53 protein-coding genes and 1 pseudogene (2 of these 54 cut by a window edge) are annotated in these 56,081 nt (G+C 67.6%); 19 read left to right on the plus strand and 35 right to left on the minus strand.

Features of this window, described 5'->3' with window-relative positions; translation table 11 throughout:
• The 12 genes from ACTXPP_RS07090 to ACTXPP_RS07145 all read right to left on the minus strand — a co-directional run.
• Positions 1 to 1,260 carry the 5' portion of a FadD32-like long-chain-fatty-acid--AMP ligase gene (locus tag ACTXPP_RS07090; RefSeq protein ID WP_301494008.1) on the minus strand. The gene continues 672 nt to the left of window position 1, outside the view, so the window shows 1,260 of its 1,932 coding nt (coding positions 1-1,260); its start codon is at positions 1,258 to 1,260; its stop codon lies off the left edge, out of view.
• Positions 1,261 to 1,358: 98 nt separating this feature from the next.
• Complete coding sequence (locus ACTXPP_RS07095; RefSeq protein ID WP_301494010.1) at positions 1,359 to 2,291, minus strand: cutinase family protein; 933 nt, start codon at positions 2,289 to 2,291, stop codon at positions 1,359 to 1,361.
• Positions 2,292 to 2,404: 113 nt separating this feature from the next.
• Positions 2,405 to 4,852: an alpha/beta hydrolase-fold protein gene (locus tag ACTXPP_RS07100; protein ID WP_443341512.1), complete on the minus strand. Its 2,448-nt coding sequence runs from the start codon at positions 4,850 to 4,852 to the stop codon at positions 2,405 to 2,407.
• 120 nt (positions 4,853 to 4,972) lie between these two features.
• Entirely contained in the window at positions 4,973 to 6,064 is a 1,092-nt protein-coding gene (locus ACTXPP_RS07105) for an alpha/beta hydrolase (protein WP_443341513.1), read from the minus strand.
• 297 nt (positions 6,065 to 6,361) lie between these two features.
• Entirely contained in the window at positions 6,362 to 6,889 is a 528-nt protein-coding gene (locus ACTXPP_RS07110) for a DUF732 domain-containing protein (RefSeq protein ID WP_443341514.1), read from the minus strand.
• Complete coding sequence (locus ACTXPP_RS07115) at positions 6,889 to 8,850, minus strand: alpha/beta hydrolase-fold protein (protein ID WP_443341515.1); 1,962 nt, start codon at positions 8,848 to 8,850, stop codon at positions 6,889 to 6,891. The genes ACTXPP_RS07110 and ACTXPP_RS07115 overlap by 1 nt, the downstream gene beginning before the upstream one ends.
• A gap of 285 nt (positions 8,851 to 9,135) precedes the next feature.
• A complete protein-coding gene (gene trhA, locus ACTXPP_RS07120; RefSeq protein ID WP_443341517.1) occupies positions 9,136 to 9,897 on the minus strand; it encodes a PAQR family membrane homeostasis protein TrhA in 762 nt (253 codons plus the stop codon).
• A gap of 395 nt (positions 9,898 to 10,292) precedes the next feature.
• Positions 10,293 to 11,315 carry an alpha/beta hydrolase gene (locus tag ACTXPP_RS07125; RefSeq protein WP_443341520.1) on the minus strand — a complete coding sequence of 341 codons (1,023 nt, stop codon included), beginning with the start codon at positions 11,313 to 11,315 and terminating at the stop codon, positions 10,293 to 10,295.
• Between the two features lie 246 nt (positions 11,316 to 11,561).
• Positions 11,562 to 12,656 carry a decaprenyl-phosphate phosphoribosyltransferase gene (locus tag ACTXPP_RS07130; RefSeq protein WP_301496581.1) on the minus strand — a complete coding sequence of 365 codons (1,095 nt, stop codon included), beginning with the start codon at positions 12,654 to 12,656 and terminating at the stop codon, positions 11,562 to 11,564.
• Positions 12,653 to 13,228: a phosphatase PAP2 family protein gene (locus ACTXPP_RS07135; protein ID WP_443341522.1), complete on the minus strand. Its 576-nt coding sequence runs from the start codon at positions 13,226 to 13,228 to the stop codon at positions 12,653 to 12,655. Before ACTXPP_RS07135 ends, ACTXPP_RS07130 begins: the two co-directional genes overlap by 4 nt.
• The gene (locus ACTXPP_RS07140) at positions 13,221 to 15,335 is read right to left on the minus strand and encodes a glycosyltransferase (protein ID WP_443341524.1); all 2,115 of its coding nucleotides are present in this window, start codon (positions 15,333 to 15,335) and stop codon (positions 13,221 to 13,223) included. The genes ACTXPP_RS07135 and ACTXPP_RS07140 overlap by 8 nt, the downstream gene beginning before the upstream one ends.
• 207 nt (positions 15,336 to 15,542) lie before the next feature.
• The gene (locus tag ACTXPP_RS07145) at positions 15,543 to 16,232 is read right to left on the minus strand and encodes a Crp/Fnr family transcriptional regulator (protein ID WP_443341525.1); all 690 of its coding nucleotides are present in this window, start codon (positions 16,230 to 16,232) and stop codon (positions 15,543 to 15,545) included.
• Positions 16,233 to 16,452: 220 nt separating this feature from the next.
• Between ACTXPP_RS07145 and ACTXPP_RS07150 the strand changes: the two genes are divergently transcribed.
• Positions 16,453 to 16,698, plus strand: coding sequence for a heavy-metal-associated domain-containing protein (locus ACTXPP_RS07150; RefSeq protein ID WP_301498518.1), 246 nt, complete (start codon positions 16,453 to 16,455; stop codon positions 16,696 to 16,698).
• A gap of 36 nt (positions 16,699 to 16,734) precedes the next feature.
• Positions 16,735 to 18,717 (plus strand): heavy metal translocating P-type ATPase, encoded by a 1,983-nt coding sequence (locus ACTXPP_RS07155; RefSeq protein ID WP_443341526.1) that lies wholly within the window; start codon positions 16,735 to 16,737, stop codon positions 18,715 to 18,717.
• Positions 18,718 to 18,762: 45 nt separating this feature from the next.
• Here the strand turns inward: ACTXPP_RS07155 and ACTXPP_RS07160 are convergent, their stop codons facing one another.
• Complete coding sequence (locus ACTXPP_RS07160; protein WP_443341527.1) at positions 18,763 to 20,574, minus strand: long-chain-fatty-acid--CoA ligase; 1,812 nt, start codon at positions 20,572 to 20,574, stop codon at positions 18,763 to 18,765.
• 105 nt (positions 20,575 to 20,679) lie between these two features.
• On the opposite strand from ACTXPP_RS07160, the gene ACTXPP_RS07165 reads away from it, so the two are divergent.
• Positions 20,680 to 21,105: a VOC family protein gene (locus ACTXPP_RS07165; protein WP_443341529.1), complete on the plus strand. Its 426-nt coding sequence runs from the start codon at positions 20,680 to 20,682 to the stop codon at positions 21,103 to 21,105.
• 100 nt (positions 21,106 to 21,205) lie between these two features.
• On the opposite strand, the gene glf is transcribed toward ACTXPP_RS07165, so the two are convergent.
• Positions 21,206 to 22,375, minus strand: a complete 1,170-nt coding sequence (gene glf / locus ACTXPP_RS07170) for a UDP-galactopyranose mutase (protein WP_443341530.1) — start codon at positions 22,373 to 22,375, stop codon at positions 21,206 to 21,208.
• A gap of 263 nt (positions 22,376 to 22,638) precedes the next feature.
• Between glf and ACTXPP_RS07175 the strand changes: the two genes are divergently transcribed.
• Both ACTXPP_RS07175 and ACTXPP_RS07180 read left to right on the plus strand, forming a co-directional pair.
• Positions 22,639 to 23,676: a zinc-binding alcohol dehydrogenase family protein gene (locus ACTXPP_RS07175; RefSeq protein WP_301498195.1), complete on the plus strand. Its 1,038-nt coding sequence runs from the start codon at positions 22,639 to 22,641 to the stop codon at positions 23,674 to 23,676.
• A 175-nt stretch (positions 23,677 to 23,851) separates the two neighbouring features.
• Positions 23,852 to 24,004: a hypothetical protein gene (locus tag ACTXPP_RS07180; protein WP_301498196.1), complete on the plus strand. Its 153-nt coding sequence runs from the start codon at positions 23,852 to 23,854 to the stop codon at positions 24,002 to 24,004.
• Between the two features lie 544 nt (positions 24,005 to 24,548).
• Here ACTXPP_RS07180 and ACTXPP_RS07185 read toward each other — a convergent pair.
• Genes ACTXPP_RS07185 through serS form a run of 3 tightly spaced genes read right to left on the minus strand, consistent with a single transcriptional unit; the run spans position 24,549 to position 27,695 of the window.
• On the minus strand, positions 24,549 to 25,472 hold the full coding sequence (locus ACTXPP_RS07185; RefSeq protein WP_301498198.1) for an HAD family hydrolase: 924 nt from the start codon (positions 25,470 to 25,472) through the stop codon (positions 24,549 to 24,551).
• Positions 25,448 to 26,398: a lysophospholipid acyltransferase family protein gene (locus tag ACTXPP_RS07190; RefSeq protein ID WP_301520463.1), complete on the minus strand. Its 951-nt coding sequence runs from the start codon at positions 26,396 to 26,398 to the stop codon at positions 25,448 to 25,450. Before ACTXPP_RS07190 ends, ACTXPP_RS07185 begins: the two co-directional genes overlap by 25 nt.
• Positions 26,399 to 26,420: 22 nt before the next feature.
• Positions 26,421 to 27,695, minus strand: a complete 1,275-nt coding sequence (gene serS, locus ACTXPP_RS07195; RefSeq protein ID WP_301497197.1) for a serine--tRNA ligase — start codon at positions 27,693 to 27,695, stop codon at positions 26,421 to 26,423.
• 83 nt (positions 27,696 to 27,778) lie between these two features.
• Here serS and ACTXPP_RS07200 point away from each other — a divergent pair, with 83 nt between their 5' ends.
• Together ACTXPP_RS07200 and ACTXPP_RS07205 are read left to right on the plus strand one after the other, a co-directional pair.
• A complete protein-coding gene (locus ACTXPP_RS07200) occupies positions 27,779 to 28,903 on the plus strand; it encodes a septum formation family protein (RefSeq protein WP_301497195.1) in 1,125 nt (374 codons plus the stop codon).
• Positions 28,904 to 28,941: 38 nt separating this feature from the next.
• Positions 28,942 to 29,289, plus strand: coding sequence for a metallopeptidase family protein (locus tag ACTXPP_RS07205; RefSeq protein ID WP_301497194.1), 348 nt, complete (start codon positions 28,942 to 28,944; stop codon positions 29,287 to 29,289).
• Between the two features lie 78 nt (positions 29,290 to 29,367).
• Here ACTXPP_RS07205 and ACTXPP_RS07210 read toward each other — a convergent pair whose 3' ends face one another.
• Positions 29,368 to 30,303, minus strand: a complete 936-nt coding sequence (locus tag ACTXPP_RS07210; protein WP_443341533.1) for a histidine phosphatase family protein — start codon at positions 30,301 to 30,303, stop codon at positions 29,368 to 29,370.
• The gene (gene pheA, locus ACTXPP_RS07215; protein ID WP_443341534.1) at positions 30,300 to 31,304 is read right to left on the minus strand and encodes a prephenate dehydratase; all 1,005 of its coding nucleotides are present in this window, start codon (positions 31,302 to 31,304) and stop codon (positions 30,300 to 30,302) included. Before pheA ends, ACTXPP_RS07210 begins: the two co-directional genes overlap by 4 nt.
• Positions 31,305 to 31,341: 37 nt before the next feature.
• Between pheA and ACTXPP_RS07220 the strand changes: the two genes are divergently transcribed.
• The 3 genes from ACTXPP_RS07220 (at position 31,342) to ACTXPP_RS07230 (ending at position 34,416) form a co-directional block, all read left to right on the plus strand.
• The gene (locus tag ACTXPP_RS07220; protein WP_443341535.1) at positions 31,342 to 32,724 is read left to right on the plus strand and encodes an amidase family protein; all 1,383 of its coding nucleotides are present in this window, start codon (positions 31,342 to 31,344) and stop codon (positions 32,722 to 32,724) included.
• Between the two features lie 265 nt (positions 32,725 to 32,989).
• The gene (locus ACTXPP_RS07225; RefSeq protein WP_443341536.1) at positions 32,990 to 33,841 is read left to right on the plus strand and encodes a CPBP family intramembrane glutamic endopeptidase; all 852 of its coding nucleotides are present in this window, start codon (positions 32,990 to 32,992) and stop codon (positions 33,839 to 33,841) included.
• Positions 33,842 to 33,975: 134 nt separating this feature from the next.
• Positions 33,976 to 34,416, plus strand: coding sequence for a hypothetical protein (locus tag ACTXPP_RS07230; protein ID WP_443341537.1), 441 nt, complete (start codon positions 33,976 to 33,978; stop codon positions 34,414 to 34,416).
• 43 nt (positions 34,417 to 34,459) lie between these two features.
• Here ACTXPP_RS07230 and ACTXPP_RS07235 read toward each other — a convergent pair whose 3' ends face one another.
• On the minus strand, positions 34,460 to 36,106 hold the full coding sequence (locus ACTXPP_RS07235) for an AMP-binding protein (protein WP_443341538.1): 1,647 nt from the start codon (positions 36,104 to 36,106) through the stop codon (positions 34,460 to 34,462).
• A 520-nt stretch (positions 36,107 to 36,626) separates the two neighbouring features.
• Here ACTXPP_RS07235 and ACTXPP_RS07240 point away from each other — a divergent pair.
• On the plus strand, positions 36,627 to 37,517 hold the full coding sequence (locus ACTXPP_RS07240) for a GDSL-type esterase/lipase family protein (RefSeq protein ID WP_443341540.1): 891 nt from the start codon (positions 36,627 to 36,629) through the stop codon (positions 37,515 to 37,517).
• Positions 37,518 to 37,628: 111 nt separating this feature from the next.
• Here ACTXPP_RS07240 and ACTXPP_RS07245 read toward each other — a convergent pair whose 3' ends face one another.
• The 4 genes from ACTXPP_RS07245 to ACTXPP_RS07260 form a co-directional block, all read right to left on the minus strand.
• Positions 37,629 to 37,961: a hypothetical protein gene (locus ACTXPP_RS07245; RefSeq protein WP_443341541.1), complete on the minus strand. Its 333-nt coding sequence runs from the start codon at positions 37,959 to 37,961 to the stop codon at positions 37,629 to 37,631.
• 48 nt (positions 37,962 to 38,009) lie between these two features.
• On the minus strand, positions 38,010 to 38,333 hold the full coding sequence (locus tag ACTXPP_RS07250; RefSeq protein ID WP_443341542.1) for a hypothetical protein: 324 nt from the start codon (positions 38,331 to 38,333) through the stop codon (positions 38,010 to 38,012).
• Positions 38,334 to 38,485: 152 nt separating this feature from the next.
• Complete coding sequence (locus tag ACTXPP_RS07255) at positions 38,486 to 38,764, minus strand: hypothetical protein (protein WP_301497671.1); 279 nt, start codon at positions 38,762 to 38,764, stop codon at positions 38,486 to 38,488.
• An 84-nt stretch (positions 38,765 to 38,848) separates the two neighbouring features.
• A complete protein-coding gene (locus ACTXPP_RS07260) occupies positions 38,849 to 39,262 on the minus strand; it encodes an SdpI family protein (protein ID WP_443341544.1) in 414 nt (137 codons plus the stop codon).
• Between the two features lie 111 nt (positions 39,263 to 39,373).
• Here ACTXPP_RS07260 and ACTXPP_RS07265 point away from each other — a divergent pair, with 111 nt between their 5' ends.
• A complete protein-coding gene (locus ACTXPP_RS07265) occupies positions 39,374 to 40,696 on the plus strand; it encodes an LCP family protein (RefSeq protein ID WP_443341545.1) in 1,323 nt (440 codons plus the stop codon).
• 17 nt (positions 40,697 to 40,713) lie between these two features.
• On the opposite strand, the gene ACTXPP_RS07270 is transcribed toward ACTXPP_RS07265, so the two are convergent.
• Together ACTXPP_RS07270 and ACTXPP_RS07275 are read right to left on the minus strand one after the other, a co-directional pair.
• On the minus strand, positions 40,714 to 41,361 hold the full coding sequence (locus ACTXPP_RS07270) for a response regulator transcription factor (protein WP_301497665.1): 648 nt from the start codon (positions 41,359 to 41,361) through the stop codon (positions 40,714 to 40,716).
• Positions 41,358 to 42,632, minus strand: a complete 1,275-nt coding sequence (locus tag ACTXPP_RS07275) for a sensor histidine kinase (RefSeq protein ID WP_443341547.1) — start codon at positions 42,630 to 42,632, stop codon at positions 41,358 to 41,360. The genes ACTXPP_RS07270 and ACTXPP_RS07275 overlap by 4 nt, the downstream gene beginning before the upstream one ends.
• A 102-nt stretch (positions 42,633 to 42,734) precedes the next feature.
• Here ACTXPP_RS07275 and ACTXPP_RS07280 point away from each other — a divergent pair, with 102 nt between their 5' ends.
• A complete protein-coding gene (locus ACTXPP_RS07280) occupies positions 42,735 to 43,847 on the plus strand; it encodes an ABC transporter permease (RefSeq protein ID WP_443341548.1) in 1,113 nt (370 codons plus the stop codon).
• Positions 43,847 to 44,584, plus strand: coding sequence for an ABC transporter ATP-binding protein (locus ACTXPP_RS07285; RefSeq protein WP_301524632.1), 738 nt, complete (start codon positions 43,847 to 43,849; stop codon positions 44,582 to 44,584). Before ACTXPP_RS07280 ends, ACTXPP_RS07285 begins: the two co-directional genes overlap by 1 nt.
• Here ACTXPP_RS07285 and tpx read toward each other — a convergent pair.
• The 3 genes from tpx to ACTXPP_RS07300 are packed head-to-tail and all read right to left on the minus strand — an operon-like array spanning position 44,581 to position 46,896.
• The gene (gene tpx, locus ACTXPP_RS07290) at positions 44,581 to 45,078 is read right to left on the minus strand and encodes a thiol peroxidase (RefSeq protein ID WP_301495423.1); all 498 of its coding nucleotides are present in this window, start codon (positions 45,076 to 45,078) and stop codon (positions 44,581 to 44,583) included. The genes ACTXPP_RS07285 and tpx overlap by 4 nt on opposite strands.
• Positions 45,079 to 45,115: 37 nt before the next feature.
• Positions 45,116 to 46,072 carry a DUF5926 family protein gene (locus tag ACTXPP_RS07295; RefSeq protein ID WP_301495421.1) on the minus strand — a complete coding sequence of 319 codons (957 nt, stop codon included), beginning with the start codon at positions 46,070 to 46,072 and terminating at the stop codon, positions 45,116 to 45,118.
• A gap of 59 nt (positions 46,073 to 46,131) precedes the next feature.
• Entirely contained in the window at positions 46,132 to 46,896 is a 765-nt protein-coding gene (locus tag ACTXPP_RS07300; protein WP_301520623.1) for a glycerophosphodiester phosphodiesterase, read from the minus strand.
• 97 nt (positions 46,897 to 46,993) lie between these two features.
• Between ACTXPP_RS07300 and ACTXPP_RS07305 the strand changes: the two genes are divergently transcribed.
• On the plus strand, positions 46,994 to 47,929 hold the full coding sequence (locus tag ACTXPP_RS07305; protein ID WP_301495417.1) for a patatin-like phospholipase family protein: 936 nt from the start codon (positions 46,994 to 46,996) through the stop codon (positions 47,927 to 47,929).
• 15 nt (positions 47,930 to 47,944) lie between these two features.
• On the opposite strand, the gene ACTXPP_RS07310 is transcribed toward ACTXPP_RS07305, so the two are convergent.
• The gene (locus ACTXPP_RS07310) at positions 47,945 to 48,910 is read right to left on the minus strand and encodes an L-lactate dehydrogenase (RefSeq protein ID WP_301495415.1); all 966 of its coding nucleotides are present in this window, start codon (positions 48,908 to 48,910) and stop codon (positions 47,945 to 47,947) included.
• Between the two features lie 264 nt (positions 48,911 to 49,174).
• Between ACTXPP_RS07310 and ACTXPP_RS07315 the strand changes: the two genes are divergently transcribed.
• On the plus strand, positions 49,175 to 49,777 hold the full coding sequence (locus tag ACTXPP_RS07315; RefSeq protein WP_301495414.1) for a superoxide dismutase: 603 nt from the start codon (positions 49,175 to 49,177) through the stop codon (positions 49,775 to 49,777).
• A 272-nt stretch (positions 49,778 to 50,049) separates the two neighbouring features.
• The gene (locus ACTXPP_RS07320; RefSeq protein ID WP_301495412.1) at positions 50,050 to 50,571 is read left to right on the plus strand and encodes a YbaK/EbsC family protein; all 522 of its coding nucleotides are present in this window, start codon (positions 50,050 to 50,052) and stop codon (positions 50,569 to 50,571) included.
• Between the two features lie 57 nt (positions 50,572 to 50,628).
• Here the strand turns inward: ACTXPP_RS07320 and msrA are convergent, their stop codons facing one another.
• Together msrA and ACTXPP_RS07330 are read right to left on the minus strand one after the other, a co-directional pair.
• Positions 50,629 to 51,333 (minus strand): peptide-methionine (S)-S-oxide reductase MsrA, encoded by a 705-nt coding sequence (gene msrA, locus ACTXPP_RS07325; protein WP_301495410.1) that lies wholly within the window; start codon positions 51,331 to 51,333, stop codon positions 50,629 to 50,631.
• The gene (locus ACTXPP_RS07330) at positions 51,330 to 52,988 is read right to left on the minus strand and encodes a ribonuclease H-like domain-containing protein (protein ID WP_443341549.1); all 1,659 of its coding nucleotides are present in this window, start codon (positions 52,986 to 52,988) and stop codon (positions 51,330 to 51,332) included. Before ACTXPP_RS07330 ends, msrA begins: the two co-directional genes overlap by 4 nt.
• A 131-nt stretch (positions 52,989 to 53,119) precedes the next feature.
• On the opposite strand from ACTXPP_RS07330, the gene ACTXPP_RS07335 reads away from it, so the two are divergent.
• A complete protein-coding gene (locus ACTXPP_RS07335; RefSeq protein ID WP_443341550.1) occupies positions 53,120 to 53,719 on the plus strand; it encodes a DUF6474 family protein in 600 nt (199 codons plus the stop codon).
• Positions 53,720 to 53,857: 138 nt separating this feature from the next.
• Positions 53,858 to 54,220: a histone-like nucleoid-structuring protein Lsr2 gene (locus ACTXPP_RS07340; protein ID WP_443341551.1), complete on the plus strand. Its 363-nt coding sequence runs from the start codon at positions 53,858 to 53,860 to the stop codon at positions 54,218 to 54,220.
• An 89-nt stretch (positions 54,221 to 54,309) separates the two neighbouring features.
• On the opposite strand, the pseudogene ACTXPP_RS07345 reads toward ACTXPP_RS07340, so the two are convergent.
• The 3 genes and pseudogenes from ACTXPP_RS07345 to ACTXPP_RS07355 form a co-directional block, all read right to left on the minus strand.
• Positions 54,310 to 54,950, minus strand: a pseudogene (locus tag ACTXPP_RS07345) (LuxR C-terminal-related transcriptional regulator).
• Positions 54,947 to 55,738, minus strand: coding sequence for a sensor histidine kinase (locus ACTXPP_RS07350; protein WP_301495403.1), 792 nt, complete (start codon positions 55,736 to 55,738; stop codon positions 54,947 to 54,949). Before ACTXPP_RS07350 ends, ACTXPP_RS07345 begins: the two are co-directional and overlap by 4 nt.
• Positions 55,735 to 56,081, minus strand: the 3' portion of a protein-coding gene (locus ACTXPP_RS07355) for a hypothetical protein (protein ID WP_301520868.1). The gene runs 181 nt beyond the window's last position; the window shows 347 of its 528 coding nt (coding positions 182-528); its start codon lies beyond the right edge, outside the window; the stop codon is at positions 55,735 to 55,737. The genes ACTXPP_RS07350 and ACTXPP_RS07355 overlap by 4 nt, the downstream gene beginning before the upstream one ends.

Genomic DNA, 56,081 nt, shown 5'->3' on the forward strand with positions numbered 1-56,081 from the left:
CACGCTCATGATCGGCACGGCCTTGCCGGTGGCGGCCAACTCACCGGCGACCTCGACGGCCTTGCCCTCGTTGAGCTGGTCACGGTCGAAGACGCGCAGCTTCGGACGGTCCTCGGTCTGCGGGGTGGTGACGAACACGGTGGCCTCGGCCAGGCCGTAGGACGGGCGCATCGCCGAGCGGCGGAAACCGGCGGGGCCGAAGACCTCGCTGAAGTTGTCCACCGAGGACTGGCTGACGGCCTCGGCACCGTTGATGATGCCCTCGACGTGGCTGAGGTCGACGTCGGCGAGGTCGGCGCGCTCGGCCGGGTTGGCGTAGCGGGCGGAGAGCTCCAGGGCGAAGTTCGGCACACCGGTGTAGACGTTGACCGTCTCGCCGTCGGGACCATTCCCCTCGGTCTCGGAGAGCTGGCGGATCCAGCGGCCCGGATCCTGGATGAAGTCGCGCGGGGCCATGATGTCCTGCGGCAGGCCCAGGATCAGCACGAAGGAGGACAGGATGATGCCCATGTCGTGGTGGAAGGGCAGCCAGTTGACCAGGCGCAGCGGGGTCTTCAGCTGGCCGGCCTGGAAGACCTGCAGCACATTGGTGACGATGGCACGGTGGCTCAGGATCACGCCGGCGGGGGTACGGGTGGAGCCGGAGGTGTACTGCAGGAACGCCGGGTCGCCGGAGTTCGGGGCGAGCTCCGGGTTCTCCATCATCTTCATCATCGGGTTCTCCCACTCCGCGGCGAGGGAGTCAGGGAGGGCGTCGATGGTGAGGATGCGCGGACGCTCCTTCGCCGGGGTGGAGGCGAAGTGGGCACGCACCTGGGTGGCGGAGGTCTTGTTCGTCAGCACCACCGTGGGGGTGGAGGACTCGAGCACCGCGGTGAGGTGGTCGGCGTGGCCCGGCTCGGTCGGGTCGTACAGCGGGACGGGCACGGTGCCGGCGTACAGCGCGCCCATGAAACCGAAGAGGTACTCCGGACTGTTGTTGGCCAGGATGACCACGCGGTCACCGCGCTCGGTGACCTGCTGCAGGCGGACGCACACGGCCTTGATGCGGGTGTTGACCTCCGCACGGGTCCAGGTGACTTCCTCACCGGCGGCGCTTCCGCTGTAGTCGTGGAAGGTGATCAGCGGGGTGTCCACCGAACCTTCCATCTGCGCCATCGTGTAGAGCATCTCGCACATGGCGGACAACGACAGCTGGTCCGGGATCGCGATCTCGCCCTTGTCGTCGTAGAACTGACCCATCGCAGCGCTGAGGTCCATCAGGGGTTCCCTTTCGTCGGAATCTTTTCTATGTAGAACCCTATCGGTTTCCGACTCCGGTCGTGGGAACTCGCGCGGTAACTGGCGCGGTTTACTCGTCAGGCGTTGACGATGTCGCGTACCCAGTTCACGACCCACTCCGGGACGGTCCCGCCGTCGACGACGGTGCCGTTGCTGGAGTACTGGGCATGGACCTTGTTCGCGTCGATGAGGTCACGGGCCCGCTGCAGGGCGTTGCCGACATCGCGGGGGGCACTGCACACCAGGTCGGCGGGGGCGCAGAACTGTTTGGTGCGGTCCTGCAGTTCCCCGAAGTCCTGCGGGCGGGGACCTCGCATCGAGGCGCCCGGGACGATCGGCTGGACCAGTGCCTCCACCGAGCTCAGCGCGATCTCCGCGCCGATGCCGGTGACGTCGGGGCTGCCGACCAACTCCCCCTTGCCGTCTTCACGGCGACCGTCGGCGATCAGTGCGACGCCCCTCACGGCGTCGGCGGGCACGGCGGAGTCGCCGTTGCCGATGGCGGTCGCCAGGTCACCGGTCAGGACGGCGCCCTGGCTGAATCCGACGAGGATCAGGCCGGTGGCCGGGCACATCTCGTTGACGGCGACCATCTCGGCCTCGAGGCGGCGGTAACCCTCCTTGCGGGAGTCGTCGTAGGACATCTCCTGCAGGGCGCCGACGTTGCGGAACTGCGCCGGGTAGGGCAGCGTCCAACTCTTCAGCGGGCCGCCCTCGACACCGTCACCGAACTCCTCCTGCAGCGGCTGCGTGACGTTGAGCAGCATGGAGTGCGGACGCGAGTTCGGGTGGATCGGGTCATCGTCCGCGGTGGACTCCCAGGTGCCCGGCGCGGAGAACAGCACGTTGTCCGGGCAGGAGTCCGGCTGATCGGGGGCTGCGGTATCCGTCTCCGTACCCGGACCGGGGCCGACCGGGCCGGTGGTGTCACGGTTGAGCCAGGTGCCGACACCGAGCACGAGGACGACGGCGAGCACGAGCGCCGCAGCGATGGTGAGGAACTTTCTCATGGCGTGTCAGCGTACCCCCTCCGGCTGGCAGGTCACTGGGAGACACCGGTGAGCTGGCGGCACGGTGCCGGTGAGCCAGCCGGTGGATCCCCCGGGGCCACCCCCGGCGCGGCCTAATCCTCCAGGGAGCCGGTGACGTTGCCGTCGCTATCCATGGTGATCGTGCCTCGCTCGAAGACGGCCTCGCGGCTGCCGTCGGCGTTGACGGTCTCGTCCTCGACGAGGAAGCCGTAGCGGCCGCTCTCGTTGCCGGTGGAGGCATAGAGGTTCAGGACCCCGGTGGAGAAGATCACTGCACCGCCGTGCTTGGCGGACCAGTAGACGACCCCGCCCTTGTAGTCGCGGTATAGACCGCGGGTACCGTCCGGGGACTCCCGAGTCGTACCCTCGTCATTCACCTCGCCGAGCTCTTCCTTCTGCGCGTCCGTCAGCGAGTCGTACTTCCGGTCGACGCCAGTGTCCTCCTCGGTGACATTGCCCTCACGGTCAGAACGCAGCGTCCCGTTCTCGAAGACAGCCACGCGACTGCCGTCGGCGTTGATAACCTCGTCCTCCACAAGGAAGCCCAGACGGCCGCCCTCGAAGCCCAGCTCGCGGTAACGGTCGAAGATCGGGCCGTGGTAGATCACCGCGGCGCCGTTCGCCTGCGACCAATAGATGACGCCGTTGTCGAAGTCGGTGAAGTAGCCCGGGACATGGGTCGCCGAGTGGTCACCGGCCGGGAAGCCGAGGCGGTTGCGGTCGGCGGTGCCCAGACCCATGAAGCGCTCGGCGATCCCGCCGTGCAGCAGTCGGACGTCGTCGTCCGGGGTCCGCACCGCGATACCGTTCTCGAAGTCCTGGACCTGGCCGATCTCACCGCCGATCCTGATGTCCCTTTCGTCAGATACCGGGTAGCCCCAGGGACCGTACTCGTAGTCCTCACGTTCCCAACGCTCGAAGACGTCCCGACGCATGGTCACCGGACCCGCATCACCCTGGACGCGGTGCCAGTAGATGTAGCCGTTCTCGAACTGGGCCCAGGCGCCGCCGTCACGACCCCGGGAGTCCGGCTCCTTCGGCCAACCGAGCCAGGAGTTAGGGCCTCCCACCTCACGGTACTTCCCGCTGGTGCGACCCCAGGTGGCGATAGCCTCGGCCTCGCCGGCCTCCGGGTCGTCGAGCTCGCCGCCCTGCAGGTAGAGCACACCGGCGCGGAAGTCCTGGGCGGTGCCGGTGACGTTGCCGTCCTCATCGGTGATCTCGTAGACCTGGCTGATGCAGTCGCCCAGGTCCCAGTTGTTGTGGTTGGTGCGGTAGCGCTCCACGGCCTCGGCGAACTTGCCCTCGGCCTCGCACTCCACCGAACTGTCGTCCTCGGACAGGCCCAGGGACTCGGCCATGTACGACCAGCTGTGCTCCATCTCGTACTCCCAGTACGGCCAGGTGTGCGTGCCGTTGGGGCGGAACTTGCTGATCACGTCGACCCCGGCGAGCTTCGCGGCGTTGACGAAGGTCTGGCTGGTCACGCGGGACGCAGCCTCCATACCACCGCCCTGGACGTTGTCCGGGCTGCCGGGGATGTTGTTGTCCGTGTCCCAGTTGCCGGCCAAGCCGTTTCCGGCGGCGACGTAGACCCTGGTCCCTTCCCGCTTGAAGTTGCGCACCAGCAGCTTCGGGTCGTGGGCGAACCAGTCCGCCGAGTAGTAGGGGCCCCACATCTTCGTGGCGTCGAAGCCGGCCTGGCCGGCGATCTGGCCGAAAGCGTAGGGCATGCCCGGCGAGGTGGTGTCGAGGTAGCCGGAGAAGGAGGCGACGAAGTCGAACATCTCGGCGTTGCGTCCTGCCAGGATGGTCGCACCGGTGGCACCCATGGACAGGCCATTGACCGCACGGCGCTCATTGGTGCGCCAGCCCTGTTCCAGGATGGGCGGGAGTTCCTTGGTCAGGAAGGTCTCCCACTGGAAGTTCTTGCCGCCGTCCGACTGTTGCCAGTCGGTGTAGAAGGACCCGCCGCCGCCGACCGGCAGCACCAGGTTGACGTTCTTGTCCGCGTAGTAGCGGACGGCATCGGTGGCATACGACCAGGCGGACTCATTCTCGTCGCTGTACAGCGGGCCAAGCTGCCAGACCGAGGGGAAGGTCCTCTCCGGGTGGCTGTACCAGTCGCGGGCCAGGTGGACCTGGACCTGGACGGGCTCCTCCGGCATGGCCGCAGAGTTGATGTGGAGCTTGGCCCAACGGTCGTTGATCCACTCGACCTTCTCCACGGACACACCGTCCGGGAGGTTCGGGAGATCCTGTTCGGTGACGCGCATGGTGTCGCGCTGCGGTGAGGGACCCGGGTCCATGAACGCCAGGGGCGAGTTCTCCGGGGCGGTGACACCACGGGTGTCATCCGGGACGTCCGCGATATCCGGGGCGTCCTGTGCCGCGGCGTCCTGCGCGGCGGCGGCGTCAGACTCGTCGTCCTGCGCGATGGCGCTCGGGACAACGGCGAACGAGGTGAAGGCGAGGGCCGCAGTGACGGCGGTGGCGATGATCCTCTGGCCAGATCGGGGCCGTCGGGAGGATGAGGACATTATGGGCGTCTCCTTCGAAAAACGGTCAGTGGAGACAGTGTATACATCAACTTCCCGAAGAGGTACTTCTAACTGCACACACGTTCCGCCCGTCCCGCTCCAGTGGGACCCTGCGCGATCCTACTGGTCGACGTTCAGCGCCTCGACGGTCACCGGCCAGGCGGCCTCCATGTCCTTCTTCCAGGACATCCAGTTGTGCGACCCCTGCGGTCGCATGTTCGTGTGCATCTTCACCCCGGCGATTGCCGCCTGGGCGGTGAAGGTCCGCGAGCTCAACCGCGACATCCCCTCGACCACCTGGTTGATCTGGTCGGTCGCCGGGTCGCCGTAGCCCTCCCCCGGGTACGGGTTACCGGTGCCCGAGGAGACGAAGACGGTGGAGTTGCGCAGGTTGCCGAGCATCAGCTTCGGGTCGTTGTTGAACCAGCCGCTGGAGTAGTACGGCCCCCACATGTTCTGCGCATCGCGGGAGTACGGGTCGAGCATGTAGTCCAACGCCTCGGGCATGCCTGGTGAGGATGTGTCGAGGAAGCCGGACATCGACCCGGCGAACTGGAACAGGTGCGGGTGACGTTGAGCGAGCAGGACCGAAGCCGTGGCACCCATGGACACACCCATCGCCCCGCGGTGGTTGTTCGTGCGCCGGTCGCGGGCGAGCGGGCGGGGCAGTTCCTCGGTGAGGAAGGTCTCCCACTTCAGGTTGTCGCCCCGGTCCTCGTTCTGCCAGTCACTGTAGAAGGACGCCTGCCCACCGACCGGCAGGACGGCCATGATGTTCTTGTCCTTGAAGAACTCGGCCCCGTCGCCGCGGTTCTCCTGGAGCCAGGCGCTGGAGTACTCACTGCCGTAGAGGCCGTTGAGCCCGTAGAGGGAGGGGAAGGTGGCGTCCGGGTCGGTGTACCAGTCGCGCGGGAGGATGAGTTCGACGAGCATCTCGCCGCGCTGCTCGCCGGCGAGGTCGCCGTCCCACATGAACTCGCCGTCGGGCATGGCCTGGGACTGGATGTGCAGCCGCTTGACGTGGCAATTCTCACCGTCGAGGTCGTCGACCTGGGTTATCTCGACGCCGTCGGGGACGCCCGGGGCCTCGTCCGGGACGCTGGCCTGTTCGGGGTTGATGCTCGAGCCGGTGATCTGGTCGGCAAGGTTGGCGTCACTGGCGTTGCTGCCGGCACCGACGGAACCGGCCGAGCCGGGCGAGGATGCGGGCAAATCGGAGCCGGCGGCTGTGTCGGCGGCATCGTCCGGCGCGGCGACAGCCTAGTACGCCAGGCCCAGGGCGGTCAGTGCGGCGACGGTCGCGGCAGCGCCGCGACGGAGAACGGTGGACACGGAAAGGGATGTCAGATTCACCGCATGATCGTAAGCAACATTTCGTTTCCCTCAGTGCAGGATCCACGAAAATGTGACCCAGTCGTCAACCGACGGGGTCAACTTTCGGGGTGGACCGGCGGAGCCAGTGCACCGGTTAAATCGGCCTGGTCACCCGGCCGGACCCGTCGGCACGCCCTAGCCGCAGTAGTGGGCCTCGGCGGCCTCACGGATGATGCGGCCGGCCTCCTCCGGATCCACGTCGGTGAGCTCCAGGGCCTGCAGCTGGCCGGCGACCATCGGGACGACGAAGCTGGGGCGTCCCTCCTCATTCGCCAAGCACTGCTCGTGGCCCGAGGCGATGACCTGGTCCTCGATGCCCCGGTCCTCGACGTCGATGCCGTTGTCCTTCAACTGGGCGAGGAAGGCGTCGTCCTGGTCGGTCCGCGGGGCCGGCTCACCGCCGGGCTCCTCGACCTCCTCGACCGAGCCGTCCTGCGGGGCGTTCTCGCCACCGGGCGCAGAACCAGAATCCGCGCTGCCGTCGGTCTCCGGCGGCGTGCCCGTCGACGTGGCGTCCGACTCCGGGGCTGCGGTGACGCTCGGCACCTCGGTGGAGTCGTTGTCGACCGTGGAGTCCCCGCCACAGGCCGCGACCGAGGCTGCGAACAGGACGGACACCGCCGCCAGGCTGATCTTCCCGGCCACTGTCTTGTGCGTGTGCATTAGTTCAGACCCTTCTCGATCTTGCCGTTGACGTGGCGGATCTCGCCGTTCTGGAACTTCACGACCTCACCACCGGCGTCGATCGAGGACTGGTCCTCCACCGGCCAACCGAACTTACCCTGCTCGTACTTGTCGTCGCCCCAGGCCTTGAAGATCTCGCCACGCTTGATGATCTTCGCACCGGTGGAGGCCGACCAGTAGATGTTGCCGTGCTCGAACTCGGTGAACGCGCCACCCTTGACCTTTTTCTCTTCACTGGTCGGGAAGCCGAGGTAGCCATTCTCCGGACCGCCGGCCTCGAGGTACTTCTTGCCGATCTGGCCCTCGATCATGTAGACCTTGCCGTCCTTGTCCCGCACGGCCACACCGTTCTGGAACTCCTGGGTGGCTCCGCCGCCGGCAACCTGCTTCGCCGGGCCGACCGGGTAGCCGAAGGCACCGGTCTCCCACTTGTGCTTGCCCCAGGCGTCGACGATGTCGTTCTTCACCGGCTGGGCACCGGTCTGCGGGGTCCAGTAGATGATGCCGTGCTCGAAGCGCTGCAGGAAGCCCCCACCGGTGAGCTTCTGTTCCTCGGCGATCGGGTAGCCCAGCCACTCGGACGGACCGCCCATGCCGGAGTAGGCGGCACCGATGCGACCCCAGGTGGCGTAGGCCTTGTCGGCTCCCTTCTTCCAGTAGATGCGTCCGTTGCGGAAGTCCTGGACCTTGCCGCCACCGGCGGCGTCGTACTCGTTGGTGGTGCAGGTGCCCAGGTTGTGGCTGCGCTGGCGCTTCTCCGCCTCGGCGATGCGTCCGACTGCCTTGCAGTCCGCACCCTGGTCCTCCTTGGACAGACCGAAGGTCTTCGCGATGTAGGGCCAGGCCTGGGTCATCTCGTACTGCCAGTACGGCCAGTCGTGGGTACCGGACGGACGGTACTTGGCGATGACGTCGACACCCTCGCGCTGCGCGGCGGTGGTGAAGGTCTGGGTGGTCATCCGGGACATCGCCTCGAGACCGAAGGCCGCGGGGTTGGCCGGGTAGCCCGGGATCGCACCCTCACGGTCGTAGGGGCCGGCGTTGCCGTTGCCCGCGGAGACGTAGACGGTCATGTCCTTCAGCTTGCCCACGTGCTGCTTCGGGTCGTTCTCCTGCCAGCGCGGACCGCCGTAGGAGCCCCACATCTTCTGGGCGTCGTAGCCGGCGCCCTCGTTGGTGGCGTAGTTGATCGCCTGCGGGATACCCGGCGAGGTGGTGTCCAGGTAGCCGGAGAAGGAGCCGACGAACTGGAAGAGGTCCGGGTGGCGGTGCGCCAGGTTCATCGCGGCGGTGCCGCCCATGGAGATACCGGTGATCGCACGCTGTTCGTTGGTGCGCCAGCCCTGACGCAGGACGGCGGGGAGCTCCTGGGTCAGGAAGGTCTCCCACTTGTAGGTCTTGCCCTGCTCGGGCTGCTCCTCCCAGTCGGTGTAGAAGGAGGAGTTGCCGCCGACGGGCATGATGACGTTGACGTTCTTGTCGGCGTAGAACTGCTGGATGTTGGTCATCAGCGTCCAACCGGACTCGCGGTCCTCGGCGCGCAGGCCGTCCATCGCCCAGACGGCCGGGAAGTCCCGGTCGGGCTGGTTGTACCAGTCGCGGGCCAGCAGGATCTGGACGAGGACCGGCTCCTCCGGCATGGACGGGGTGTTGATGTAGACGTTGGCCCACCGGTCACCGATCCACTCGACACGGTCGACGTCGACACCGTCGGGCAGACCGGGCAGGTCCTGCTCGGTGATGTTCTGGGGGGTACGCTCCGGGACCTCGTCGGGCTCCAGGTAGCTGGTGCCGGAACCGGGACCCTGGGCTGCGGCCGGGGCCGACAGCGGCAGAGCAAGCGCGAGGGAGAGCGGCACCGCGAGCACGGCGGCGCTGAGTCGCCGCGTTGTGCGGCTGACAGGGGACTTCCCGTTCGGGGTGTTAGCGGCGATTCGCATGGTGGTGACGTTCTTCCTTCGTTGGTCGGTGCTCAACAGGCCATGACCGTGCGGCATGCCGTGGCACCGGTCTCGCCGGGGCCAGGCAGCGGGTTCCCCTCCCGCTGTCTCCCCGACCGACGTCCGTTGTCCGGCCAGTTGAGTGGTTCATGACGTTGTAGTTGTGTTGTGCACGGTCATTATGGCAACGAACATCGCGGTTACCGTGGCAACACGCCACAACTATCAAGTTTTACTTGAGACTTAACTTAGCAGGTGACGTCGCGGCGACCGATCCGCGGCGGATCAGCCGAGGATGAGCAACCAGATCGCGATGTGGTGCAGTCCACCGGCGACGATCGTGGCGGCGTGGAAGACCTCGTGGAATCCGAACCAGCGGTCCGAGGGGTTCGGCAGTTTCAGCCCGTAGACCACCGCACCCAGTGTGTACACGATGCCACCGAGCACGATCAACAGCCCCGGGATCGTCGGGATAACCTCAACGAAGCCTCCGATCTTCAGCAGCGCCAACCAGCCGAGAGCCAGGTAGACCACCACGTCCACCCACCGCGGGTGACCGATCCAGAACACGTTCAATGCCACGGCGGCGATCGCCAATGCCCAACATGCCGGCAGGATCCACAGTCCCTCCGACCAGCTGTCGAAGGCGAAGACCGAAACCGGCCCGTATGTGCCGGCAATGAACACGGCGATCATCGAGTGGTCGGCGCGCCGCCAGGCCTGCACCGTGTTCACGCTGCGCCAGGGTGCCCGGTGGTACAGCGCGGAGACGGTGAACAGGCCGATGAGACACAGGGCGTACAGCGCAGTGATCCACGACAGCGCCGCCGAACCGTGCAGGACGAAGGACGTGATGGTCAGCGCGGTCCCGGTTCCCCCGAAATACCAGGCGGAGTTCTCGTGCAATCGTCCCCGCAGGTAGGGGCGCTCACCCCGGTCGACGGGGCGTCGTCGCAGCCGAGGACGCTCCGGTGACGTGGGCTGCCGCTCTCCCGGTCCGGACGATCCTGTCGGTGCAGCCGATGATTCTGCATTCATGTCGGCCAAGTGTAGGCCTCCCTCACCGCCGGTGGGAGAGGTTTCACCCGGGGAGGCACTCCCATCTGCTTCAGCGGGCCATCTTCCGTGTCAGGTTTGAGGTGTTCCAGGGTGGTTTGCGCCGCGAGAACCACCCTCACGCACCTCAAACCTGACGGGGTTTCGCCCGAGTTGCTCTCACTCCCGCTCCCGGGCGGTGAGGAGGGGTCAGAACCACCCGGGAGCGGGACTGAGGTGACGAGGGCGGGAACCCGAATGATGCGGGGGCCGAAAGACAGAAAACCCGAGGGGGTGGGACCCTTCTCGGGTCCCACCCCCTCGGGTGGATCGGGCGTCACGCCCGGTCATCCCACGCGGTCGACCTGCGCTGTCGGCGACTAGCAGGTCACCTTGCCGGCGCGGTATCAGACGTTCAGGGCGTCCAGGATCTTCGGACGTGCCTTCTGCAGCTCTGGGTTCCACAGGGTCCAGTTGTGGACACCGACGGCCGGGTAGCTCACGTCGACGCGGGCACCGGCGGCACGGGCGGCCAGCTCGAAAGTGGCGGTGGAGCCGCGGGAGACCCACTCCAGGGCGACACCGGCGACACCACCGGCCGGGTTGGCCATGAAGTCGTCGCGCGGGCCGGGGATACCGCCGGCGGCGGAGATGTACACCGGCATGCCGGTGAGCTTCGGTGCGTTGAGCAGCGGGTCGTTCTGGAAACGGGTCGGGTGCAGCGGGTGGCCCCACATGTCCCAGACGTTCGCGCCCGGGGAACCCTCGTTCATGGCGTACTGCAGGGCCATGTACATACCCGGGTAGGTGGTGTTCAGGTAACCGGACAGCGTGGTCGCCTGCTTGAACTGGTTGCGGTGACGCGAAGCCAGGTTGATGGCGGCGGTACCACCCATCGACAGGCCAACCAGGGCGTTGCGGTTCGGGCTGATGCCGTAGTCACGCTGCAGCTGGTACGGCAGCTCCTGAGTCAGGAAGGTCTCCCAGCGGGGCTTGAACGGACCCTTGGTGCCACCGTAGGGGCCGATCCAGTCAGCGTAGAACTGGGAGGGGCCACCGACCGGCATGATCAAGTTGACGTCGTCGTTGACGAACATCCGGTGGGCGAAGCCCTGCTTGGTCCAGCCGTTCCAGTCCTGGCGGGCACGCAGGCCGTCCAGCAGGTAGATGGCGGCGTCGCTGTTGGAGCGCTTGATCTGCACCTGGATCTTCTGCCCCATGGACGGGGAGTTGAACCAGCAGTTCTGCACGTAGTACTTGTCGTTACTCCAGGTACAGTTCGGGCCCAGGATGCCCCGATCGTCTGCAGCGGCGCTCGGCGCAGCCACCGTGGCGACACCCAGGGCGGTACCGATCGCGACGATCAGGGCGAGGACCTTTCGGCCCATCGAACCGGTCGCGGACCGGTGCTTTCCGGAAGCAGTCTTCATGTCATCCTTTACATGCGTCTCTTGAAACGTGCGTCACCACAGTCTCACTTGCATCCCCCGCCTCGGTGGCTGGCCCGGTGGTGCGGGCCTGGTTAGGCGGAGGCAAACATCACCCGAGGGACGTTACCAAAAAGTGATCTTGTCTGACAATAAAACGGCGGAACCCACCGGGGCGTTACACCCGAAACGGATTCCGCCGTATCCGGTCCGATCAGACCCGGCCACCGGCATCCCGACCAGGGAAAACTAGGTCAAAGCGGGGATCAGGTACACCGCGACGGCGATCGTGGCGACCCACAGCAGGGCCAGTGCCTGCAGGGTGCGGTCGTTGAGCGCGATTTCGTCCGGCGCACCACCCTCGCCCCGGTCGACGTCCGCGGCGTACCGCAGGATCGCCACGGTGAAGGGCACCATCGAGATCTGGTACCAGACCGCGGCCTGGCCGGGGTGCGCCTGGCTCATGTCGAAGCCCCACAGGGCGTAGAACACGACGACGGCGGTGGCCGCCAGCGTCCACACGAAACGGAGGTAGGTCGGGGTGTAGCTCTCCAGGGACTTGCGGATCTTCGCCCCGGACCGCAGCGACAGCTTCAACTCCGCATAGCGCTTACCCGCGGCCATGAACAGCGAACCGAAGGCGGCGATCAGCAGGAACCACTGCGACAGCACAATCCCGGCGGCCACACCACCGGCCATGGTGCGCAGCATGAATCCGCTGGACACCAGGGCGATGTCGATGACCGGCTGGTGCTTCCAGCCGAAGCAGTAGCCCAGCTGCAGCCCGATGTACACCGCGATGACGATCGCCAGGGGCGCACCGTTGGTGGCCAGGAAACTCAGCCCCACGGCGGCGACGATCAACGTCACCGCCATGGCGTAGGCCAGGCCGACCGGGAGCATACCGGCCGCGATCGGACGGAAGCGCTTGGTCGGGTGCTGGCGGTCGGACTCGACGTCCTTGGCATCGTTGACCAGGTAGATCGAGGACGCACCGAGACAGAAGACGATGAAGGCGATGAGGATGTCGGTGATGACCCGACCGTCGAAGAGCAGCTCGCCACCGGCGGCGGCCGGTGCGGCGACCACCAGGACGTTCTTCACCCACTGCTTCGGCCGCAGCGCCTTGATCATCGCGTCCGGCAGGTTCTTCGGCGCCTTGGGGCCGGCACCGTCGGTGTCGGCGGCACCCTCGGCCTCCGCCTGGGCGTAGGTCCGGTCCTCCCACTGCGCGGGCTCCTCGAGCCCGGACGTGTGCGGCTCGGAGCCGATGAACACCGGACGCTCATTGGTGTCCTGGGTCTCCGCAGGGTCGAACTCCGGGTCTGCCCCTGGTCGGGTCATCGGACGCTCTCCTTCACTGTTTCGGTGGGGGCCACAACGCGACCGGCCGCACGGTGCACGGCCTGCTCGGTGGCGACGCCGAGGGCGACCCCGGCGACCACATCGGTGGGGTAGTGTACCCCGAGAATGAGGCGGGAAAGCATCATCACCGGAATACCCGCCATGGGCAGGGGGTTTCCGACGACCCGGCTGGTGGACACCAGCGCCGCGGCCGTCGAGGTGGAATGCGAGGACGGGAAACTCAGCTTCGAGGGGGTGGCGACCCCGACGCGGATCCGCGGGTCGTGCGGACGCTTCCGTCGGACGACCCGCTTGAGCACCACCGACGCGGCGTGGGCGGTGAACGCCGAGACGCCCACCTCCAGCCACCGGTTGCGCTGCTCCGGACGCGTCGCCGACAGTGCGGCACCAGCGGCGGACAGGGCGAACCAGCCGAGGGCGTGCTCACCGAAGTGGCTGAGCCCGCGGGCGGTCGCTTGCACGGTGTTGTTCCTGGAGCCGTCAGCGCCGCCGCCCTGCGGCAACAGGGCGTCCTGCAGGCTGACGAGAATCCCGGCCTCGCACTCACTCATCGGAGTCACCCTCCAGGCTCACCGTGTCCGGCTCGAAGATTTTCGACCAGGCGTCCACGCTGGTCAGCTCGGGGTGCGCGACGCGGTAGCGCTGGCGCATCTCGTCGAAGCGGGCCATCACGTCCTTCTGCAGGCGGGCGGACTCCTTCGCCAGCTCCAGCGCCTTGTCCCGGTCCCGCTTGCGGTACACCACGCCACGGCCGTCGGCGGTGGTCACGGTGACCCCGTCGAGCCGGCCCAGGGAGAACCAACGGGCCTCGATGGGCGGCAGGTTGACCTGCGGCACATCGTGGAAGTGCGGGTCGGCCGACCGCAGGTTGTTGGCCACCACCTTCGCAAGACGACTGATCTTGGTCCAGGGCTTCACCGGGATGTCGGTCAGCTTCGCGGGGCCACCGGCCGGGGCGGGAAGCTCTGCGGCCGACGGAACGACCACGGCGTCCGGGTAGGTCTTGCGCAGCGCGTTGATCCGCGGCAGGGCGGTCTCCAGGATCTCGAAGAGCTGGTCCGGGCCGGCCAGGAAGTCCTTCATCGCCTCGTTCTGGATGGCGACGGTGGAGTACTCCAGGCACATCAGATGCTTGGCGGTGGCCTTGGTCATCGAGGTGATGATGCCGTTGGGGCTGCCCTCGTGCTGCAGTGCGGCGACGATCAGCCGGTTGCGCAGGTGGAAGTAAGCCTGCCAGTCGATGGCGTCGTCCTTGTCGGACCAGGCCATGTGCCAGATGGCGATGCCCGGCCAGGAGGCGGTCGGGAAGCCGTGGTCGCGGGCGCGGAGACCGAACTCGCCGTCGTCCCACTTGATGAACAGCGGCAGCGGCTGGCCGACGGTGTCGGCGACGACACGCGGGATCATGCACATCCACCAGCCGTTGTAGTCGGCGTCGATGCGGCGGTGCAGGTCCTTGGAGTCGACCTCCTCGCCGGAGGCGTTCTCACCGTACTCACCACGGTCGCGCAGCGGATGGTTGTAGAAGTCGTGGTCGTAGTGGGTGTGCGGCGCGGCGGTCCACATGAAGCTGCCGCGGTCGATGATCTCACCCATGGTGTGCAGGTGGGAGCGCTCCTGCAGGTTCAGCATCTGGCCGCCGACGAGCATCGGGGACGCCGCGTAGCGGGACGCGGCCAGGGAACGCAGGACACTGTCCGGCTCGATGTCGATGTCATCGTCCATGTAAAGGATGAACGGGCTGTCGGTGCCGCGCTCCGGGTGGCGGGCCTCGTACATGATGCGGGAGTAGCCGCCGGAACCACCGAGGTTGCCCTGCACCGGCATGCGCAGCCGGTCGCCGAAGTGCTCCTGCACCGCGGGGAAGCCAGGCTCGTCATTGGGGTGCTTGGAGCCCTGGTCGGGCATGATCAGCGTGTCGATGACCGAGTCGACGACCGGGTCGGACGCCAGGGCCTCCAGTGCGGCGACGGCGTCGGTGGGACGGTTGAACGTGGGGATACCGATGGTCACCCGCGGCTCAGGGGCGTCCAGGACATCCCCCGCCTTCAGGGTGGTGCTCTCTCCGGTGGCATGGTCGACGACGACGGTGTCGGACACGAGCGTCTGACCTGCCGCGTCCTTGGTGGCGTACCAGCCGGCCTGGTGGATGGTGGTGTCGGACTCACAGGTGATGTCGAACCAGACCCAGCCGCCGTCCTCGAAGGGCGCCAGCGAGACGGTGAACTCGGCGATACCGTGACCGTCCTCGTCGACCTCGACGATGCCGCCGGTGACCGCGATGCGCGAGCCGTCGATCTTGGAACGGTAGATGTCGATGCGGGCGTCGCCGGTGATCTCGACACGGAGCTGGACCTCGTCCAGCTGGCTCCAGCGGCGCCAGTAGGACGCCGGGAATCCGTTGAAGTAGGTCTCGAAGCTGACCTCGGTGCCCGCGGGGATGTGGGCAGACGTGCGGTCCAGGGCGGTGACACGCCCCGGGGTGGACTCGTTCTCCACGATGTACAGGGAACGGACGTCCCTGGGTTCACCGCGCTTCGGCAGGATGACCCGGGCGAGTCGCCGCGGGTCGAAGCCCTTGTCGCTCGTGGTCTCACCGACCTCGGCGGGGTTCGCCTGCTCGTCGCGGGTGTCGCTCATCTCAGTGGTTGCGCTCATAGAAGTGTTACGCCGGCCTCCGTTAGACAGTTGTACGCCGACGATTATCCCCCATCGGCGGCCTCACCGCGTAGTCAGGCACGCGGGAGAAGGCTGTGAATCCCCTGACACCTGGGCGGCCGTGGTCGGCAGCGGGCGACGGTGGCGGACCGTGACCGACGGCGGCACCAGTTGAGCAGACGTCCGGCCTGCCACCCGATGCAACCCTCAATCGGCGTCACCGGCCGCCATGCGCTCCAGGGCATCCGGGTCACGCACGACCACGTCCCGCCGCCCCTGCAGTTCGACGATGCCCGCTGACGTCAGCGCCGCCAGCCGCCGGCTCAACGTCTCCGGCGTGATCCCCAGATACGCCGCCACATCGTGCTTCGTCATGGGCAGGTGCACCACGACCATCCCGTCGCGCACCTGACCGGGCTGGTCCAACAGGTAGGCGGCCACCCGGGCACTGACGTCGCTGGAGGTCACCGCCGCCAACAACCGCTCGGTGGAGGCCAACCGGTCCGACACGGTACGCAGCATCCGCATCCCCACATCCGGGTACCGACCGAGCAAACGGGCGAGGTCGTCATGTCCCAACGTGCACATCCGACTGTCCTCCAGCGCGGTGACCAGGTCGTCCGACCGCTCACCGGTCAACATGGCCCGTTCGCCCACCAGCTCCCCGTCGGACACGGTGCGCAGCACACGTTCCTGCCCGTTGGTGCCGATCCTGCTGACCTTCAGTGATCCGCTGTGCATCACCAGCAACCGTGACACCGCCTGCCCGGGGGAGTAGATCACATCGCCTTTGTGTACGTGCAGAGGGCTGATGAACCCTGCGACGTGCAGCTGGTCGTCGCGGCTGAGCCCCTGGAAGATCGGCACCCGCGTCACGCAGAGATCATGGTCCGGCATGCCTTCCGAGGATACCGGTGCCCTCCGGGGTGGGCCGGGCCGGGGAGGCCACCGATGGTCGCCGAGAGTCGCGGAGAGTCGCGTCGAGTCGCGGAGAGCCGACGAGAGCCGACGGTTCCCGGCAGTTCGGCGATCTTGACCCAGGTCAAGGATTCCCGGACGACACAGTCCTACCGTCAGAAGTGTCAGACAAAGAGAACAACCAGGGAAGGAACCCACCATGAGCACCTCATCCTCCACCGACAACACCACCCGCACGGTCCTGCGGGCAGAAGGCTTCTCCTGCCCGTCGTGCGTGTCCAAGATCGAGAAGAAGGTCGGGCGCCTCGACGGTGTCGAGAGCGTGAAGGTCCACTTCGCCTCCGCCCGCATCGAGATCGTGCACAACCCCTCCGTCGTCACGGTGGACGACCTGGTCGCCGCCGTCGCCAAGGCCGGCTACACCGCCGCCCCCTCGGCGTTCTGAGTGGACGGACCCACCGAGAAAGGTCGCTGAACCGCCATGAACACCGCGCACACCACAGACAGCGCGAGCCCCCTCAGCCGGATCTGGGCGCGGACCAGGGGAAACTGGGCTGTCCCGGTCCTGTCGGGGGTGCTGATCGTCATCGCCTTCGCACTACGCTGGATCGCCGACGGCGCGCTCGACATCACCGTGAGTCCACAGTGGTGGCTCGACGCCGGAGCCCACGCCACCCATGACGGTGGCGTCTTCCGCCTCGGCGACCTTGCCATGCTCGCCGCCGCAGTCGTGGCCGGGACGCCTATCGTGGTCAAGGCCGTGCGCGGTCTGGCCGCCCGGGACATCGGCATCGACCTGCTGGTGTCCGTGGCCGCCATCGGCGCGGTGGCCATCGGAAACTTCTGGGAGGCCGCGGCGGTCACCTTCCTCTTCGCCATCGGCCACGCTCTGGAAGCCGCCACCCTCAACCGCACCCGCTCGGCGCTGGCCGAGCTGATCGCCGTCGCCCCGGAGACCGCGGTCGTCCTGCGCGACGGCGGCCAGGAGGTCGTCCCCGCCGGGGACGTCCGGGTGGGCGAGACCGTCCTGGTCAAGAGCGGTGCGAAAGTCCCGGTGGACGGACGCGTCCTGTCCGGTGTCGGGGCCGTCGACGAAGCCTCGATCACCGGCGAATCGATCCCGGTGGACAAGACGACCGATGACCAGGTGTTCGCCGGAACCGTCTCCCGCGGCGGATTCCTGCAGGTCGAGGCCACCGGCACCGGATCCGACACCACCCTGGCACGCATCATCCACCGGGTGGAGGAGGCACAGGACGCCAAAGCCAGGACCCAGGCCTTCATCGACCGTTTCTCCCGCTGGTACACCCCGGGGGTCATCGTGTTGGCCGTCATCGCCGGCCTGGTGTCCCGGGACATCGTCCTGGCGCTGACTCTGCTGGTCATCGGCTGCCCCGGCGCGCTGGTCATCTCCATCCCCGTCGCCATTGTCGCCGGGATCGGACGCGCGGCGCGCAACGGCATCCTCATCAAGGGCGGCGAGTACCTGGAGACCTCCGCGAAGATCTCGACCGTGGCGGTCGACAAGACCGGCACGCTCACCGAGGGTCGTCCCGAACTCACCGACGTCATCGTCCTCGACCCCGGTAGTGACAGGGCCGGCGTCCTGCACTGGGCCGCGGCCGCCGAGGCCGGCTCCGAACACCCCCTGGCCCGCGCCATCATCGACGCGGCCGAAAACGCCGGGGTGCCTCCGACCGGCCTCCCCGACGACACCACCCCGGTCACCGGCAAGGGCATTGTCACCCAGGCGGACGGCAGTACCGTCCTGGTCGGCAACCGGGCACTGATGGAGCAGTACGCCCTGCCGTCCGCGCAGATCGACGGAGCGTCCCGGGAAGCCGAATCACTGGCCGCAGCCGGACAGACCCCGATGATCGTGGCCGTGGACGACACCGTCGTCGGAATCATCGCGGTCGCCGACCGGATCCGGGAGGACGCCGCCGAGATGGTCATCCGCCTCCACGAGGCCGGGGTGCACAATGTCGTGATGCTCACCGGCGACACCAGGCTGGTGGCGGAAGCCGTCGCCGGGGCCACCGGCATCGACCAGGTCCACGCGTCTCTGCTGCCCGAGGACAAGCTCACGGCCGTCCAGAAGCTGCAGAGCTCCGGTGACGTCGTGGCCATGGTCGGCGACGGGGTCAACGACGCCCCGGCGCTCGCCACCGCCGACATCGGTGTGGCGATGGGTGCGGCCGGCTCCGACGTGGCCATGGAGACCGCGGACATCGCCCTGATGGAGGACGACCTGCTGAAACTCCCGGAGGCTGTCGGGCTGGCCCGTCGCACCGGTCGGGTGATGCGTCAGAACATCATCATCGCCCTGGCCACGGTGATCCTGCTCCTGGCGGGGGTCCTCGCCGGCGGGGTGACCATGTCCCTGGGCATGCTGGTCCACGAGGCTTCGGTGCTGGTGGTCATCGCCAACGCGATGCGGCTGATGCGGGCCCGGGCTCGCTGAGTCGCAGCGGGCCGCACAACGGGGCCGACCACCGGGCCCCGTGCCCTACTCCCCCGTCATCTGCGCCTGGACCTCCACCCGGCGCACCTTGCCCAGCTGATCGGCGGGCAGCTCGTCGAAGATCTGGAAGATCCGCGGGACCTTGTACCGGGCCAACCCCTCGCGGCAGTGGTCCTTCAGGACCTCCTCGTCCAACCGTGCCCCCTCGGCCAGCACGATACCGGCGGCGACGGTCTCCGAACCGTCCGACCGCGGCACACCGACGACACTGGCCGCAGCCACCGACGGGTGGTCGGCGAGCACCTCCTCGACCTCCTGCGGGTACACGTTGAACCCGCCGGTGACGATCATCTCCTTGATCCGCGAGACGATCTTCACGAAACCATCCGACTCCATCACCGCCATGTCACCGGTGCGGAACCAGTCCCCCAGACCGTCCTGGCCGGTGACGAAGGAGGACTCGTTGGCGTCCGGCCGGTTGAGGTAGCCGCCGAAGACCTGCGGGCCACGGGTGACCAGCTCGCCGGCTTCGCCGTCCGGCAACACCACGGTCGGATCGTCCTGCGAGACGATGCGCACCTGCGTGTCCGGGAACGGCACACCGACGTAACCGGGACGCCGGTCGTCGCTCATCGGGTTGCCGAGCACGATCGGCGAGGTCTCGGTGAGTCCGTAGCCCTCCACCAGACGTCCGCCGGTCATGTTCTCCCAGCGCCGCACGACCTCCACCGGCAGGCTGGACGCGCCGGAGAAGCTCGCCTTCACCCCGGAGATGTCGATCTTCTGCTCCTCGGCGATGTCCATGATCGTCTGGTACAGCGCCGGGACACCCGGGATCCACGTCGGCTTCTGCTTCTTCATCGCGCCTGCCAGCAGCGGCTTCTCCGGGGCAGGCAGCAGGATCACGGTGCCGCCTACCAGCGGGCCGAGGGTGATGTTCATCGTCAGTCCGTAGGCGTGGAAGATCGGCCGCGCGGCGAGCATCCGCTCCGGCTGGTCGTCCTCGCCCAGCCCCGGCACCCACTCGCGGCCCTGGATGATGTTGGCGCACAGGTTCCGGTGGCTCAGCCCCGCACCCTTCGGCGCGCCGGTGGTGCCCGAGGTGTAGAGCACCAGGGCGATGTCGTCCGGGGTGACCTCCGCGGTCTCGATCAGTGCCCGGCCCTCCGATTCGGAGGCGTCCTTGACCAGGTCACCCCACTCGGTGAGCCCCTCGGTGGAGCCGGCGAGCTTGCTGCGCATCGCCCTGAGCGGCTTGACCGGGATCCTCAGTGCGGTCTGCAGGTACCAGGGCATGCTGCGGGTGATGGTGACCGGGATGATCTGCTCCAGCGGAGTGGTGGTGCGCAGTTCCCGGGCGACGTCCACCGCCTTGTCCCAGAAGATGCCGACCTTCGCGCCGTGATCCTTGAACGCCACGGTGAGCTCGCGGGCGGTGTAGAGCGGGTTGTGCAGCGTGGCGGTCGCCCCGAGGGAGAGCACCGCGTAGAAGCTGATCAGTGCCTGCGGACAGTTCGGCAGGGCGATGGCGACGCAGTCGCCCTTGCGCACGCCGCGGTTGTGCAGCATCGCGGCGCACTTGCGGACCTCCCGGCCGTAGTCGCCGTAGGTCAGGGTGGTGCCGAAGAACGTCATCGCAGGACGCTTCGGCCAGGTCTTCACGGCATGGTCGAAGATCTCGGCGAGGGTGCGCTCATGCTCGGCGGCGTAGTCGAGTTCGGGACGCACCCACTCCGGGTAGAGCGCGTGCCAGGTCTTGTCCTGCCAGGTGGTGGAGGGGTGGGCGGCGGCGGAGGGAGTGTCGGATGCGGAGGGGGTGGAGGGAGTGGAGGGAGTGGAGTCAGTGTTCTCGCTCATGGCTCTCAGGTTACGCCTGTAGGATCGGTGACCCTCACCACACACGATCCACCGCCACCGGAGGGTCCACCACCATGACCACGGACACCACCGAGAGGATTCATCATGCCCACCTGGATCAACCCGTACCTGACTTTCCGTAACACCGCCGCCGAGGCCATGACCTTCTACCAGTCCGTCTTCGGAGGAGATCTGCAGACGATGACCTTCGGACAAGGCGGCGGGTCGGATGACCCCGCCAAGGTCGATCTGCTGATGCACGCCCACCTGGAGACCACCGACGGCTGGACCTTCATGGCCAGTGACGCCGCCGAACACGATCCGCGTGACGTCGATGCCCGTCCCGTGACGCTGACGATCGGCGGCACCGAGGACGAACTCGACAGAATCACCGGCTGGTTCGACGCCTTGGCCGAGGGAGGCGAAGTCAGCCACCCGCTGCAGAAGCAGCTGTGGGACGATGTCTTCGGCCAGCTCCGCGACCGCTTCGGCATCAACTGGATGGTGAACATCGCCGCCGGCGGCCACTGACCGCCCCTGACAAGGGCAAATAGCCATACCCCGAGGTACGTTCTGACGCCCAGAACGTACCTCGGGGTATGGCTATTTCGCAGCGAGAGCGGGGCGGAGGTTAACCCAGCAGCGGGGAGACCTTGTTGTCGAACATCGACAGTGCCGCACCGATCGCCATGTGCATGTCGAGGTACTGGTAGGTGCCGAGGCGTCCACCGAAGAAGACCTTGTTGCTCTCGGTCTCAGTGTTCGCCAGCTCGCGGTAGCGCAGCAGCTTCTCCCGGTCCTCCGGGGTGTTGATCGGGTAGTACGGCTCGTCCCCATCCTCGGCAAAGCGGCTGAACTCCTTCATGATGACGGTCTTGTCGTCCGGGTAGTTCTTGCGCTCCGGGTGGAAGTGACGGAACTCGTGGATGCGGGTGAAGGGGACGTCCGCGTCGTTGTAGTTCATCACCGGGGTGCCCTGGAAGTCGCCGGTGTCCAGCACCTCGGTCTCGAAGTCCAGGGTGCGCCAGCCGAGGTGTCCCTCGGCGTAGTCGAAGTAGAGGTCCAGCGGGCCGGTGTAGACCACCGGTGCGTCCCGGTTGGCGGCGCGCAGGTCGTCGCACACTTCGAACCAGTCGGTGTCCAGACGGACCTCGATGTTCTCGTGGGACGCCATGTTCTCCAGCCACGCGGTGTAGCCCTCGACCGGCAGTCCCTCGTAGGTGTCGTTGAAGTAGCGGTTGTTGAAGGTGTAGCGCACCGGCAGACGGGAGATGTTCGCCGCCGGCAACTCCTTCGGGTCGGTCTGCCACTGCTTGGCGGTGTAGTCGCGCACGAAGGCCTCGTACAGCGGACGTCCGATCAGGGAGATGCCCTTGTCCTCGAGGTTGGCGGCGTCGTCCGGGTTCAGACCGTCGGTCTGCTCCTTGATCAGCTCACGGGCCTCGTCCGGGCTGTAGTACTTACCGAAGAACTGGTTGATCAGGCCCAGGCCCATGGGGAACTGGTAGGCGGTGCCGGCATGCATGGCGAACACGCGGTGCTGGTAGTCGGTGAAGTCGGTGAACTGGTTGACGTAGTCCCACACCCGCTTGTTGGAGGTGTGGAACAGGTGAGCACCGTACTTGTGGATCTCGATGCCGGTCTCCGGCTCAGCCTCGGAGTAGGCGTTGCCGCCGATGTGACTGCGGCGCTCGAGGACGAGCACCTTCTTGTTCAGCTGGCTGGCGGCGCGCTCGGCGACGGTCAGTCCGAAGAAACCGCTGCCGACGACGATCAGGTCGTAATCACTACTCTCGCTCATGGTCAGTCAGGGTACAGGTCACGTCCGGTCGGTGTGCGTTGCCATGCCGGTGGGGGCCGGACTCACCGGTGTGGCACCGGAAACACCCAACGTCGCGAAACCCCAGTTCCCGCTGACCCGGCGGTCGCGGTCAACGCGGTAGGCGTAACCGAGGGATTCCAGGGCCGCCATGACGCGCTGCCGGGACAGGGGGTGCAGCACCCCGTCCGGACACGGACCTCTCGTCCTGTTCGATATCGTTCGAACCCGTACGATGGGACACCATGAATTCTCGCGCTGTTGACCTGCCCTCGTCCATGCCCGCCGTCGCCGTCACCGGGGAGTTTCCGGTGGACGATCCGCGGTGCCTCACCGATGTCACCGTGCCCCTCCCCGTCGTCGGCCCCCGCGATCTCCTCGTCGAGGTCCAGGCCGTCTCGGTCAACCCGATCGACGTGAAGATGCGGCACCGGGCATCCGACGCCATCACCCGCGGTGAGCAGCCCATCCTCGGATACGACGCCGCCGGTGTCGTCCGTGCCGTCGGTGGGGACGTCTCCCGTTTCGAGGTCGGCGACCGGGTCTTCTATGCCGGCAGTCAGCTCCGCGACGGCACGAACGCGAAGTTCCACGCGGTGGACGAGCGGATCGTGGGGCACCGTCCGACGACCTGTTCCGCCACCGAGGCGGCCTCGCTGCCGCTGACCGCCCTGACCGCCTGGGAGGCGCTGTTCGACCGACTGGGGGCGGACATCTACTCCAACGGTTCACTGTTGATCCTCGGCGGCGCCGGTGGCGTACCCAGCGTGATGATCCAGCTGGCGCGGGCGTTGACCGGGCTGACGGTGATCGCCACCGCGTCCCGTGAGGAGTCCCGCGACTGGGTGGTGGAAATGGGCGCGCACGAGGTCGTCGACCATCGCCGCAGCCTCGCCGACCAGGTCCTCGACCTGGAGCCGGACGGCATCGACTTCGTCTTCACCACCCATACGACAGGACACTCCGGCGAGCTCGCCGAGTTGATGGCCCCGCAGTCGCGTCTGTGCCTGATCGACGATCCGGAGGACTTCGACCTCATCGGGTTCAAGAGGAAGTCGATCTCCCTGCACTGGGAGTCGATGTTCACCCGGGTCGTCTTCGACACCGACGACGTGGCGGACCAGGGGGTGATCCTGGACCGTATCGCCGGGATGGTCGACGACGGCCGCATCATCCCCACCGTGGGCGAGACGATGCTCGGCATGAATGCCGCGACCATGGCCGAGGCGCACCGTGAGGTGGAGCGCGGCCACGTGACCGGCAAGATCGTCGTGAAGAGCTGAGCGTGCCGGATGCTCACTGCGAAAACGGAACTCTCACTGACAAAGAAGATTGTCAGTGAGCGTCAGTGACACCCCCTACACCTGCGTAGCGTGTTCGCGTACGTAGCAGCACGAATTATCCGCTGCCGGAGGCCTCCCGGACAGCCTGCCAGAGACGATCTGCGCATTCGCCAACATGCCCCAGGGAGGAACGGTCCTGCTCGGGGTGAGCCAGCGTCAGAACTTCGCCGTCACCGGCGTCGACTCCCCCAAAGACATGATCCAGGCTGTGACCAGTCAGACGAGGGAGTCGATCATCCCCGCCCCCGTATCGACCCGTACCCGGTGAGCGTGGACGGACGCACTGTGGTCGTCGGCTGAAAGACATTGCCGACGAAGACCTCTGTCGGCTCCTCTCCGTGACCACACCGACAGGGGAACTGACCACCGCCGGGCTCTACGCACTGGGTTTCTACCCGCAGGGAAAGCAGCCGTCACTCGCGGTCACCGCCGCAGTACAGCTAGCCCGGGACGGCAGCGGAGCACGCACACAGAACCGTCAGGACTTCGACGGGCCGCTGCCCGTCCTACTGGAGGAGGTTCAGGAGTGGATCACCACGAACACCGGGACATCGGATGTTCACCGCCCTGATGGTCACATGGTCCGGGGTCCTGAGTTCCCGCTCAGGGCTGTCCGAGAACTCCTGGCCAATGCGCTGGTCCACCGAGACCGCATCCGGCGTCGAGGTGGTCGGTGCCGACGACCCGTTACGCGCTCAAACAACTCATCACGGCCGGAGTCGCCGACATGGTCGGTGGCCAGGGGCAGCACGACACCGGGTACCGACTGCGATAAGATCAGAAGCCCGGTCAGACCGCCGCGATAGAAGTACTCAGAACCAGCGTTCGAGAACCTCGGCGACCCCGTCGTCGTCATGGGAGGCCGTGCGGTGGTCCGCGATGGCGGCGACCTCGTCGACCGCATTGCCCATCGCCACACCCAGGCCCGCCCACCGCAGCATCGCGATGTCGTTCGGCATGTCGCCGAAAGCCACCACCTGCGCCGGGTCAATATCCGGGATCGCGGGCGAACCGGGCGCACCACCGTCGTCGTCGCGGGACGCACCGCCGTCGGACGCGTCGCCGTCGCGGGGCGTACCCAACGCATGTGCCAGCCCGGACAGTTTCGTCACTCCGGGCACGTTGATCTCCAGCAGCCCACCGCTGAAGGACCACGTGACATGCGCATCCGCCGAATCAACGACCGGACTGACCAGATCGAAGATCTCGGATGAGTGCATCTGCTCCTGTCGCACCAGCAGTTTCACCGCTGGCTTGCTGAACAGTGCGTCCCGGCTCTCCACCGCATGCTCCTCCGACTCCCAGGCGTGCGGGTAGTCCTCCTCCACGGCGAACAGCTCATCCACCCGGTCGAAGGCACTGACCCCGGCGCGCTCCACGGCGAAGGTCACCGGCGGCAGCCCCCGGTCAGCGAGGATGCCGGTCGTGGCGTCCCGCACCTGCGCGGCGACCTGCGACAACACCGCCGGGGCGAGTTCGGCGGCGTAGGTGATCCGGTCGGTCGCCGAATCATAGACCACCGCGCCATTCGCACAGACGCAGACCGGACGCAGCCCGATCTGTTCGATCACCGGCAGCATCCAGCGGGCCGGACGCCCCGAGGCGGGGATGAACCGCGCACCAGAGGACACCAGGCGTCCGATCGCCGCGCGGGTCCGGGGCGAGACCCGCTCGGCGGAGGTCAGCAGGGTTCCGTCGAGGTCGCTGACAATCAGCGACGGAGCAGTTTCTTCCACAGCGGCTTCTTCTGGGGCTTCTTCTGGGGCTTCTTCTGGGACTCAGGATTGGCCGCCTGTTCGGCCTCACGGGCGATGCGCTCCTCGCGGCGCTTCTGGGCGTCCTCCCGGTCCTTGACCGTGGCCTCCTCCAGCGACGGGGCGGACCCGCCGAGCGACTGCGGCATCCAGTACTCCCCGTCCGGGAAGGGGCCGTAGAGCTCGTCGTACCGGGCCCGGACCTGGTCTAGGCGGGTGGCCATCGCATCATGCAGACGCTGGGCGGAGGCCTTGGCGTCCTCGTCGACCTCGACCGGCTCGCCGACCGAGATGACGAGTTCGGCCTTCTTCAGCCGCCACTTCGGCTTGCGCCCCTTCGTCCAGATCCGCTGCGACCCCCAGATCACCACGGGGATCAGTGGGACGTCGGCCTCGTGGGCGATACGTGCGGCACCATCCTTGACCTCCTTGACCTCGAAGGAACGGGAGATCGTCGCCTCCGGGAAGATGCCGATGAGTTCTCCACCTGCGGCCCGTTCGGTGGCCTCACGCACCGACGCCGCACCGTCGGCACGGTCGACGGGGATGTGCTTGCAGCCGCTCATGGCGGGCCCGGCGACCTTGTTGTCCCAGATCTCCTTCTTCGCCATGAAGCGGACGAGGCGTCCTCCCTGGTAGGCGGCGGGGATACCGCCGAAGACGAAGTCCCAGTAGCCGGTGTGGTTCACCGCGATCACCGCACCGCCGGTGGCGGGGATACGCTCCGGGTTCTGGATCTCCACCTCCAGGTGCTGCATGCGACGCATCCACAGCTTCGCGAAGGGGATGATGAGCCGACCGTAGAAGGGCTCACGCGATTCCGGGTGCGGCGGGGTGTCCGGCAGTGCGGGGAGGACCGTGAACCCCTTCGGGAGCCAGAAGTGGTCGCGGGGAAGCTTGAAAGCCATGGGAGAGTCTCTACCTTCCGTGTCACTTCTTCTTGGGAGTCAGGACGTCCTTGCCGACGAACGGACGCAGTGCCTCGGGCACCACCACCGAACCATCGGCCTGCTGGTTGTTCTCCAGGATGGCCACCAGCCAGCGGGTGGTGGCCAGGGTGCCGTTCAGGGTGGCGGCGGTCTGGGCCTTGCCGTCACTGTCACGGTAGCGGGTCTTGAGCCGGCGGGCCTGGAAAGTGGTGCAGTTCGAGGTGGACGTCAGCTCGCGGTAGGTCTCCTGGGTCGGCACCCAGGCCTCGGTGTCGAACTTGCGGGAGGCCGAGGACCCCAGGTCGCCACCGGCGACGTCGATGACCCGGTAGGGCACCTCGACGGCCGAGAGCATGTCCTTCTCCATGGCGAGCAGCTCCTGGTGGACCTGCTCGGCCTCCTCCGGCTTGGCGTAGACGAACATCTCGACCTTGTCGAACTGGTGGACGCGCAGGATGCCGCGGGTGTCCTTACCGTAGGAACCGGCCTCTCGACGGAAGCACGACGACCAGCCGGCGTAGCGCACCGGACCGTCCGACAGGTCGATGATCTCATCCTTGTGGTAGCCGGCCAGGGCGACCTCGGACGTGCCGACCAGGTACATGTCATCGTCCTCGAGGCGGTAGATCTCGTCGGCGTGGGCGCCGAGGAAGCCGGTACCGGCCATGATCTCCGGACGCACCAGCACCGGCGGGATCATCAGCTGGAAACCGTGGTCGCGAGCCTTCTGTGCGGCGAGCTGCAGCAGGCCGAGCTGCAGCAGGGCGCCGTCGCCGGTGAGGAAGTAGAAGCGGGCACCGGAGACCTTCGCCCCGCGCTCCATGTCGATCAGCCCCAGGGACTCGCCGAGTTCCAGGTGGTCCTTGGGCTCGAAGTCGAACTCTGTGGGCTCACCGATGTGCTCCAGGACGATGTAGTCGTCCTCGCCACCGGCGGGCGCGCCGGTGACCACGTTGGACAGCTTCATCTGCAGGTCGTTGACGGCAGCCACGGCGGCGTTCTGCTCGGCCTCGAGCTCCTTGACCTTCGCCGAGCGGGCCTGCCCTTCGGTACGCAGTGCGGTGCGTTCCTCGTCGGTGGCGTCCTTCATCTTCGCGCCCATCGACTTGGAGTACGCCTTGGCGTCGGATCGTGCCACGTCAGCGGAGGAAATCGCCTCACGGCGACGCTGATCGGCCTCCAGGAGCTGGTCCACCAGGCTGGGGTCCTCACCGCGGGTACGTTGGGAATCACGGACGACGTCGGGGTTCTCCCGGAGGAACTTGAGATCAATCATGTCGTCCAGCTTAGCTATAGTGGTGCCCCACGTGGCCCCATGGCCTGGCGGAAACCCGCGTCCCCTGTGAAAGAATGCCCCCTATGTCGACCATCGACCCGAATTCCGACCGAGACACCGAGCCCAGCGACACCAGTAACGCCAGCACCACCGGTGACACCGGTGCCGCTGAGGAGCACGCTTCTGCCCGGAAGCGTCCCCGTGCACGTCGCCGGACGGTCGCCGTGGCGTTGACGGCTGCGTTGGCCGGTGGTTTCGGCGCGGCAGTGTACGAGTACGCTGCGCCGGATAATGCGTCGGTGGTGGCCAGGACCAGCCCGGAGGAGGACGACCCCGAACTCGCGGCCTTCACCGACGCCGACACCGGCGACTGCGTGAACTGGGACCAGAACGGGGAGGTCACCACCAACTTCACCGTGGTGGACTGCGCGCAGCCGCATCGTTTCGAGGTCTCCACCCGCGAGGACCTGTCGCAGTACCCGACCAGTGAGTTCGGCCCGGACGCCCCGCAGCCGGACCTGGACCGGCAGTCGCAGCTGACCTCCGACCTCTGCGCCGGCCCGACGATGAGCCACCTGGACGGCCGGCTCGACCCGCAGGGCCGCTACTCGATCGCCCCCATCCTCCCGCCCGAGGCGGCCTGGGACGCTGGGGACCGCATCATGCTCTGTGGTGTGGCGGTGCCGGAGGGTGACGGGAGGTACGCCGAAGTGTCCGGACGTGCCGCGGAAACCGACCAGTCGACGGCGGCGTCGGTGGAGACCTGCGTGCGCGCCGAGGGTGACCGGGTGCGCAACGTGGGCTGTGACACCCCGTACTCCTGGGTCGTCACCTCGACGGAGAACCTGGGCGAGACCTTCAACGATGGCGCGTGGCCGACGCTGGAGAAGCAGAACGAGCACCTCGACGCGGTGTGTACCCGCGCGGCCATCGACTTCATGAACGGTGGTGAGGCACCCGCCGACGGGGGGGAGGACGAGGCGCTGTACCAGTCCACGCTCACCCCGTTCTGGACCACGCTGCCGCAGGAGTCCTGGAACGCCGGCTCACGCACGGTCAACTGTGCACTGACCAAGGCCCGGGACGATGACTCCTTCGCCGATCTGCGTGGTGACGTGCGCGGGGAGTTCACCATCGACGGTGAGGCCCCGGAGGACCCGCCGGACCGTCGTCCGCTGCGGGACCGGGACAACGGGCAGGACGACTGACGGAGACGGTTGAAGGACGGTTGAGGAACGGGTGAACGATGGTCGAGATCACTGACGAGGAGTTCGAGGACCTCGTCGATGCCGGACTGCGGCAGATCCCCCGCCAGTTGTTGGACGCGCTGGACAATGTGGCGATCGTCGTCGAGGACCACAATGAGGAGGACCCCACCCTGCTCGGTCTCTACCACGGGGTGGCTCTGACCGACCGGTCCGTGGAATGGCCGACGTTCCTGCCGGACAAGATCAGCATCTACAAGGACGCCCTGTGCGGCTACTGCCACTCGCGTGAGCAGCTGGTGGACGAGGTGGCGGTCACCGTCGTCCACGAGATCGGCCACCATTTCGGCATCGACGACGAGCGTCTGCACGAACTCGGTTGGGGGTAGGACGGACGCGGCCCAGCCCGCCGCACCCTGTCCCAGTCAACCCGTTGCAGTCAGCTCGCCACGGTCAACCCGCCGCGGTCAACCCGCCGCGCGCAGCGGCTCGCCGTGCCCGGCCCAGTCCACGACTTTCCAGCCGGAGGCCAGCGCATCGGTGTGGGCGGCCCCACCGGCGCCGCCCCGCGTGGAGTCGAAGGCGTCCGGGATCTCCAGTTCCACCCGCGAGGTGTTCGGCATGATCGTGCGCATCGCGTACTCCGGGTCCACCCGGCCCAGGTAGGCGGCGATCAGCCGGATCACCGCGCCGTGGCTGACCACGGCCAGGTCCGACCCCTCGCGCTGTACCGATGCCGCCATCGGCAGCAGCGTGTCGAGGTAGCGGGCCACCACCTCGCGCCCGGTCGACGCCCCCGGCACCGGCACGTCCATCGCCCCACCCAGCCATTCGGCGAAGGTGCGGTGGTAGTCGTAGTGCGCCTCGTGGTCCTCGCGCATCTCATAGCGTCCCGCCGGGATCTCCGAGATCCCCGGCACCGCCCCGGGCATCACCAGCGGCAGCGTGGTCGACACCGGATTCGGTCCGGTCAGACCCGTCACCCCGGTCGCCCCTACGCCGGTCGCCCCGGCTGCCGTCACCGGCTCGGACGCCGGATCGGACGCCGCCGACCGCGGTGGGCCGACATCCTCATGGGTGATCCCGTCGGTGATCTCCACCGCCGCCAGCTCCCCCAGCGCCCGGGCGAAGGACGTCCCTGGTCCGGTGTCCGACAACCGCAGGCCGCGGCCATGACCGCCCGTGGCGATCCCCGCCGCTGTCTGCCGGGCCCGCAGCGCCTGCGAGGACACCATCGCCAACGGTGCCGCCGCCTCGTCCTGTTCCCCGGCAAGCAACTCACCGGCGGCGAAGGCCTGCGACCAGCCCAGGTCGGTCAGCGCCGCACCTGGCAGGGCGGTGTCCAGTGCCTGACGGACGTTCGAGGTCGTCTGACCATGCCGGATCAGCAGCAGTCGACTCACGTGTCGAGGTCTCCTTCCGGCGTCGCCGCCCGGTGATCGTGCTGTCCGCGTCGCAACGAGCGGACCCATTCCCGGGAATCACGGTAGTCGGGCGGGACCGAACCCGCCGGACCCGACACCCCACCGACCCACCCCTCCTGCGGCCACGAGCCGAGGAACCGGATCCGGTCGCAGTAGCGGTACAGCCCGGCCAGCGCCTCGGCCACGGCACCATCGTCGACGTGCCCGACCAGTTCCACGTGGAAGTTGTAGGTCCCGGCACGCTCGCGGGTGGGCCGCGACTCGATCCGCGACATGTCCACCCGACGGGTCGCCAACTCCATCAGCGCCATCACCAGTGACGCCGGGACGTTCGGCACCTGCAGCACGAGAGCCGTGCGGTCGCGACCGGTCACCGGCATCGGGGCCTGCGGGCGTCCCACCAGCACGAAACGGGTCCGCGCACCGGGAACGTCGGCGACCTCGGCAGCCTCGCTGCCCCCTACCGTCAACGGAACCAGGCCGTGGATCTCCCCGGCGCGGGCCGGTGCCGCCGCAGCGTCCACCCGCCCCTCGGCGACCGCCTGCGCGGCTGCACCATTCGATGTCGCCGGCACGAACCGGGCCTCCGGCAGATACTCACCGACCCAGCCGCGGACCTGCGCCTGGGCGACCGGGTGGGTGGTGAAGGTCTGGATGTCCGCCACACGGGTGCCGGGACGCACCAGGATGGAGAACACCACCGGCACATCGTGCTCCCGCAGGATCTGCACCGGCTGACCGCTGGCCAGGGAGTCGAAGGTCTGGGTCACCGGCCCGTCCACGCTGGACTCCAGGGCGACGACCGCCTGGTCGGCCTCCCCGTTGCGCACCAGGTCCAGGGCGGTGGCCGGGGAGTCGACGGTGCGGTGGACAGCATCGGCCGGCAGATGGCCTGCATCCTGGAAGTTGAGGACGGCCTGCTCGGTGAAAGTACCGCGGGGGCCGAGGTAGGCCACGGTGAATGGGCTGGTTTCGCTCATGCCACCAATCTACCGGTCCCCGGTAGGGTGGGACGCCATGACGAACCCTGGGGACACCAACGGCAGGACCGATGCCGGCAGCACCGATGCCGTGTCCCGGCGCCTTCACCAGGTGTGTGTACGGACCGGGCTGTCTCCGCAGGAGGTCGGCGTGGTGCGCCTCTACGACCGCGCGCACGTCGACCCGGACGCCCACGGTCCGCTGCGCGGTCTCGACGTGCTGGTCAAGGACCTCAACCGGGTCGCCGGTGAGGTCACCACCTTCGGCGAGCCGTCACATGCCGTACGCTCCACCAGCTCCGACGATGCGGTGCAGCACCTGTTGGACGACGGTGCCCGATTGGTCGGCTCCAGCGTCACCGCCGAGTTCGGGGCCACGGTGTACACCGAGCCGGTGACCGGTCGGGGCCCGGTGAACCCGATCGACGCCTCGTTGACCACCGGTGGGTCGTCCTCTGGGGCGGCGGTGGCGGTGGCCCGCGGGGTCGTGGACGTCGCCCACGCCAGTGACGGCGGCGGGTCGATCCGGGTGCCGGCGGCAGCAGTCGGGTTGCCCGGGCTGAAGCCGCGGCACGCCGTGTTCCCTGATGGTGGGGACGCCGCCCTGCCGAATCCTGGCGCACAGGGCTACATCGCCGCGGACCTGGAGCTGACGGCCCGTGCCTACGGGGTAACCGACTCACCGGTGCCCTGGTGGGAATCGGTGTCGCGGCGTGCGACGGCGGGGCGTCCGGTACGTGTCGGGCACTCCAACCTGCCCTTCCATTCGCATGAGCCGGTGGACCCGTCGGTGGCCAATGCCACCGGGGCGGCCACTGCACTGCTGGTCACCCACCCTGGAGTGGCTGGGGTCGCACCGGTGGAGCCGCCGTACTCGGTGGAGCGATTCGCGGTCTTCTCCGACGTCATGGCTGCCCGCTGTGCCGGGCTGCCCGCCCCCATGACGGCGATGCCGACCTGGCTGCGGGCCTGCGGCCGGTCGTTGTCGGCCGAACGGGTGGCCGAGGCATCGGCGGCGGTGCAGGCATTGCCCGAGGACGTGTGCGCAGCCTGGTCGGAGGTTGACGTGGTCATCACCCCGACGCTGGCGTTCCCGCCCCCACCGGTCGGGGCGTTCTCCCGGTTCTCGGATCCGGCGGTGGGACGCCCGGAGCTGGACTTCGCCGCGCAGACGGCGTGGACCCCGTGGGCGACGCTGTGGAACCTCACCGGGTGGGCCGGACTGTCGGTACCGCTGATCCCGGCCGGGGCGGCAGGCCGCGGGCGCTGGCCGGTGTCGGTGCACCTGGGGGCGGTGTCCGACCGGGTCAGTGTCGCTGAGCTGCTGGATCTCGGCGCCCACCTTCAGGATGCCGTCGCCGACCTCGTCGCCACCGATCCGGCTGCCCTCGATGTCCTCGCCGTGGCCGTTCCCCGATAGCCACTACGAGCCGCCAGTAGCCACCACGAGCCACCAGTAGCCACTACGAGCCGCCAGTAGCCGCCAGTAGCCACTACGAAATCCCCATGGCTGGAGGTACGCTCACCGGCCCGCAACCGTACCCCTGGGCATGGGGATTCCACGTCAGGCGGTGCTGGTCGGTGCGTACACTCACCTCTTATCACCCAGCAGAGCCACCCAGCGGCGACACCCAGCTGGGGCAGTTAAGCCAACCTCAAGAACAACAGCACGGACGGAGGCGCAGATGCAGTCCAACATCGACCGCAGTCGACAGACGGCGGCTGACCGCAATGCCCTGCGCTGGGAGATCCTCATCGTGCTGGCAGTCACCTTCGGCGCATCCGGCATCCGCGCCATCCTGCGGCTGGTCGAGGCGGCGACGATGCCTGAAGACCTCAACGAGCAGACCACCACGCTCAACGCCCGGCAGTCGGACCTCGCCTGGCTCGACCCAGCCTTCCAGCTGATCTCCTCCGGAGTGCTGGTGGCTTGGGGCGGACTGTCACTGTTCCTGCTGATCAGGCACGTTCCGCCGCGACTGGGGGATCTGGGGGCGGTGACCGGACCACTGCTGCGCCTGCCGACGAGGGGCGCGGCAGCGAAGGGCGCTTCCGGTCGACCGGTGTTGCCGGTGCTCACCCCGGCATGGCGGGACATCCTGCCCGGCATGGGCCTGGCAGCACTGATCGGGCTGCCGGGTCTGGTCTTCTACGTCGCCGCCGTCCAGCTGGGATTCTCCCGTGAAGTGATCCCCACCGGACTCGACCGCAGTATTCAGGACCTTATCCTGCTGGTGGTGAACTCCTGGGCCAACGGTTTCGCCGAGGAGATGCTGGTCGTCGCATGGCTGTGCACCCGACTGCGTCAGATCCGGGTGCCGTGGGTGTGGGTGTTCGTCGCCTCCGCCGTGCTGCGCGGCAGCTACCACCTGTACCAGGGCTATTCGGCGGGACTGGGCAATATGGTGATGGGTCTGGTGTTCGTCTGGTTCTTCTACCGCACCGGACGGGTGTGGCCCCTGATCATCGCCCATGGACTCATCGACACCGTCGCTTTCGTGGGCTACCAGATGCTGGGCTCGACCCCCGGGTTGTAGCTGGGGCCCATCACGGCACCCCACCCCGCCCAGAACAACCCCCAGAACACGTCCCACAGCTACACGTGCTGGCTCAGGGCCTTGACCGGGGGCAACGGGAAAATGACGGGGCCAGAAATCGACAGTCTGGACACATGAGTATCTCACTCAGACAGCATGACCGTCTCATCATCCTGGCCGTCGCCGTCACTGTCACCTTCGCGTCTGTCGCGGCGTTCCTGGAGAACCTGGTGTTCTCCCTGGGGATGATTTTCTTCCTCGGGTTCCTGGTGGTCTTTCCCCTGGGATTCACCCGGGACCGCAAGGCGCGGAGGTTGGCTGCAGAATCAGACACCGCCCGCACCGACCTCGGCGGTGGACCGTGGGTCGGCGGGGCGGGGCTCATCACGCTGGTGGTCGGCATCGTACTGGCCGTGGCGGCGACCATCCGCGGGTCGACCGCCGACGACTACGGCGTCGGCAGCGTGCTGATGTTCGCCACCGCTCTTCTGTTCCTCGGTGGCGGGATGATCTGGGGCGGCTTCCGCGCCTCCCGGTCATGCCGACCGTCACCGGGCCAGTCACCGGGCCAGTGACCGGATCAGTCACCCGGCCGGCAACACCGCAGCGTCGGCCAGATCAGCCGAAGGCCTCGAGCTCGCGCTTGACGACCTTGCCGATGGCGTTGCGCGGCAGCGGGGCGCTCATGATGACCACGTCGCGCGGGATGGCGGGCTTCATGAAGTTGTGCTCGACCTGCTCGCGGACATCATCCTCGGTGACGGTGGCGCCGTCCTCGACGACGACGTAGGCCTTGACGCGCTGGAATTTCTCGTCGTCCTCGACACCGACGCAGTAGGACTCAGCGACACCGTCGAGGCGGTCGATGATCTCGGCCACCGAGGTCGGCCAGATGTTCTCACCACCGACGATGACCATGTCGTTGTTGCGTCCCAGCACGCGCAGGCGGCCGGACTCCGGGTCGACGATGCCCTTGTCGCCCAGGTCGATCATGCCGTTGCGGTACTCGGCCTTGTCACGGTCGCCGAGGTAGCCCTTCATCGACAGGGCGTTGATGGCGTGGATGATGCCGACCTGACCGGCGGGCACCTCCTTGCCGGTCTCCTGGTCCAGGACCTCCAGGCGACCGTTCCACACCGGGTAGCCGGCGGTGAGCGGGTCGGCGGCCAGGTCCTCCGGGTTAGCGAAGGCCACGAGCAGGCCCTCGGTGGAGCCGTAGCCGCTGGAGACGATGTTGCCGTAGCGCTCCTGCAGGCCGACGACCAGATCTTCGCTCATGGCGTTGCCGGCGTTCATGATCCAGGTCATCGAGGAGGTGTCGTAGCTGCCGTCGTCGGCGGCGAGGACGTCCTTGAGGAAGACCGCGGAGCTGATCGTGCCGGTGCACTTGTAGTCCTCGATCTGCTTGAGGACGTTCTTCGGCTTGAACTCACGCTGGGTGACCAGGGTGCAGCCGGCGACGATGGCGAGCACCGAGGCTCCCCAGCCGAGCACGTGGAACAGGGAGGCGGTGAGCTGGAGACGGTCGCCGGCCTTGACACCGAGGCCCTCGAGGGCGGGGCCGAGGACACCGACCGGGAAGGACGGCTCGGTGTGCGAGACGGCCTTCGGGGTGCCGCTGGTGCCGGAGGACATCAGGACGACGCCGCCCTGCTTCGGGCGGGAGGGGAAGGCGTCGTTGTGCGGCCCCGGGGAGGTCCAGAACTCCTCCATGGTGGGGTAGTCGAAGTCGGTGCGGTAGCCCTCGGCAGCATCGGCGTGGATGAGGGTGCAGCCGAAGTCGGACAGGTCCTCGGGGAAGCGGTCGTCGAACTCGGAGTCGACGAAGATGACGTCGAGCTTGTGCTCCTTGACGATGTCGGCCAGCTGGTTCTTCGAGGCACCGACGTTGAGCAGGAAGACGGTGTAGCCGAGGTAGCCCTTGGCGGCCAGCGGAATGAAGAAGCCGCGGCCGTTGCGGGCCATGATGCCGACCCGGCTGTTCGGGCCGATGCCGTGGCTGGCCAGGGTATGTGCGGTGAGGCGGGCCCGGTTGGCGAGCTCCTGGTAGGTCAGCTCGCCCTGGTCGTCGACGAGGACGAGACGGTCCGGGAAGCGTGCCGCGGTTCCCTCGAGGAGACCGGCGAGGCTGGTCCCGTAGCGCCCCAGCGCCTTGGCGACACCGAGTCCTCCGGCGGGCGTGGAGCCTTTGAGGAATCCGGTGTCCAGGAACGCTTTGGAGCCCCGGAGGGCTCCCTTGAGGTCATAGGACAGCTGCTCGAACACTGCCCCTCCTTTCGGTGGGTTGATTGTGGGGGTCGGTTCTGGGGGGGCAGATCGGCGGGTCGATGTCGGAGGCGGCAATGAACGCGGGGACACCCGCCACCATCCGACACACCTCAGCGAGGCTTTACACGTGAAGCCAAACAACTACTTTCGGCTACCATACCGGCCGGGGTGACCATTTCGATACCGAACGACTAAAGATCCTGGTCAGGTAACTGCGGTTCACCCCATCTGGCGGTGGGCGGTTACGCGACAGACCCGGGGACAAACTCGGGGGTGCGCCCGGAAAATCACGGAGAAATCCCGGACCGATGGCCACTGCGACAACTTACGTCACATCTGTCACTTTTGCACCAGGGGTTACATTTTTGCCGATTGTCCACTAATATCACGGTACTGTAACGTCGTTGCCCTGGAGAACGGTTTGGCAAGAAGCCCCCGAGGGCCCACCTTAGACAGCGGGCCCAGCGCCGGAAGACACCGGCTACGACACATGTTTCACGAGAGGAACACCGACGCCATGAGCTCACGACAGAGTGGCCGGCACAGCGCCAGTGCCACCAAGAAGACCCGCGCAGGACGCCGCATCGCCGGCCTGGCTGCCGCCGCGGTCGCCACCGTCGCCGCCCTGTCCGGCACCCTGCTGTCCGCCCCGGAGAGCCAGGCTGCCCCGGGCAACACCGTGGTCCTCGGCGACTCGGTCGTGGCCAACCCGAACCTCTACAACTACTTCGCCGGCAAGGGCCTCCCGCTGCCTGACCCGGTCCTCAGCGGCTCCGGCTGCGGTACCGACAACCGCTTCTCCAACGCCTACGCCAGCGCGTCCGGCAAGAAGGTCGACAACTTCACCTGCGCCGGATCGTCCTACCGCACCGGCGGCATGCGCGTCACCACCCAGGCCGACAAGGCCAGGGCCGCCGGCAAGCTCAACGGCAGCACCGGCGAGGTCGTCATCTGGGCCGGTACCAACGACACCTACCCCTACGTGCTCAACGACCAGCTGCCGGTGCCGAAGATCGAGTCCAACCTACGTGGCTCCGTGCAGCGCACCGTCGCCCACGTCAAGAAGCTGGCCCCCAACGCCAACGTCAAGGTGCTCGGTATGCCGCACATCACCAACGGTGCCGGCCAGGTCTGCCCGATCAACCTCATCCCCGGTGTCCAGGTGCCCAGCTTCCTGATCCAGATCAAGGACATCGAGTGGGCCCTGGAGCGCAGCGTCCGTGACGGCGCCAAGGCCGCCGGTGGCCAGTTCGTCAGCCTGAAGCCGGCCAGCCGCGGCCACGAGATGTGCGCCAACGACCGGTGGATCGTCGGCCTGGTCGACACCACCTCCCAGCGCCGTAACCTGCCGCTGCACATGACCGACACCGGTCTGCGCGTCGCCGGCCGCACCGCCGCGAACGCCTAGCGACCAGCTAGGTCGGCGCATTACCCCCCCGGCGTGGTGGCGGGGATCCCTTCGGATCCCACCACCACGCCGGTGGTTCTTCTGTCGGTGCAGTCGGGACGGACGACCAGGTCAGAATGTGCAGTTGGCCGGGTCCTGCAGGTTCAGCGGGACGGCCACCGGACACCAGACGAAGTAGTAGAGCGTCCAGCCGGCGACGATGCCACTGGTGGCCACACTGCTCTGTGCGGAGCGGACGATACCGCCGGCGGTGTCCAGGGCGTCCTGCGAGGACTGGGTCGGCAGCTCTGTCGCCGGAGTTGCCGTGGCAGGCGGGGCAGCGACCGCCGCCCCGCCGACGGCAATCAGGGCAGCTCCGCCGATGGCAGCGACCCGCGAACGCATACTTCGGGTACTGCGGCTACTGCGGGAGCTGCGGGGTGAATAGTCAGATGTTCCTGCCATGGTGCTCATCCCCTCGATGGATGGCAGTGGGTCAACTATGACAGTGGGTCAGAACTGGCAGCTGGTCGGCTCCACCAGTCCCAGGTCCCCCAGGACCGGGCAGACCCACATGAGGTACGGCAGTGCGACGGCAGCGTAGGAGCCGACGACCGCGCTCCCGAGCGCCTGCTGCACGTAGGGGTGCTGCGCCTCATAGGACGACTGGACCGGCGGCGGGAGGGATCCCTCCTGGGCGTTGGCGGACGGAGCGACGGCCACTGCTCCCCCGGCGGCCAGCATCGTGGCGGCGGCAGCGGCGGCGACCCGACCGCGGACACCGCCGCGCGCACGTCGTCGGGAGGTTGTGTCGCGATGGTCAGATGGGCCTGGCAAGGTGTTTCCTCTCCGTGAGCGTGATGGGGCACCCCGGGCGAGGCGCCCCTACCCCATCACAACGTTTCCCTTGTGAAAACGTTAGCCCTCCCCGGTCAGCACGACCGGGGAGGGCGGGGCGCGAGCCCGGACAGGACTGGCGGAAAGCGGAGTCAGAAGCAGGCGTTTGACGGCCCCTCGGTGAGATCCGAGGTGCACATGGCGACAGCACTGCCGTAGACGGCCACCAGGGAGCCGACGGTGATCGGACCACTGATCTGCTGGGACAGTACAGTCAGCCAACTGTCGCCCGGCTCCGGGGGCGTGTAATTCTCGCTCGATGTCGGCAGTTCTGTCTGCGCGGAGACTCCCGGGGCGACAGCAACTGCTGTTCCCGCGGCGAGGAGGACGGCGGCGGCGGATGCGGAGATTCGACGGGTGATCGACGTCATGTGGAGATCCTTCCTGCGGTGAGGGCGTGGTGTACGTTCGCTTCCCGAGGAAACATACTTCGCCGGCTTATGCAGGCTTCTCCGTCAGCGCCGCTTCTTCTGCTTCTTCTTCGCCGGACGTGCCTGCTCGGCGGCATGCGCTTCCCGCGCTGCAGCGTTGGCGGTCTGCACCACCGGGATGATCCCGATGATGACCACACCGAAGGGCACGATGCCCACCGCCATCACCCAGGTGGCGTCCACGACCATGCCCAGCACGATGATCACCAGTGCCACCGCCGAGGTCAGCAGACTCACCGTCCGTGCCCGGGGCACCGCCGCACGGTGCCCGGCCGTCCACGCTGCATCGCTGAGCTTCGTCGCCTTGGTCCGGATCCCCACCGACCCGTCCCGCGGCAGGTCGCCCCGCCCCGCCGCTTTCGTGACCGAGGAGACGACCACGGCCACCACCACGGCCATGATCGCAGGAAAAGCCACTGCTGCCAGATTGTCACCCATGGTCGACAATTATACGGCGATACCCTCTACCAGCGAACCGCCTGGCAGGGTCGGGAGATCTCAGCCCACAGGATGACCTGTTTCCCCGGCCGACGGCACTATGCTGTCCCCATGCCCCAGAACCCGTCCGACGACAACATCGCCCGCGACAAGTTCGGCAGGCCGATCCTCGACCGCTACGGACGCCCCGTCCAGCGTCGTGATCCCACCGCCGGACAGGACTCCACGCGCGTCTTCGGTGACGGCCGCGACGGCGGCGACCCCTCTGCCCACGGCCAGCAACCACAGCAGGGACAGCAGGGCGGCCAGGGACGTGCGCAGCCGGAGCCGCCGCAGTACCGTCGTCAGCCTGAGCAGCCGCCGCAGGCCGCACCCTATGAGCGGCCCGCCCAGTACCAGGACCAGTACCAGCAGTACCCGCCGCAGCAGTACGCCCAGCAGCCGCAGCAACCCCAGCAGTACGCCCAGCAACCCCAGCAGCCGCAGCGTCCGACGAAAACCCGGCGCCCCCGCAAACGCCGCAGGTTCCGCCCGATGCGCATCATCGGCGTCCTGCTGCTGGTCATCCTGCTCGTCCTCGCCGGCACCGCCTGGTGGGTCGACTCGCAGATCAACCGGATCGACGCGCTCTCCGGATACGAGGGCCAGGTCGGCAACACCAGTGGCTCGAACTGGCTGCTCGTCGGCTCCGACTCGCGGGAAGGGATGAGCGAAGAGGACGGCGACCGCTACGCCGCCGGTGACCTCAGCGAAGGTGGCGCCCGGACCGACACCATCATCATCCTGCACGTGCCCTCCTTCGGCGGTAAGCCGACGATGGTGTCCATCCCCCGCGACTCCTACGTCGACATCCCCGGCTACGGCATGGGCAAGATCAACTCCGCCTACACCTTCGGCGGGCCGCAGCTGCTGCAGCAGAGTGTGGAGCAGTCCACCGGCCTGCGGATGGACCACTACATGGAGATCGGTTTCGGCGGCTTCGGGGCCATCGTCGACGCCATCGGCGGCGTGGAACTCTGCCCGTCCGAACCGATCAACGACCCGATGGCCGGCATCAACCTCGAGGCAGGCTGCCAGGAGATGGACGGGCCGACCGCGCTGGGCTACGTCCGCACCCGCTACACCTCGGCACAGGGCGACCTGGACCGGGTGGAGCGCCAGCGCGAGTTCCTCACCGCCGTGGTCTCCAAGGTCGGCTCCTTCGGCACCCTGGCCAACCCGTTCCGGGCCCTGCCCCTGTTCTCGGCGTTCACCGACGCCCTCACCGTCGACGAGGGCGACCACGTGTGGCACCTGGCGCACCTGGCACTCGGCATGATCCGCGGTGCCGACCAGGAGACCGTCCCGGTCGGCGGCTACGCCGACACCGAGGTCGGCAACGTGGTGTTGTGGGACGACGCGGCCGCCGAGTCGCTGTTCGCCGGCCTGCGGTAGGATGCCTCAGGCCACCGTCAGATCAGTCGGCGGGCCGTGGCCTCCACCACGGCCGCGGTCCGGTTGTCCACCCCGAGCTTCTGGTAGATGTGCACCAGGTGCGTCTTCACCGTCGCCGGCGAGATGAACAGCTCGGCAGCCACGTCCTGGTTGGACGCCCCGGTCGCCAATGCCCGGAGGATCTCGGTCTCCCGGCGCGACAGCGCCACGTCGGGCCGTCCGACCCGGCGTGCCAGCGCGGCACCGACCTCGGCGGAGAACGTGGCGTCCCCACCGGCGGTGGCCAGGACGGCACGGTGGAGCTCGTCCTCGGGGGCGTCCTTGAGCAGGTAGCCGCGCGCCCCTGCGGCGAGTGCCTCGACAATGTCGGCCTCGGTGTCGTAGGTGGTCAGGATGAGAACCGGAGGCCCTCCGGCGGTGACCAAATTCCGGGTCGCAGTGATGCCATCGGTGCCGGCCATCTGGATGTCCATCACCACGACATCCACGTTCTCCACCGTGGCGTCCTGTGCATCGGCACCGTCGGAGCCTTCGGCGACGACGGTGATGTCACCGAAGCTGTCGAGAATCGCGCGCAGCCCCGCCCTGACGACCGGGTGGTCGTCGACGAGCATCACGCGGACCGGGTCGGTCCCGGTTGTGGTTGCGGAATCACTGCCGGTCATGCGGCACCTCCTTGGCTGATCGGGACACGGACGGCGACGACGGTGCCGGAACCTCCGGACGCTTCGGACGCTACCGAGTCCACGGTGAACTCTCCACCGATCTCGGCGACCCGCTTGCGCATCCCGGCGAGGCCGAAACCGCTGGTGGCCGTGCGTTGCACGGCAGACGGGTCGAACCCTCGTCCGTCGTCGAAGATATCGAGGGTCGCCTCGGTGTCCCACACCCCGAGTGTGACCCGGATGTGGGACGCATCAGCATGGGTCACCGCGTTGGTGACCGCCTCCTGCGCCACCCGAAGCAGCGCCCCGTCCACCTCACCGCCGAGGTCCCCGGTGCCGGTGATGTCGTCATCGATGTCAAGGTCCACCGTCACGTCGGACCCCAGAGCACGGGCCCGACGCTCGGCGTCCCGGGTGAGCTGGCGCAATGCGGCGACCAGCGGCACCGATTCTTCCCGGGTGCCGTCGGCGACCAGGGCCCGGGTCTGGACAAGGTTGTCATGGGCGGTGGTGGTGATGACCTCGAGTTGGGCCGCAGCGTCCGTCTCCCTGCCCTGGTCCAGTGCGGTGCGGGCGGCACGCGAGAGGAGCAGGACGGAGTTGAATCCCTGGGCCAGGGTGTCGTGGATCTCCCGGGAGAACCGTTCGCGTTCGGCGAGACGTCCCGCCTGGTTCTCTGCTGCGAGCAACCTGTCGCGGGTCGCGCGGAGTTGCTCGGCGATCTGGCGGTGGTGTTCGGCTTCCCGGGTGAGCCGCAGATAGGTCCAGTAGGTCAGCGCGGCGAACAGGACGCCTATGCCCGAACCGATGACGCCGCCGACTCCGGTGCGCTGCTCGGTGATCACGGGGACCACCGCCACGACCGCCCAACATGCCGCGACGGTCAGACCACCTGTCCACGGTCCGGTCAGGGCAAGGGTGACGAAAACCAGCGGGAACAGCAACCACACGGCGTCCGCGCTGAGCACCACGAGCAGCACCCACAGGCCCAGCACCACCGAGAGCCACGGGCCGGTCAGTCGGCGCAGGTCCCGGGTGGTGCGGCCGGCGGCGAAGCGGTTCTCCCACACCGTGCCGGCGAGGTACACGACCGCCAGCAGGGCGGTGAGCGCCACGACAGCGGCCTGGTGTGTCGGGGAGTACCCACGGGCGAGGAACTGCACCAGCGCGACGACGAGTAGTGCGGCGAACGCCAGGTGCACGCTGAGCCGAAGCGTCTCCAGCAACTGGGCGAGGGTGGTCCGGTCGGTGGACCTGTCTGGGGTGGGCACGTCACCAAGCCTAGGGCGGGTCGGGCGGCAGCGTATCGTCCGATCGGTTGAGAAAGAGACCATCCACCGGGGCGATGTGCCGGACCATCAGGGTCGCGAAGCATGGGAGGCACCCAAGGAAAGGAGAATGCCGTGTACCTGGCATTCCGCGACATCCGTGCCTCGGTCGGCCGGTTCGTCCTCATCGGGTCCGTCGTCGGGCTCGTCACCCTGCTCATCGTCATGCTCACCGGGCTGACCGCCGGACTCGGAAAACAGAACACCTCCGCGCTCGAAGAGCTCGGGCCGGACCGTTTCATCGCCACCACCTCGGACGACGGGGAGTTCTCGTTCACCGGGTCCGCTGTCGGGGCGGACGCCACCGCCCGCTGGGAGGCCACAGACGGCATGGACGCCGTGACACCGCTGGGCATCACCCAGACCCGGATGACGTCGGGTGGCGGCGAGGGGGAAACCACGGAGTCCGTGGCCGTCTTCGGCCTGCCCGCCGGCACCACGGTGGACGGTGCGACAGTCGCCGAGGGCGGCGTCATCCTTCCCGAGGACGTAGCCACGGATTCCGGCAATGACGGAACCAGCGCGGCCACCTCCGTCGATCTCGGCGGCGTCCCTGTCCAGGTCAGCGACGGGAACTCAACTGTCTACTACAGCCACGTCCCGGTGGCCTTCACCGATCTCGACACCTGGCGCCAGGTCGCCCACGTCGAGGACCCGACCGTGCTCATGGCCGACGGCACCCTCTCCGATGAACAGTGGGAGACCGTGGCTGCACAGTCCGGCACCACCGCACTGACCGTGGAGGAGTCCTTCAACGGACTGGGTGCCTACAACTCGGAACGCGGCTCACTGCTGGCGATCCAGGGCCTGCTCTACGGCATCTCCGCGCTGGTCGTACTGGCCTTCCTGTCGGTGTGGACGATCCAACGCACCCGCGACATCGCCGTCCTCCGGGCGCTCGGCGCCTCGAAGAGTTACGTCCTGCGGGACGCACTCGGCCAGGCCGTCACGGTCGTCGCCTCCGGCGTGGGCGTCGGGGTCCTTCTCGGACTCGGCCTCGGCGGACTCGCACAAGGTGTCCTGCCGTTCAGCCTGTCCCCCGCCACCGTCATCGTGCCTGGTGTCGGCGTCCTCATCCTCGGCGCCGTCGGCGCCCTCGCGGCAACCCGCCGCGTCCTGTCCACTGATCCCCGCACTGCCCTGGGAGCGAATGCCTGATGTCCACTGAATCCGTACAGCTCGTAGAGCCCGCAGTTCCCGCCCTCACCCTCATCGACGTCACCGTCACCTTCCCCGACGGCGACCAGCAGGTCACCGCTCTGGACGCCGTGTCCATGACCGCCTCCCCCGGCACCATCACCGCGGTGGTCGGCGAATCAGGCTGCGGCAAGTCGACTCTGCTGTCCGTCGCCGCCGGGATGACGGTCCCCGATGCCGGGACCGTGCAGGTCGCCGGGGAAGACCTGTCCCCGGGACCCGGTGCCGACGACGCAGCCCGTACCCGGGTGCGCCGCAACCACACCGGCATGGTCTTCCAGTCCCCGAACCTCTTCGGTTCGCTTCGGGTCCGGGAACAACTGCTCATCGCCGACCACATCCGTGGTCGCCGTCCGGACGCCACGACAAAGAAGCAGGCCGACGCGCTGCTGGAGCGCGTCGGCCTGTCAGGGTACGGCCACCGCCGGATCCACCAGCTCTCCGGCGGTCAGCGACAGCGGGTGAACATCGCCCGTGCCCTCATGGGATCCCCTCGCCTACTGCTCGCCGACGAACCGACTTCCGCGTTGGACGCGGAATTGTCGCGAACGATCGTCGAACTGCTGCGTGACCTCACCGACGAGTTCGGGTTGGCCACCGTGCTCGTCACCCACGACCGCCGTCAGCTGGCATTGGCGGACGACGTGGTTACGCTGCATGACGGCAGGGTGGTGCCCGCTGAGATCAGCGCGTCCTAGTTCAGGACGGCCAGGGCGGCGTCGTAGTCCGGCTCGGTGGTGATCTCGTCGACGAGCTGGGTGTGCAGCACGGTGCCGTCGGTGTCGAGCACGACGACCGCACGGGCCAGCACACCGGCCAGCGGGGAGTCCAGCAGCGTCACGCCGAAGTCCTCACCGAAGGAGGAACGGAAGGCGGAGGTCGCCTTGACGTTCTCGATACCCTCGGCGGCGCAGAAGCGGGCCAGGGCGAAAGGCAGGTCCTTGGACACCGAAACGACGACGGTGTTCTCCAGGCCGGTGGCGCGCTTGTTGAACTCACGCTCGGAGGCGGCGCAGACGCCGGTGTCGACCGAGGGGAAGATGTTCAGCACCACGCGTTGACCGGACAGGGCATCACCGTTGACGTCCTTGAGGTCGGCGTCGACGGTGGTGAAGTTCGGCGCCTTGGACCCGACAGCGGGCAGGTCACCGACGGTGTGGGCAGGACTTCCAGAGAATGCGGTATCAGCCATGCCACCAATGGTGGCACAGAATCCAGCCGGGCGTCGTCTAGCGGATCGTGACTTCGCGGGCGATGATCGTCTGGCGGGACTTCTGCTCCTCGGCGGTGAGCTTGCCGATGGCGTCCGAGCCCTCGCCCAGCTCTGCCAGGGCGGCAGCGAGCTTGGCCTCGAGTTCCTTCAGCGGGGCGACGAACTCGGCGGCGGCCATGGTGTTGTCCAGGTCGAAGACCGGCACCAGGATGCCGTGGGTGCGGAACACTCCGGCGAAGCGGGTGCCCTCGCCCAGGTTCAGGTCACCGGCGGCGTGGACGCGGGCCAGGGCCGGCAGCAGCTGCGCCTCGGTCTCCGGACGCACCCAGCGGATGTGGGCCTTCTCGCCCGGGTCGATCCACCAGGCCGCACCGGTGATGTCGGCGTCGACCCGCTCGCTCGGCAGGACGGAGTCATTGGCCTGCTGCAGGGAGGCGGCGACCTGCGGGTTCTCCCGCTGGTCCTCGGTGAGCCACCAGTTGAAGTCCTCGGAGACGGTGATCTCGGGGGCCTGGTCGACGGCCAGCAGGTCGCGCAGGGCCGGCTCGGAGCCGTCGGAGACGGCGACCTCGAGGGTGGAGCCCGGCTCGGCGGTCTTCGCCCAGTTCAGGGCGAAGGCCAGGTCGCGGTTCGGGTTGTCGCCACGGTGCTGGGTCTGCAGTGCGACGAGGGCCTCGCCGCCCTCCTCCTCGGCACGCACCAGCGCGGCAGCGGCACCCGGCAGGACGGTGCAGATGGTCACCGGACGGGTGAACCCGGCGTCCGGCGCGGTCTCGGCGGTGAAGGACGCCGAGGGGACGAACTCCTGCAGCGCGATGAGGTCGGACTCCGCAGCGAAGCCGTCGTAGGGGCGGGGGTCACGCTCCAGCGCGGCACGCTCGGCGGCGCGCGCGGCGAGCTTCGCCTGACGTCGGCTCATGCCCTCGGGCAGGTTGGCGTCGGCGTTCTTGTTCTTCCTGTTCTTCTTAGCCACGCCGCACAGTCTATCGTGTGCGGCCAGTGCTGCGTAGGACTACCGGCGGGAGCGCCGTGTCACCGGATGGAGATCGCCCCGCGGGTGGCGGCACGCGCCCGGTCGGGGTAGTCGGTGGCGACCCATTCCACGCCGTGCCGGTAGGCCCACAGCAGGTCGTCCTGCCGGTTGGCGGTGAACAGGTAGGTGTTGGCCGGGTTACCGACGACCGCGCCCGGCGCGAACCGTGCCCGGTAGATCGAGAAGCCCTGGGCCGGGGCGACCTCGGTAGGCTCCAGGTGACGCAGCGCCATCCACAGCCGGTACTCCTTGCGCAGGTAGACACGGTGGATATGCGGGTTGATGTCCCGGAACCGGGCCAGGGAGCCGTGGTCGAAGGAGATCAGGTGCATCAGCTCACTGCGGTCCATGCCGATGCCGTGCAGTTCCCGGTTCAGTGCAGTCTCCAACTGCCCGGAGCGCTCCGCGCGTGAGCCGAGTCGCTTGGTCTCCACGAACAGTTCCGGGCGGTAGTCCGCGGTCTGCACATCGGCGGTGAACTCCAGCAGTTCCCGCAGGGTGAGGACCTGCTGGGGACGCTCCGGGGTGCCGACGTTGAACTCCTTGAGCTCGGCGACGGTCTTGTCCGCGACAGCACCGCTGCCGTCGGAGGTGCGGTCCACGGTGGCGTCGTGGATGACGACGGGTACCCCGTCGGCCGAGAGTCGGATATCGCACTCGAAGCCGTCGGCGCGTAGCTCGGCGGCGTGTTCGTAGGCGTCGAGGGTGAGTTCCGGACGGTAGCCGCTGGCGCCGCGGTGCGCGATGATCTTCACGTCTTCCATTCATAGCGGCTGCCGGACGGTTCGTCACCACCGGACACCAATGTTTCACCTGTCGGCCACTCTGTCGTTAACTCCCACACCTGTACTATTGAGCGACGTGGCACAGAATCCGAGGACAACGTCTCCTGCGACGACCGGGGGGTCGTCTGGCGCTGCCCAGGTACATGACACCGCACTGATCTTCGAGGGCGGCGCGATGCGCACCGCCTTCTCCTCGGCGATGGTCGAGGCACTACTGGAGGCCGGGATCCACTTCGACTGGACCTACGGAAACTCGGCGTCCGCCGTGCACGTGGCCACCTACCTTTCCCAGGATCCCCAGCTGGCCCGCGACTACTTCACGGTCTTCCCCGGTGACCCGCTGTTCGGCGGCATCCGCCCGTTCCTGCGGGGCGACGGTTTCTTCAACGCCCGCTACATCTTCGGGCCGGACGCCCAGGTCCAGGACCGGTCGATGGTCCCGGACTGGGAGGCGATCCGCACCAGCTTCGGCAACTTCCGCATCTCCGGCTTCAACGGCCGCACCGGTGAGACGGTGCACTGGGCGCGCGAGGACATGAACGGGTTGGACGATTTCCTGCGTCACGCCAGGGCGTCCGCCTCGCTGCCGATCGTGATGCCGCCGACGAAGATCGGTACCGACATCTTCTTCGACGGCGCCTTCGGTCCCACCGGCGGAATGCCGATCGACGCCCCCATCGAGATGGAGGGCTTCGACCGCTTCCTGGTGGTGATGACCCGAACCAGGTCGTACCGCAAGTCGCAGACCCGTCTCAGCTGGTTCGTGAAGAAAGCGTTCCCGCAGTATCCGGCGTTGGCCAAGTCCATGCTGGACCGGCATGCACGGTACAACAAGGCACGTGACTGGGTCTTCGAGCAGGAGCGCCTGGGCAAGGCGTACATCTTCGCCCCGCACCGGATGCCAATCAGCAACGGCACCCGCAAGCTCAACGAGCTTGCGGAGACCTACGAGGCCGGCCTGGCGCAGGCCCGCGAGGAGATGCCGCTGATCCGGCGTTTCCTGGGGGTGTAGGACGCCCGGTCGCCGCTATGCCTCGAGCACCCCGGCGTCCTCCATGATCTTCTGGAGGGTCTCCGCCGAGGTGGCGAACTGCTGCTGTTCGGTGTCGTCGAGATCGAGCTCGATGACCTCCCGGATCCCGCGGCGGTTGATCACCGCCGGCGTCCCGATGTAGAGACCCGGCTGGTCGCCGCGTCCGTACTGACCGTCGACCAGCGCGGAGACCGGCAGCACGACGTCCTCGTTCTGCAGGATCGCGCGGGTGATCCGCGCCAGCCCCACACCGATGCCGAAACTGGTCGACCCCTTCGCGTTGATGATCTCGTAGGCGGCGTCGCGGGTCCGCTGGAAGATGGTGTCGACGTCCTCCTCGCCGGACGGCGTCTGCGCCAACCTGGTGGGCAGTGGGACGCCGGCGACGGTGCCTGCCGACAGGACGGGCAGTTCGGTGTCGCCGTGCTCGCCGATGACATAGGCGTGCACGGAGGTGGCCGAGACCTGGAAGTAGTCGCCGAGGGCGGCGCGCAGCCGGGCGGTGTCCAGCACCGTCCCGGAGCCGATGACCTGGTCGGAGGGCACGCCGGCGGCCTGCCAGGTGACGTAGCTGAGGATGTCGACCGGGTTGCTGGCGACGAGGTAGATGCCGTCGAAACCGGTGGCGGCGATGTCGGCGACGATGGAGCGGGTGATGGAGACATTGCGTCCGACCAGGTCGAGACGGCTCTCCCCGGGGCGTTGGGCGGCCCCGGCGCAGATGCAGACGATGGCCGCACCCGCGCAGTCGGCGTAGTCCCCCTGGGTGACCCGGGTGTTGTGTCCGGACCAGGGGACGGCGTGGCTGAGGTCCTGGACGTGGCCCCAGGTCTTGCGTTCGTCGACGTCGATGATCGAGAGGTGGTCGCAGAGCCCCTGGTTCACCAGGGCGTAGGCGTAGGCGACGCCGACGTCGCCGGCACCGACCAGGACGATGCGTGTTGTGGCCTGAGATGTCATGTCATTCCCTTGTGGTGGTGGTGGACTGATTCCCAGAATACCGGTGATCGGAATTGTCGACAGGGCCGGCGCGGGGGCCGTGGCCGCCTTACACCCCAGGTAGAACGCTTGTCGGACGCACCGTGCAAAACGAAGTCCGAAACACCCAAAAAGTTCTTATTATTGAACTCTATTGTTCCATAGGATGATCATTGCGAGCATGCGCAAAAGCGACAACACTGGGGGCCGGACAAACGATAATCGACATGGAAAGGACACGAGGACATGGCCGTCTACGAGCTCCCTGACCTCCCCTACGACTACGACGCCCTGGAGCCGCACATCTCCGCCGAGATCATGCAGCTGCACCACGACAAGCACCACGCAACCTACGTCGGCGGCGCGAACGCCGCGCTGGAGGCCCTGGAGAAGGCACGTGAGGAGGGCGGCAACCCGGACACCATCCGTGCGCTGTCCAAGAACCTCGCGTTCAACCTCGGTGGACACACCAACCACTCCATCTTCTGGAAGAACCTCTCCCCGAACGGTGGCGGCGAGCCCACCGGCGAGCTGGCTGAGGCCATCAACCGCGACTTCGGATCCTTCGAGAAGTTCCAGGCGAACTTCAACGGTGCCGCCCTCGGCCTGCAGGGCTCCGGCTGGGCCGTCCTGGGCTACGACCACATCGCCGGCCGCCTGGTCGTCGAGCAGCTCACCGACCAGCAGGGCAACACCTCGGTCAACCTGACCCCGCTGCTGATGCTGGACATGTGGGAGCACGCCTTCTACCTGCAGTACAAGAACGTCAAGGCAGACTACGTCAAGGCTGTCTGGAACGTCTTCAACTGGGACGACGTCGCCGAGCGCTTCGCTGCCGCCAAGGCCTAAGCTCTCGCGCACTTCCCCGCGCATCCACCCCGGGTGACTGCAGCCGGGGCGGCCACCGTCGTGTGGTCGCCCCTGCCGCAGCCCCGGGGTGTTGTCGTACCCGCCGACACCTCCCCTTGTCAGATAGGTGGGATCAATCGCTGGTTTTCCGGTCCTGGAACGCCGATTCATCCCACGAATCAGACACTGCGGTCCGCCCCACGTCAGACACCACCGATGTCGCTCCACTCCACGTCGACCACCACCGACGCCGGTGCCTAGTATGGACGACTGTGAGCAAGAAGAATGCAGACCACCACGGCGCGACGCCGGCCACCCTCGCCCTCGAGAAATCCGGGATCAGCTTCACCATCCGCACCTTCGAGCACACCAGCGGTGTGACCGACTTCGGCTCGGAAGCCGCCGAGGCGCTGGCCGCCGAGGGCTACGTCGCCGAGCGCATCTGCAAAACCCTCATGGTCAACCTCACCGGCGGCCCCCACGACGGGCGCATGGCAGTGGCGATCGCCCCGGTCACCACCACCCTCGACCTCAAGGCCGTAGCCGCTGCTTTCAGTGCAAAGAAGGCCGCCATGGCCGACCCGACTGCCGCAGAACGCTCCAGCGGCTACGTCGTCGGCGGGATCAGTCCCCTGGGACAGAAGAAGCGGCTGGCCACCGTGCTGGACCTGTCCGCCGCCGACCACGAGACCATCCTGGTCTCCGGCGGACGCCGCGGACTCGACATCGAGATGACCCCCGACGACCTGGTGGTCGCCCTCGACGCCACCCTCGCCCCCGTCGCGCGGGACTAGGACCTGCGGCACAGCGCCCCGTCGCGCGGGGCTGAGGCCCCCGGCGCCGGGGTGCTGCTAGGAGCAGGTCACGCCGGTGGCGTGGACCGGGCAGTAGCCGTCCGGGTTCTTGTCGAGGTACTGCTGGTGCTCGTCCTCGGCGAGGTAGTACTCCCCCGCCGGGGTCTCCGACAGTGGCATGACCTCCGTGGTGATCTCCCCGTAGCCGGCGTCCTCCAGACGCTCGCCGTAGGTGGAGACCACCTCCCTGGCGACCTCCGTCTGCTGCGCGACCTGTTCCTCGGTGCCGGCCGGGTAGATCACCGAACGGTACTGCGAGCCGACATCATTGCCCTGCCGGTCACCCTGCGTCGGGTCGTGGTTCTCCAACGCGACCTTCAGGATCTCCCGCACCGAGACCGTCGACGGGTCGTAGATCACGTCAACGACCTCGGAGTGGCCGGTGCGTCCGGTGCACACCTCCCGGTAGGTCGGGTTCGTCGTGTAGCCACCGGCGTAGCCCACCGAGGTCGACTCCACCCCGTCGATCTGCCAGAGCAGCTTCTCCGCACCCCAGAAACAGCCCAGGCCCAGCACGATGTGCTCCTGTCCGTCCCGCCACGGCCCGGTGATCGGGGTGCCCAGCACGGTGTGCGGTCGCGGATCGGGCAGTACCGGGTGGCGTCCGCCGGACAGGGCGGTCTCCGCGGTGGGACGCTCCGCCGTGAAGGCGGCCCCGGACTGTGCGGCGTTCATGGCGAGAATACGGTCAAGGAAGCTCATACCTTCTCCAACGGTCGGGACAGCGCTGGGATTCCCGGCGCGCCGAGACGCAGCCACCGGCGGACCGCGGCAGTGGCGTAACAGTCGTCGGCGTTGTAGCGCTCCAGGGTGCGCTGGGCGATCTGGGCGTCCTGCCGGGACGTCCCCACCGCAACCTCGAAGAGGTCCACGGCGACGCGGCCGTCCACGTCATCCTGGCTGAAGGTGAAACCGGCCAGTGGGGCGACGGCTTTGAGCCCCAGCGAGGAATTCGCCGCCACCGCCGCCTTGACCAGCGCGAAGACGTCGACCCAGTCGTCGGAGCGCAGGAACGCCTCGACCTCCTCCAGAGTGGGCATGGTCACCGTCTCCGTGCGTCCTGTGCCAGCCGCGTCCAGCGGGTAGGACGTCCCGCCGTAGGTCCGCGCATAGTGCCGCAACCAGTGGTTCTCGCCCTGCTGGGCGTAGCAGTAGGCGCGGAAGACCCGGCCGTCGTCCCCGGCGGCACGGCGTCTGGACATCAGCCAGGACCAGAAGACCGCGACGTGGCGTCCGCCGTCGGCCTCGCGTCCGAAGTCGGTGAAGGACCGGTAGACCGAGCCATCGAAGGTGCCCCACAGGAAGGTGCCGCGGGACGGGTGCGCCTCCATGTCGACGTCGATCTCCACTGCATCCGCCAGTTCCTCGGCCATGGGCAGCTCCCCGCCGTCGCGTCGGGACGGCATCCGGAAGGGGTGCCCGCACCACAGGTCACCGTGGGTGACCCAGCGCTGCAGCGGCCGACGCAGGTAACCGACCCCGGCCATCCAGGCGCTCGCCAGGGCGGAGACCTCCCCCTCCTCCGCGGCGGCGAGTTCGGCCAGGGTGTCGATCCCCTGGTCGCGCCAGTGGGCGGCCTTGTCCCCCGGAAGCATCAGCGACAGGTCGCCGCGCCGCAGCAGCCGGGCACGGCAGTGGTTGTGGAACTCGCAATGTCCACACTCCTTGACCCGCACCGGCTCCTGCGGCACCGGCGCCTCCAGTGCGCGCAGCAGACCCGGGGTCACCCGCTCGGCGGGGATCACCAGGCAGCGGCGGAAGTCTGCACCGATGAAACCGACATCGCCGGACGCCACCCCTGCCAGCTGGAGCAGCACGTGGGCGACGGCGACCTTCTGGGAGTCCGCCGGGGTACTGCGGTGTTTGACCTGGGCGGGTTGGGGTGTGGCCAGTCCCAGTGCACCGACATCGACGACCCGCACCCCCGGGGACCGTTTCCGGGAGACGGCGCTGACGGTGTGGGAGGTGACCACGACCGGCATATAGGTCATGGTCGGGGTCGGGGCGTTCACCGCGTCGGTCCGGACGAGCAGGTCGATCTCGCAGGCCAGGGCACCGTCGGCGAGCCGGGCGCCGGTGATGATCCTGGTTCCGGCGGCGATCGCCTCCAGGGTGTCCTCCTCGGCCGTCGCCGAGTCGGTGTCGATGTCCACCCGGGTCGGGACGATGCGTTCGCCGAACCGGGCGACGGTCGGCAGGGCGTCCACCACGGCGGCGCGGCGCAACAGGGCACGGCCGCGGGACGCGCTGCGTCCGACCAGAACGTCGAGGGGGTTCTCCGCCGACACCCTTCCGGTGCCTGCGGCGCGCGTGAGGACGCGCCGGTGACGGCAGCCGGTGAGGTCGGCGGGACCCACCGGGAGACCCCGACTATCCGGACCCGCCGACACTGGAGTGGAACTGTTTCTCACAATGCCCCCATACTATTGACTAGTGTTGTGCCGGAGAAACCGCACAGACGTTGAAGAGTTACGGGAGTCAGAGGAACATGGGAGTTTTCCGCTCGGCGCGCCAGCGTCGTCACGAGAAGAAGGCCACGTACAAGGCGGCGAAGGTCCAGGCCAGGACCGAGGCCCGTGAGTACGCCAAGCTGGACGCCAAGAAGGAGCAGTACCTCCAGAAGATGGCGAAGAAGGTACGCAAGGAGGACGCCCGCCAGCTCAAGGCCCAGCAGAAGCATGATCAGAAGATGGCCACCGCCACCGTCCAGCAGATCAAGGCCGGCCGGTTCAACGCCGGGACCGTGCTGCGCTACACCGGCGCACTGCGGGTCCTGCTGCCCGTGGTCATCCCGCTGGCCTACCGTGGCCTGACCCAGTTCTCCCAGCGTTCCCACGGCGCCGGCACCCCGACGGCGTTCGTCGGGGTCGGCGCGGCCCAGCGCGCCCGCATCGCCGACCTGCGCAGGAGGATTGAGCGCGCCGATGTCTCCGCCGGTTTCACCAAGGACGCCTCCGCCCGACTCGACCAGCTGGAAACGTCTCTGGATAATGCGGCGACGATGTCTGATTCCCAGGCCCGTAGCCTGACCGCCAGTGTCTCCACCGAACTTGATCTCCTGGACCGTCAGCTAGCCGAAAAGGTCTGACACCGGGCTTTTAGTATCGAATGATGTGAATCGTCGAGTCGTAAATAAGTTTCTTTATGACTTGCGATTTGAATGGCATTAGCAGAACAATTACGTTACACTCTCGGTGAATCACCCGCAGTCAACCGGAGGTAAATCATGGCCCGCAAGGAAATCGTGCAGTTCTACGACGATCTGGACAAGTCCCCGCTGTCCGCCGACGAGGTCAACGTCGTTGAGTTCTCCTACCAGGGAACCACCTATGTCCTGGATCTTTCCGAGGCGAACGCCCAGAAGTTCGCCGCTGACCTGGAGCCGTACATCGCGTACGCCACGAAGGTGAGCAAGACTGCCGGCCGTGGCCGTCAGCGCGCCGCATCCACGGGCGCGAAGTCGGATCCGACCCGTAACCGTCGTATCCGCGAGTGGGCCCGCGCGCAGGGCCATGAGGTGTCTACCCGCGGTCAGATCCCGCACGAGCTCATCTCCGCCTACGAGGCAGCGAACCCCTCCGACCGCTAGTCACCCCGGGACACACGGCGACGGCCCCGTGGTGCCGGTGACAGCCGTGACGGCTGCGATGGCCGTGATGACTGTGACGCCCAGGGGGGTCACAGAATTCCGGCGTCCCGTGCAGCTGCAACCGCAGACGTCCGGGACCGCACCCCATCTTGTTGTAAATATGAACCAGATGGGATTTAACTGTCGCTTCAGACAGGAATAGGTCGGCGCCTATCTTCCGGTTAGATTTCCCGTGGGCGACTTCCTGCAGAACCTCTATTTCCCTGGCCGACAGGGACAACGCCGCCTCCCGGTCACGGTATTCCAACCGGTGCGCCACCGAACCCGACATTGTCGGTGTTCCTGCGGCAGCACTTCGCACAGCATCAATCAATTCTTCCGGCGGGGCGTCCTTCAAGAGGTAGCCCACCGCACCTGCTTCGACAGCGCCGAGAATGTCACCGTCCGAATCATAATTTGTGACGACCAGAATATTCGGCGCACTCTCCAGATCCAGTGCGAGGATTCTGGCGGTTGCCTGGGCCCCGGATTCCACCTGATGCCCGGATGCGCCCACCCCGAACCGCAGATCCATCAGGACAACTTCCACCTCGATCCGCTGGACCGCCTGCACCGCGCCATCGGCGGTCTCGACCTCCCCGACGATCTCGATGTCGTCCGCGCTCTCCAGGACCGCACGCAATCCCATCCGGACAATGTGCTGGTCATCAGCGAGCAGTACACGGATCATGGACAGGCACTCCTGGATGCGGGGCGATGGGGGCGGTGTGATTCTAGTCGGTGGCCGTCCAGCGGTGCACTGGTACGCACGACCGTCCTCTGCCCTGGGGCGGACTCGAGTTGGACGCTGGCCCCGATACCCGCCGCGCGCTGCCGCATCGTCAACAGGCCGATGTGCCCACCCTGGGCCCGACCGGACACCTCGCCGAGAGCCGAGGAGACGTCGAATCCGCGGCCGTCATCGACGATCTCCATCTCCACCAGGCCAGCGGGGATGTCGTCGACCACCGTGACCCGCACCAGTGATGCCGCGGAGTGATGCCGGACATTCGCCATCGCCGACTTCGCAATCCGCAGTAGCACCGACTTCACCCTTATCGGCGGGGACACCTCGAGAGTCCCCGGGGTGAGGGCACCGGAATCCGAGCGGTGGCCCACGGTGACATCGACCGTGAGCCCCGGGAAGTTCTCTTCGGTGGTGGTCGCGAGACGACACGGGGCATCGGTCAGCGTGCCATCCTGCAACGCCCGGGGCTGCAGCGCGGGGATGATGGCGCGGGTGTCCCGCAGGTTCTCGGCGGCCACCTTCCGGGCGACCTGTAACCGGTCGAGTGCCGGGGAATCGTCCGAAATGTCTCGCTCGGCGGCGTACAGCAGCATCTGGATACTGGAGAGCCCCTGGGCGACGGTGTCGTGGATCTCGTGCGCCAGGCGCTGACGTTCCGCGGCCACGCCAGCCTCCCGCTCCGACTCCGCGAGCCGACTCCGCGAGCCGACTCCGGGTGAAGATGAGTTCATCGATGAGCTCCCGCCGGTCCTCGCTGACCATGAAGACCTCCTCGACGATGACCGCCACTTCCATGGCGACGAAACCTGCCATCACCGGGCCGATGACCGCCCCGATGCTCGGCCCCCCCGACGGCGAGCAACCCCAGACCCGCGGCGATGGGCATGACCACCAGGGTCGCCGCCACACCCCACCACAGCGGCAGTCGGTAGAGGTAGAGGGCGAACAGGGCGACCATGGCGAACAGGGCGACCACCATATAGTTCGCGGTCGGTTCCAGCACCGCCAACACCACCCACAGCACCGTGAGGGTGAGCATCCAGACTGCCCTGCCCCGCAGGTGCAGCAGAACCG

The sequence above is a fragment of the Candidatus Corynebacterium faecigallinarum genome, assembly GCF_052264515.1.
GTDB classification, from domain to species: domain Bacteria; phylum Actinomycetota; class Actinomycetes; order Mycobacteriales; family Mycobacteriaceae; genus Corynebacterium; species Corynebacterium faecigallinarum.

Excerpts from the sequence above, each read along its gene's own strand:
- ACTXPP_RS07095 (WP_301494010.1), bottom strand. The coding sequence starts at position 2,291 with ATGAGAAAGTTCCTCACCATCGCTGCGGCGCTCGTGCTCGCCGTCGTC.
- ACTXPP_RS07100 (WP_443341512.1), bottom strand. The coding sequence starts at position 4,852 with ATGTCCTCATCCTCCCGACGGCCCCGATCTGGCCAGAGGATCATCGCC.
- ACTXPP_RS07110 (WP_443341514.1), bottom strand. The coding sequence starts at position 6,889 with ATGCACACGCACAAGACAGTGGCCGGGAAGATCAGCCTGGCGGCGGTG.
- ACTXPP_RS07115 (WP_443341515.1), bottom strand. The coding sequence starts at position 8,850 with ATGCGAATCGCCGCTAACACCCCGAACGGGAAGTCCCCTGTCAGCCGC.
- ACTXPP_RS07125 (WP_443341520.1), bottom strand. The coding sequence starts at position 11,315 with ATGAAGACTGCTTCCGGAAAGCACCGGTCCGCGACCGGTTCGATGGGC.
- ACTXPP_RS07130 (WP_301496581.1), bottom strand. The coding sequence starts at position 12,656 with ATGACCCGACCAGGGGCAGACCCGGAGTTCGACCCTGCGGAGACCCAG.
- ACTXPP_RS07135 (WP_443341522.1), bottom strand. The coding sequence starts at position 13,228 with ATGAGTGAGTGCGAGGCCGGGATTCTCGTCAGCCTGCAGGACGCCCTG.
- ACTXPP_RS07140 (WP_443341524.1), bottom strand. The coding sequence starts at position 15,335 with ATGAGCGCAACCACTGAGATGAGCGACACCCGCGACGAGCAGGCGAAC.
- ACTXPP_RS07145 (WP_443341525.1), bottom strand. The coding sequence starts at position 16,232 with ATGCCGGACCATGATCTCTGCGTGACGCGGGTGCCGATCTTCCAGGGG.
- ACTXPP_RS07150 (WP_301498518.1), top strand. The coding sequence starts at position 16,453 with ATGAGCACCTCATCCTCCACCGACAACACCACCCGCACGGTCCTGCGG.
- ACTXPP_RS07155 (WP_443341526.1), top strand. The coding sequence starts at position 16,735 with ATGAACACCGCGCACACCACAGACAGCGCGAGCCCCCTCAGCCGGATC.
- ACTXPP_RS07160 (WP_443341527.1), bottom strand. The coding sequence starts at position 20,574 with ATGAGCGAGAACACTGACTCCACTCCCTCCACTCCCTCCACCCCCTCC.
- ACTXPP_RS07165 (WP_443341529.1), top strand. The coding sequence starts at position 20,680 with ATGCCCACCTGGATCAACCCGTACCTGACTTTCCGTAACACCGCCGCC.
- glf (WP_443341530.1), bottom strand. The coding sequence starts at position 22,375 with ATGAGCGAGAGTAGTGATTACGACCTGATCGTCGTCGGCAGCGGTTTC.
- ACTXPP_RS07175 (WP_301498195.1), top strand. The coding sequence starts at position 22,639 with ATGAATTCTCGCGCTGTTGACCTGCCCTCGTCCATGCCCGCCGTCGCC.
- ACTXPP_RS07180 (WP_301498196.1), top strand. The coding sequence starts at position 23,852 with ATGCCCCAGGGAGGAACGGTCCTGCTCGGGGTGAGCCAGCGTCAGAAC.
- ACTXPP_RS07190 (WP_301520463.1), bottom strand. The coding sequence starts at position 26,398 with ATGGCTTTCAAGCTTCCCCGCGACCACTTCTGGCTCCCGAAGGGGTTC.
- serS (WP_301497197.1), bottom strand. The coding sequence starts at position 27,695 with ATGATTGATCTCAAGTTCCTCCGGGAGAACCCCGACGTCGTCCGTGAT.
- ACTXPP_RS07200 (WP_301497195.1), top strand. The coding sequence starts at position 27,779 with ATGTCGACCATCGACCCGAATTCCGACCGAGACACCGAGCCCAGCGAC.
- ACTXPP_RS07205 (WP_301497194.1), top strand. The coding sequence starts at position 28,942 with ATGGTCGAGATCACTGACGAGGAGTTCGAGGACCTCGTCGATGCCGGA.
- pheA (WP_443341534.1), bottom strand. The coding sequence starts at position 31,304 with ATGAGCGAAACCAGCCCATTCACCGTGGCCTACCTCGGCCCCCGCGGT.
- ACTXPP_RS07220 (WP_443341535.1), top strand. The coding sequence starts at position 31,342 with ATGACGAACCCTGGGGACACCAACGGCAGGACCGATGCCGGCAGCACC.
- ACTXPP_RS07225 (WP_443341536.1), top strand. The coding sequence starts at position 32,990 with ATGCAGTCCAACATCGACCGCAGTCGACAGACGGCGGCTGACCGCAAT.
- ACTXPP_RS07230 (WP_443341537.1), top strand. The coding sequence starts at position 33,976 with ATGAGTATCTCACTCAGACAGCATGACCGTCTCATCATCCTGGCCGTC.
- ACTXPP_RS07240 (WP_443341540.1), top strand. The coding sequence starts at position 36,627 with ATGAGCTCACGACAGAGTGGCCGGCACAGCGCCAGTGCCACCAAGAAG.
- ACTXPP_RS07245 (WP_443341541.1), bottom strand. The coding sequence starts at position 37,961 with ATGGCAGGAACATCTGACTATTCACCCCGCAGCTCCCGCAGTAGCCGC.
- ACTXPP_RS07255 (WP_301497671.1), bottom strand. The coding sequence starts at position 38,764 with ATGACGTCGATCACCCGTCGAATCTCCGCATCCGCCGCCGCCGTCCTC.
- ACTXPP_RS07260 (WP_443341544.1), bottom strand. The coding sequence starts at position 39,262 with ATGGGTGACAATCTGGCAGCAGTGGCTTTTCCTGCGATCATGGCCGTG.
- ACTXPP_RS07265 (WP_443341545.1), top strand. The coding sequence starts at position 39,374 with ATGCCCCAGAACCCGTCCGACGACAACATCGCCCGCGACAAGTTCGGC.
- ACTXPP_RS07270 (WP_301497665.1), bottom strand. The coding sequence starts at position 41,361 with ATGACCGGCAGTGATTCCGCAACCACAACCGGGACCGACCCGGTCCGC.
- ACTXPP_RS07280 (WP_443341548.1), top strand. The coding sequence starts at position 42,735 with ATGGGAGGCACCCAAGGAAAGGAGAATGCCGTGTACCTGGCATTCCGC.
- ACTXPP_RS07285 (WP_301524632.1), top strand. The coding sequence starts at position 43,847 with ATGTCCACTGAATCCGTACAGCTCGTAGAGCCCGCAGTTCCCGCCCTC.
- tpx (WP_301495423.1), bottom strand. The coding sequence starts at position 45,078 with ATGGCTGATACCGCATTCTCTGGAAGTCCTGCCCACACCGTCGGTGAC.
- ACTXPP_RS07300 (WP_301520623.1), bottom strand. The coding sequence starts at position 46,896 with ATGGAAGACGTGAAGATCATCGCGCACCGCGGCGCCAGCGGCTACCGT.
- ACTXPP_RS07310 (WP_301495415.1), bottom strand. The coding sequence starts at position 48,910 with ATGACATCTCAGGCCACAACACGCATCGTCCTGGTCGGTGCCGGCGAC.
- ACTXPP_RS07315 (WP_301495414.1), top strand. The coding sequence starts at position 49,175 with ATGGCCGTCTACGAGCTCCCTGACCTCCCCTACGACTACGACGCCCTG.
- msrA (WP_301495410.1), bottom strand. The coding sequence starts at position 51,333 with ATGAGCTTCCTTGACCGTATTCTCGCCATGAACGCCGCACAGTCCGGG.
- ACTXPP_RS07335 (WP_443341550.1), top strand. The coding sequence starts at position 53,120 with ATGGGAGTTTTCCGCTCGGCGCGCCAGCGTCGTCACGAGAAGAAGGCC.
- ACTXPP_RS07340 (WP_443341551.1), top strand. The coding sequence starts at position 53,858 with ATGGCCCGCAAGGAAATCGTGCAGTTCTACGACGATCTGGACAAGTCC.
- ACTXPP_RS07350 (WP_301495403.1), bottom strand. The coding sequence starts at position 55,738 with ATGAACTCATCTTCACCCGGAGTCGGCTCGCGGAGTCGGCTCGCGGAG.